The sequence below is a fragment of the Streptomyces sp. NPDC050856 genome (assembly GCF_040653855.1).
In the GTDB taxonomy this organism is placed as follows: domain Bacteria; phylum Actinomycetota; class Actinomycetes; order Streptomycetales; family Streptomycetaceae; genus Streptomyces.
This window is the reverse complement of record NZ_JBFAGV010000018.1, coordinates 55,978-113,648: the sequence shown is the minus strand read 5'-3', so window position 1 is coordinate 113,648 and position 57,671 is coordinate 55,978. Positions and strand designations below refer to the sequence as shown.

Genomic DNA, 57,671 nt, shown 5'->3' with positions numbered 1-57,671 from the left:
TGCCCATGGTCATGGGACTCCTATTATGACAGCCGTCATAGGCGACGGGCGGATGTCCGGCGCGGCCCCGGAACGAGGACGGCGGTGTGTGGTGCGCGTGGGGTTCATCGGCCTGGGTGTCATGGGACAGCCCATGGCGCTCAACCTGGCCCGCGGTGGGACGGAGCTCGTTGTCTGGAACCGGACCGCCGCCAGGAGCGAGCCGCTGCGGGCGGCCGGGGCGGAGGTGGCGAGGAGCCCCGCCGAGGTGCTCCGGCGGGCTCGTGTCTCACTGCTCATGCTGGCGGACGGCGCGGCTCTCGACGCCGCGTTGGGCCGGGGAACGCCCGCCTTCGCCGCCGGCGTCGCCGGGCGCACGCTCGTACACATGGGTACGACGTCGCCCGACTACTCGCTCCGTCTGGAGGCGGACGTCCGCGCGGCCGGCGGCGAGTACGTCGAAGCCCCCGTGTCGGGCTCGCGGACGCCGGCGGAGACCGGGCGGCTCGTGGCCATGCTGGCGGGAAGGCCCGAGCCGGTGGAGAGGGTCCGGCCGCTGATGGACCCGATGTGCCGGGACGCCTTCGTGTGCGGGGCGGTTCCCAACGCGCTGCTGATGAAGCTGTCGGTCAACCTGTTCCTGATCACCATGGTCACCGGGCTCACCGAGGCCTTCCACTTCGCCGGGCGGCACGGACTGGACGAACGGCAGTTTCTCGCGGTCCTGGACGCCGGCCCGATGGCCAGCGGCGTCTCCCGGGCGAAGGCGCCCAAGCTCCTGGCACGGGACTTCGCCGTCCAGGCCGCCGCCCTGGACGTACTGAAGAACAACCACCTGATCGCCGAGGCCGCCCGGTGCGCGGGGGCCGCCTCTCCGCTGCTGGACGTCTGCCGTGCCCTGTTCGGAGAGACCGTGGACCTGGGACACGGGGACGCCGACATGGTGGCGGTACTCCACGCCATCGAGGCGCGCGCGGCGGCGGTCCACGAGCCCGGCGACTGAGCGCGCGCCGCCGGTGTCCGGTTTCCGCCCGGCCGGTGGGACGCGTCCCGGGCGGGATCGGGGGGCGCGGAACCGGGCGCGGGTGCGCGCGTGGACCGGGTGACCGGCTCCACCGCCGGGCCCGGGAACCGTCGGGCCGTGCCCGGCGGAACACCGCGCACAGTCCCGGACACCGCGCTGACCTGCGTCCGCACCGAGGCGGCGGCCGGATGGGCCACACCCTCCCGGCGCCGGTGACACGATCGGTCGCACTTGTGCGCGGGCGGCGTACGGGCCGTGCGGAAGGGAAGGCGACTGTCGTGGAAGAGAACCGGGACAGCCGTCGGATGCTGGAGGGCCTGCTGGCCGACAGTCATCTCATGCCCCTGGAGCAACTGCCGGCCCGGGTCGCCGAGCGGGCGGCGGGCGCGGGCTTCCCGGAGCTGCTGATCTACGTCGCTGACCTGCAACGCCGGGTCCTGCGGTTGCTGACCGGGCGGGGTCCGGACGCCGGCCGGGCGCCGGAGGGCACGGAGGCCGAGCTGAGGATCGAGGGCACGGTGCCGGGACGGTCCTACCAGTCCAACCAAGTGCTGCCCGACGGCTCCGCGGAGGCGGGTGAGTACCGCTGGTGGGTGCCGCTGCTGGACGGCGTCGAGCGCATCGGAGTGCTGCGCGTCACCGCCGCCACCGATGACGAGCGTGTCCGGCGGGACATGGTGTCGCTGGCCTCCCTCATCGCACTGATGCTGGTCAGCAAACGCAGCCACAGTGATGCCTTCGCGCGGCTGACCCGGACCGAGCCGATGAACATCGCCGCCGAGATGCAGTGGCACCTGATGCCACCGCGCACCTACGCCGACGGCCGGGTGGTGATCTCCGCGGCGATGGAACCCGCCTACCGCATCAGCGGGGACGCCTTCGACTACGCCACCACCGAATCGGTGGTGCACTTGTCGATCTTCGACGCGATGGGCCATGACACCGCCGCCGGGCTGACCGCCAACCTGGCGATGGCCGCGTGCCGCAACTTCCGGCGTCAGAACGCCGGACTGGTGGAGATCACCGAGGGGATCGAGCAGGCGCTGATCGAGCAGTACCGGCAGACCCGCTACGTCACCGGGATCCTGGCCGACCTCGACACCCGCACCGGCGTCCTGACGTGGGTCAACCGAGGCCACCACCCACCGGTGATCATCCGGGGCGGCCGCTGGATCAGTCCCCTGTCCTGCCAGCCCTCCCACCCCATGGGCACCGGCCTGGGGCTGGAGACGACCTTGTGCCGGGAACAGCTCGAACCGGGCGACCGGGTCGTGTTCTACACCGACGGCATCACCGAAGCCCGCGGTGAGAGTGATGTCGAGTTCGGGCTCGACCGCTTCACCGACTTCCTCATCCGCCACCACGCCGACGGCCTGCCGGCCCCCGAGACCCTGCGCCGGCTCGTCCACGCCGTCCTCGAACACCACGACGGCCACCTCCAGGACGATGCCACCGTGCTGTTCTGCGAATGGCTCGGCCCGACCCCGGCACCAGCGCGGGGCGCGGCGGAACTGAACGGTCTCACCCCGTCCTGACCACCCGTCCCGGCCTCCGATCCCCACCCAGGAGCCAGCAGCAGGAGCGCACCCCCCATGAGCAACGACCTGCACCTGAGCATCACAGAAGCCCGTGGCGGCGCGGCGATCGCGACCGTCACCGGTGTGCTGGACCTGCATACCGCCCCTGCCCTCCACGAGCAGGTCATCGGCGTGCTGGCCACCCACCCCGACCTGACGCTCGACCTGTCCGGCGTCGCCTTCTGCGACTCGTCCGGTCTCAACACCCTCCTGCGTCTGCACCGCCACGCCCAGGGCCTGGGCGGCACCCTCGCGCTGGCCGACGTTCCCGACCAGATCGGCCGGATGCTCACGATCACCGGGGCGGGCCACGTCCTCACCGTGTTCGCCACCGCCGCCGAGGCCTTCCGGCCCGGCCGGTCCGGCTCCGACCCCGGCGACCCGCACCGTCCGCGCTGACCGCGACGCCCGCGGGAGCGGGGCCCGCCGTCCACCGGCCGGTCGCCACGAACCGTCCACCGGCCGGGTCGCCACGAACCGCCCACCGGGGCCCGGGGGGCCGGCCCGTCCACCGGCCGGCCGCTCGTCGGAAGCCGGCTGCCCGTCACGCACGAGGGCGTCGGACACCGGCTGTTAGGTACCGGCTCTAGGCGAACATCACCGATGCCCGGGCGGTCGGCCGCGTGAGAGCTTCGGTGCAGCGGCGGAAAGCGAGCGCCGCGACCGATACGGACACCGGAGAGACTCCCATGGCAGCCAATGGCATCACCTACACCGGCCTCGACGCCCTGCTCACTCCCGAGAGGTCGGTGCTGCTGCTGATCGACCACCAGGGCGCCCAGTTCGCGGGAATGGGCAGCGCGGACACCAACCTGGTGGTCAACAACGTCACCGCCCTGGCGAAGGGCGCCAAGCTGTTCGACGTGCCGACCATCCTGACCACCGTGGTGGAGGACCGCGGCGGCCGGATCATCCGTCAGCTGCAGGACGTCTTCCCCGACCAGGAGCCGATCGACCGCACCGCGATCAACACCTGGGAGGACCAGCGCGTCGTGGACGCCGTCGCCGCGACCGGCCGCAAGGACCTCGTCATGGCCGGCCTGTGGACGGACATCTGCCTGGCCTGGCCCGCCGTTCACGCCATCGCCGACGGCTACCGGGTCTTCGCGGTGACGGACGCCTCGGGCGCCACCACGACCGAGGCCCACGAACGCGGCGTCCAGCGCATGATCCAGGCCGGTGTCGTCCCCACCTGCGCGGGCACCGTCATATCGGAGTGGCAGCGGGACTGGGCCCGGGAGGAGACGGTCCCCGGCATCACCGACATCATGCTCCAGCACGGCGGCAGCTTCGGCACGAGCCTCGCCTGGGAACTCCAGCTCCTCGGACTCGACAAGGCGTGAGGCCGCCCCGCGTCCACGGGCTGCCCGCTGTCCCGGGGCCGGGGGAGCGGCCCCCCTCGGTCGCCCGGGGAGCGGGACGCCCGGACGGGAGGGCGGTACGGGCGTACAGCGGTGGCCTGGCCCGTCCGTCCCTCCGGTCCGGTCCCGTCCGCCACCAGCCACCTTCGCCAGGGGCCCCGGGAGCCGCACCCCTCACCCGTCCAGCAGGAGTTCCTCATGACCCCCGACAGCAGCGCCGGACCACCGCCCCCGTTCGACCCCGAACTGGCCGAAGCGCTCGGTCCCCTTTCCGCGATCATGCCACCCACGGTCCTGCCCGGCATGATCCCGGCCGTACGACGGTCCATGCGCGCCATCAGACCGTCCGACGAGGACCTGCGCCGGGGCGGGGCCGTCGAGTTCGAGGAGCGCACGGCGCCCGGTCCGGCCGGTGCGCCCGGTGTCCCGCTGCTGATCTGCCGCCCGGCCCGGGTGCCGGGGCCGCTGCCCGCGGTCTACTTCACCCACGGTGGTGGGATGGTCCTCGGCGACAACCGCAGTCTCCTGGCCGAGATGCTGGACTGGGTGCGGGACCTGCGCCTGGTACTCGTCTCGGTCGAGTACCGGCTGGCGCCCGAGCACCGCTACCCCGCGGCACTGGAGGACGTCCACGCGGGCCTGCTGTGGACCACCGCCCATGCCCGTGGGCTGGGCATCGACCCCGGTCGGCTCGTGGTCGCCGGTGCCAGCGCGGGCGGCGGGCTCACCGCCGCGCTGTCCCTGCTCCTGCGCGACCGGGGCGGTCCGGAGCCGGCGGGGCAACTGCTCGTCTGCCCCATGCTCGACGACCGCGACGACACCCCGTCCGGCCGCCAGATGGCCGGCACGGGAGTGTGGGACCGCACATCGAACAACACCGGCTGGAGCGCTCTGCTCGGGGACCTGCGAGGAGGCCCCGACGTTCCCCCTTACGCGGCGCCGGCGCGGGCGACGGATCTGTCCGGGCTGCCTCCGGCCTTCGTCGACGCCGGTTCGGCCGAGACGTTCCGCGACGAGGTCGTCACCTACGCGACGCGGATCTGGCAGGCCGGGGGCCGGGCGGAACTCCACGTCTGGCCCGGCGCCTTCCACGGGTTCGACGCCCTCGTACCGCACGCCACGCTGTCCGGTGAGGCCAGGGCGGCCCGGGTGCGCTGGCTGCGCCGCACCCTGCGCCTGTGACGGGAGCCGGTGCCCCACCGCGGCACGTCGTCGCACACCCGCGCCACCGTCCGCGCCGGCCGGCGCGGACCGCACCACACCGGACGACCACCCCACCCACCGACCCCGCGCCCACGACGGCGCGACCGAGGAGAACGACGGTGAAAGCGCTCGTCGCGCACACGTACGGACCGCTGGAGAGCCTGGAGTTCATCGATCTGCCCAAGCCCGTGCCGGGCCCGGGGCAACTGCTGGTAAGGATGGAGGCGGCCGCCCTCAACGCCATCGACCAGGTGCTGATCACCGGAGCGGCACGGGACGCACTGCCGGTGCGCCACCCGTTCGTCCCGGGCGTCGACGTCAGTGGTGTGATCGAGGCCGTCGGCGCCGGTGTCACCCGCTTCGGCGCCGGTGAGGCCGTCATGGCCTGGAACGGCGTCCCCTCCGGAGCACTGGCCGAGTACACGCTGGTGAACGCCACCGCCGCGGCGGCCGTACGGCCCACCGGTCTCACGGCGGCACAAGGGGCCGCACTCCCGACGGCGGCCCTGACCGCGGCGGCGCTCCTGGACGTCGCGGGGGCCGCCGCCGGTGACACCGCGCTCGTGGTGGGGGCCAGTGGGGGAGTGGGCTCCTACCTCGTGCAGTTCGCCGGTCGGGCGGGCCTCGTCGTACTCGCCACCGGGCGCACCGACGACCAGACGTTCCTGGGCGACCTGGGAGCCCGGCACACCATCGACTACCAGCACATGGACATCGCGGAGGAGGCGCTCCGGCTGGTACCGGGCGGAGTCGATGTCGTCTTCGACCTGGCGAACGCCGGGCCCGCGCTGGCGAGGACCGCAGCGGCGGTGCGAAGGGGCGGCCGCCTGGTCTCCCCGCTCGGCGGGCCGGCCGCCTTCGAACGCGGTGTCACCGCCGTCTACGGCGGGACCACCACCCCGGAGGGCAGGCTCGCCGCGCTGGCCGCGCTGGCGGCCACCGGTGAGATCCGCACCACCGTCGGTGCCGACTACCCCTTCGCCGAAGCCCGGCGCGCGCTGACCGACTTCGCCACCAGGCACATCCGCGGCAAGGTGACCGTCACCTTCTGACACCGGGTGACGCGCAGGGAGCCGGTGGGGCCGGCCGGTGTGCGCACCGACCGGCCCCGGTGCCCTTCCTGAGCCCCCGGGCGGCGCGCCCCGCCGCGACCGGCATCACGTCAACCGGACCCCCCGAGCACTTCGTTGACGGCTGAACAGCCATGTCATACGCTTCTGATCAGGGGGTATCACCGCTGTTCCGAGACAGTGCCGTGTGGCTTCGGCGGCCGTCCCGGGCAAGCCCCACGCCCCCGCCCTCCCGGAGGCCGGTCACCGAGGTGCCACGGCGGCGGAGGACCCTCGATGCCGACACCCCACCTGCCGCCGCCGCAACGCCGGGTGCCCCTCGGCCGCTCGTGCGAGGCCCAGGTGCTCGACCGACTCCTGCACCGGGCGCGCGCGGGGCAGGGCGAGGCCCTTGTCGTACGCGGCGAAGCGGGCATCGGCAAGACGACCCTGCTGGACTACGCGAGGACCGCACCGGGGGTGCGGACCTTACGGGTGTCCGGGGCCGAGTTCGAGAGCGAGCTCGCGTTCGCCGCGCTCCACCAGCTCTGCGGACCCATGCTGAGTGTGCTGCGGCGGCTGCCGGACCCCCAGCGCGGCGCGCTGGAGGCGGCCTTCGGGCTGAGCACCGGCACACCGGACCGGTTCCACCTCGGTCTCGCGGTGCTCAACCTCCTCTCCGAGGCCGCGGTGCGGCAACCCCTGCTCTGCCTGGTCGACGACGCCCAATGGCTCGACCGGGCCTCGGCGCAGGTCCTCGCCTTCGTCGCCCGGCGGATCCAGGACGAGCCGGTCACGGTCGTCTTCGCCGTCCGGGAGCCGGCGGGCGGTGACGAACTGGCGGGGCTGCCGGAACTGCGGCTCGGGGGACTGACCGACGCCGACGCCCGAGGGCTGCTCGGCTCCCGGTTCCGGGCACCGCTCGACCGCCAGGTGCGCGAGCGGATCGTCGCCGAGGCGAGGGGCAACCCACTGGCACTGCTCGAACTGCCGCAGACGGCGGACCTGGCGGGCGGTTTCGCGCTGCCGGGAGCGGCACCCGCACCGGGGAGCGTCGAAGCGAGTTACCGGACGCGCCTGGAGGCACTGCCCGCGGCGACCCGCCTCCTGATGCTGACGGCGGCAGCCGAACCCATCGGGGAGCCCTCCCTCCTCCACCGTGCCGCGCGACTCCTCGGCGTCGATCCCGAGGCGGCGACGCCGGCCGAGGACGCCGGGCTGCTGACCGTCAGCCCATGGGTCAGGTTCCGCCACCCCCTGGTGCGTTCGACCGTCTACCGCACCGCGCCCCCGGAGGACCGCCGCGCGGTACACCGGGCGCTCGCCGAGGTCACCGACGACGACCAGCCCGACCGGCGGGCGTGGCACCGCTCCATGGCGGCGGCCGGCCCCGACGAAGAGGTCGCCGCCTCGCTCGAACGCTCCGCCGGACGTGCCCGGGCACGCGGCGGCATCGCGGCGGCCGCCGCGTTCCTCGAACGGGCGGCCACCTTGACGCCGGACCCCGGCCGCCGCGCCACTCGGGCCCTGGCCGCCGCCCGTGCCAAACGGGACACCGGCGCCGCCGAGGCGGCTCTGGCCCTGGTGGCGATGGCGGAGACGGACCTCAGGGCGGACGACACGCCCCGGCGGGCGGAAGCGGCCGCCCTCCGCGCCCGTGTCTCCTTCGACAGGAAACGCGACGACGAAGCGGTGGCGAGGCTGCTGCGGGCCGCGGAGGTGACGGCCCACAGCGACCCGGCCGCCGCCCGGGAACTGGTGCTCGACGCCTTCGCGGCGGCCGTGTTCGTCGGCCGGTTCGCCAACGGGACGCGCCTGCTCGACGCGGCCGGCGCGGCACGGGCCCTGCCGCCCCTCGACCGGCCCGCCCGCCCCCTCGACCTGCTCCTCGAAGGCCTGGCCACCCAGGTGAGCGAGGGCTGCGCCCCCGCCGTCCCGCTGCTGCGCCGGGCCGTCGACGGGTACCGCCGCGCGGGGAACGGCGACGAGTACGGGCTGGGCGAGGTGTGGATGGCCTGCAACGCCGCGATGGACCTCTGGGACGACGCCGCCTGGCGGGCGCTGGCCGACCGGCAGATCGCCCTCTCCCGGCGGCGCGGCGCCCTGGCGGACCTGCCGGTCCTGTTGAGCTTCCGCGCCCTCGCGCACATCCACGCCGGGGAGTTCAGCCACGCGGCGGCACTGGTGGACGAGACGCACACGATCGCGGTCGACGCCGGGGCTCCCCCCGTGGTGTACGTCGATGTCTCCCTCGCCGCCTGGCGCGGGGACGAGACCGCGACCGCCGCCTTCGCCGATGTCGCGGCACGCGCCTCGCACGAGCGGGGAGAAGGCCGGCTGGCCAATGTCACGGAGTACGCCCGAGCCGTCCTGCACAACGGTCTGGGCCAGTACGAGGCGGCGGTGCGGGCGTCGCGTCCCGCGTGCGACCTCGACGAACCCGGCTTCAACTCGTGGGTGCCCGTCGAGTTCGTGGAGGCCGCGGTGCGAGCCGGCCGCCGGGACCTGGCCGTCCCGGTGCTGGAACGCCTCACGGAGCGCACCGCGGCCAGCGGCACCCACTGGGCGGCCGGGGTCGAGCTGCGCTCCAGAGCGCTGCTCACCGACGGGCCGGCCGCCGACGAGCTCTACCGGGAGGCCATCGTCCGGCTCGGCCGCAGCGAAGGAACGGTCCACCTCGCGCGGGCGCGACTCCTCCACGGGGAGTGGCTGCGGCGCGCGGAACGCCTCACCGAGGCCCGCGCCCAACTGCGTGCCGCGCACCAGGAGCTCGCGTCGATCGGCGCCGGGGCGTTCGCCGCCCGAGCCGCCCGCGAACTGGAGGCGGCCGGTGAGCGGGTGCGGGAGCGGGGGACCGGAACACCACACCCGCTCACCCCTCAGGAGTTCCAGATCGCGCGGCTCGTCGCCACCGGCGCCACCTCCAGGGAGGTGGCCACCCAGCTCTTCCTGAGCCCGCGCACGATCGACGCCCACCTGCGGAACGTCTTCAAGAAGCTCGGCATCACCTCCCGCCGCCAGCTTCGCGACCGCCCCCTGGCGGTGGGAAGGGCCGAGTGACCGGGGCGTATGCGAACGCCCCGCCCCGAGCCGTCCCGCCGGGCCCGCGCGCCGCGGGCCGGATCCGCGCCTGGCGGGGCCGCCCCGGCGAGCGGTACGCACGGCAGTGCGTACCGCTCGGCGGCCCCTCCTTCCGCGCGCTCACGCGCGGCGCGCGGAAGATCAGCCGCAGGTCGTACCCGGCCGCGACCCGGGGCCGATGCCGGCGGTGGCGGCCGCCGCCTGACGTCCCGTCACATGAAGACGTCACGCACCTCACGTGCCACGGCCGTCGCCGCCCTGGTCGTCGCCCTCGCCGCCGCGGCCCCGGCCGCCCACGCGCAGCCCCCTGCCGGCCCCCCGCCCTCCGCGGCCGCCGGTGTCCGGCAGACGGTGACCGGTGTCCTGCTGCCGAGCCCCGGCGGACCGTCGCCCGTCGGCCGGTCCACCCTCCACCTGGTCGACCGGTCGCGGCAGGACCTGTGGCTGCCGGACCGGCCGCGCGAACTCATGGTCGACGTGTACTACCCGGCCGCCCGCCCCGGGAGCGGCCCCGCCCCGTACGCGGACCCGCGCGAGGCGCGGCTGCTGGTGGAGGCGGCGGGAGGGCGGGACGCCGCAGCCGTCGCCGAGCTGAGCGCCACGCGCACCCACAGCGGCAGCGGAGCCCGGCCGGCACGCGGCCGCCACCCGCTGGTCCTGCTGTCGCCCGGTTTCGGGGCACCGCGCTTCACCTTGACCACCCTGGCCGAGGACCTCACCAGCCGGGGCCACATCGTCGCCGTGCTCGACCACGCGTACGAGTCGTCCGGGACGGTCTTCCCCGGCGGCCGGGTCCTGACCTGTGCGGCGTGCGAGAAGGCGGAGACCCTGGAGGACATGCGGAAGGCCACCGTCAACCGGGCCCAGGACCTGTCGTTCGTCCTCGACCGGCTGACCGGGCCGCGCCCGGCGTGGCCGCACGCCGCGCTCATCGACCACCGGAGGATCGGCGCGGCCGGCCACTCGCTGGGCGGGGCCGCCGCGGCCTCGGTGATGGCACGCGACAGCCGCGTCCTGGCGGGCGTCAACATGGACGGCACGTTCGGGGACCCCGTACCGGAGGCCGGACTCGGCAAGCGGCCGTTCCTGCTGCTCGGCACCGACGAGCCGGTCCACCAGCCGAACGGCGCGGACCCCACCTGGGACGCCGCGTGGCGCAACCTGGACGGGTGGAAGCGCTGGCTGGCCGTGGCGGGCGTGCACCACTTCACCTTCTCGGACATGCCCGTCCTCTTCGACCAGCTGTCCCTGCCGTACCCCGGCACACCGCCGACCGCCCCCGCCCGGCGGGCGATCGACCTGACACGCGTGTACACGGCGGCCTTCTTCGACCTCCACCTCCGTCACCGGCCGCAGGCCATCCTCGACGGACCGACCGCCCAGTACCCGGAGGTGCGGTTCAACCGACCCGGGCGGTGAACCGTCCACCGGACGGCCACGGGGCACCACGGGCCGTCCGGCTCCCGGCTCCCGTCCGGCGTGCCGGCGGCCGCGACGGGCCCGGCCGCCGGTGACCCCGCCCCGAGTGCCGGTCAGGCGCCGAACCTGCGGCGGGAGGCCTCGATGTGACCGAGGTGCCGGTGGGTCCAGGCGCACATGCCGTCGACCGTCGCCCGCAGGGCCCGGCCCGGCCCGGTGAGGGTGTACTCGACCCGAGGCGGCACGGTGGGGTACACCCTCCGGTCGACCAGCCCGTTGCGCTCCAGCATGCGCAGGTTCTGGGTCAGCATCTTGTGGCTGATGCCCTCGACGTCACCCCGCAACTCACTGAAGCGCCGGGTGCGTTCACCCAGGGCCTCGATGATCAGCAGCGCCCACTTGTTGGCGATGTCCGAGAAGATCTCCCGGGCCAGCGAGTCCGCGCGGGTCACGTCCGCTTCGTCGGGGGAGCCCGGGAACTGCTTGGTCACCATCGGGTTCCCCAGTCACTCAGAAGTGCGTTCTTCCATGTCGGCGGTCACTCTCCTACGGTTTCCGAGTAACCACAAGAGATCGGGCGCGCCCTGGTCCGGTGCGAGTGAGCCGCAGGGCTCTCATGACGAGGAGGCGGGCGGCATGGCCATCACCCTGGTGAACCCCGTGGGACTGCCGGAGGTGGACGCCTACCGGCAGGTGTCGATCGCGACCGGTTCGCAACTGGTCTTCATCGCCGGGCAGGTCGCCTGGGACGCCGGGGGAGCGACCGTCGGCAGGGGCGACCTGGCCGCCCAGGTCGAGCAGTGCTACCTCAACATCGGCACCGCCCTGGCCGCGGCCGGCGCCTCCTTCGACGACGTGGCCAAATTCACCGTGTACGTGGTCGGTTGGTCCCCCGACAGAATGCCCGCGCTCATGGAGGGCATCACCCGCGCGGCCGGAAGGCTGGGCGTCACCGCCGCGCCGCCGGCCACGCTGGTGGGGGTCGCGGCACTGGACGTTCCCGAGCACCTGGTCGAGGTCGAAGCCGTCGCGGTCCTGGACTGAACAGGGCCCTCCCGTGAGAGCGGCGTGCGCGCGGCGCGCCAGTGCCCGTACGGTGACGACCACATCCACCGCGGCGTCCGTATCAACGCGGTCAGCCCGGGGGCCTCCGCGGCGCCCATGTCGCTGCGGCCCGGCGAGACGGAGGCCGACCGTGCCGAGCGGGTGAGGACGGAGAACCCGCTCGGCCGCCTGGCGGAGGCCGAGGAAGTGGCGGCCGCGGTGCTGTACCTCGCCTCGCCCGCGGCCGGCGCGGTGGTGGGCACGGACCTCGTCATCGACAGCGGGGCATCCGCCTGAGGGTTCGCGGAGCTGGCACGGCACGCGCTGCCGCCGCCCACCGGATCCCCGACGGCGCGGGGGCCGCTGCCCGCGTGCTGTCCGCGGCGTCCGGGACGCCGGACCCGGCGGGCGGGGAAGGGGCCACCGGGGCGGCCCGGCGGGGTCCGGCCCGCTCAGGCGGCTCGGCCGTAGCCGGTCGGTCCCGGTGGCCGGTCCTGGCGGTCCTCACAGGTCGTACGGCAGGTGTGGCGCTTCTCGAGCCGGCGCAGAGCCGCCCAGGCGGCGAGGAGGGCGGGTTGGAGGAGCCAGGGGGCCACCCATGCCGGGCTCCACCACGCGGCGGTGGGCGCGGCGATGGCCTGGGTGGCGGCGGTGGCCATGGCCAGGGCGAGGTTGAGGCACAGTAATCGGCCGGTGATCCGTACCGGGGTGGTCCACGGGTTGTGGTGCCCCGGCCCCCCGGACCCCGGTCCGTGCGTGTGCTCGGTGGATCGCATCTTTCCCCCCCCATGGGACAGGTCCGCACGGGCCGTGCGCGTCTACGGGCACGGCCACCGTCGGCGTGTCCCCTCAGTCAACGCTCTTGGAGAGGGGTGTGCTGGCTGACATCCGCATGTTCAGTCGCATACATGTCCGCCAGATAAAGAACATTTCCGGCATGCCGGGGCAGTGAACCGGGACAATGTGCTCATCCCCCTGGTCCGAACCTGGCGGAAAGTGCACCCTCGTACGGCGCGTCGATCACCGGCCGTTCGGTGAACGGGCGCCGCACGCCGCCCCGTTCGCTCCTGGAGAGCCGTCACGTCATGGCTGAAGGGTGTCGCGGTGGTGTTTCGTCCACGGCACGGCTCCGGTCCCGCTGAAGCGGCGGGGCCTTCGCCCTGTGCGCGTCCAGGTGTCACTCCTGGCCGGACGGCCGGCGGGCCAGGTGCCCGTGGGGCACGTGCCGTGCCTCCCCGCCCGTGCGGATTCCCAGCAAGGTTCGCGGTTCCGCCGGTGACGGCCCGCCGCGGGTGGCCGGGTGTTCCCCGGGGCCGGCGCTGCCGCACGCGGGCCTGGGACATGGGCACTGGTCGCCACGGCGGTGGTGTGGCCGTCGGCCAGGCCGTGGCCCTCGCCCGAGGGGCCCGGTCCGGGACCCGGGTGCCCGTCACCGTGGGGCCTGGTCCTCCTGGTCGTAGACCAGGAGGCCGTCGGAGCGCAGACGTGAGCCCGCAGTGGGCGGGTGCGGCGTCAGCCGGCCGTCGGGCATGAGGTGGTGGACGGGCACACCGCGGGCGAGAACGGCGAAATCGGCGACGAGGCGGCGGTGGCACCGCCACCAGACCGCTTCGCTGCACATCACCGCCGTCCGTTCCCGCGCCGCCTGGCGCAACACCTCGTCCATGGCGGCCACGAACTCCGGCGTGCGGGTGTGGGCGGCGTAACCACGGAAGGAGGCGTTGCGCCACACCGTGTCCGGTGAGTCCGGTGGCGGTGCGCGGAACCCGCCGAGACGCTGCTCCCACCGGTAGGCGATGCCCTCGGCGGGCAGCCACCGGGCGAGCCGCTCCCGTTTCAGGTCGGGGTCGCGGCGGCTGCCGGGAGCGGTCCTGATGTCCACCACCGCGGCGACACCGGCTCGGCGCAGCAGCTCGGTCAGCGCCGCCCGCCCGGCGGTGCTGTGGCCGAAGGTGATGAGCGGGGACTCGGTCACGGGCACCTTCCGGATCGTTACGGGTACGGTCCTCCGGCCCGCTCGCGGTGGCCGGCCACCGCACCAGGGACGGCTGCCCCAGCCTCCCCCGTACCACGCCTGGCCCCGGCGGCGGCGAGCGCGTTCCCGGATCCCGTCCCCTCGGCGGGGGGCCGGCACGGCTCCGAATGGCGGATCGGACCGGGCATGTCGCGGGCGCCCACCAGGGCGCGCCCGACGGCCGGCGCCCGGGACACCGGACGCCCTGGCGGGGCGTCGGCCGGTACGCGCTAAGCTGCGAGTGCCCCTCGGGGGAAGTCCGGTCGAAGTCCGGCGCTGACCCGCAACGGTAGGCGGAGCCCGACACGCGGCCCCGCGAGCCCGGTTACCCGCGGTGGTGATGGCTCCTGTCAATTCGCCGTGGACTGCGAGAAGGTGCTGCGCAGGGCGCCCCCGCGTCCAGGGCCGCTCCCAAGGTCACGCAGGTGCACGGCCCGAGGCGAAAGCGGTCCTCCCGTGGCCACCCCCCTTGCCCGCAGACCGGCTGGGCCACCGCACACGGCCCGTACGGGCGGCGGTGCCGCGCCGTCCGGGCGCGTCCCCCTGCCGTTACTCCTCATCGGCCTGTGCGCCGCGCTCCCGGTCTCCCTCGCCTGCGGGGCGGGCATCGGGGCGTCCGGGCTCACCTGGGCCGAGGTGCTGCGCCACCTCTGGGCCGGGCTGACAGGGGGATCCATAACCCCCGACCAGGTCCCGGCGTACACCATCGTGTGGGAGCTGCGCTTCCCGCGGGCCCTGCTGGCCGCCGTCGTCGGGGCCGGCCTGTCGGCCATCGGCGTCGCCGTGCAGGCCATGGTCCGCAACGCCCTCGCCGACCCGTTCGTCCTCGGCATCTCCTCGGGCGCGGCCGTCGGTGCCAATGCCGTACTCCTCTTCGGGAGCCTCGGCGCGCTCGGTGTCTGGGCCCTGTCCACGGCGGCCTTCCTCGCCGCGCTCCTGGCCATGGCGCTGGTGTACGCCATCGCCCGCACCGCCGAGGGCCTGACCCCGCTGCGGCTCGTCCTGACGGGCACCGCGATGTACTACGGCTTCACGGCCGTCACCACGTTCATGGTGTTCGCGGCCGAGCGCGGCGAGGCGGCCCGCTCCGCGATGATGTGGCTGCTGGGCAGCCTCGGCGGGGCCAACTGGGCCTCCCTGCCGATCGCCGCGGCAGCCGTCCTCGCCGGCCTCGCCCACCTCGCCGTGTCGGCCCGCCGCCTGAACGCGCTGGCGATGGGCGACGAGACCGCCGCCGCGCTCGGAGTGGACGCCGGGAGGCTGCGCAAGGAGCTGTTCCTGGTCACCGCGGCCGTCACGGGCGCGGTGGTCGCGGTGAGCGGTGCCATCGGCTTCGTCGGCCTGATGGTCCCGCACGCCGTACGGATGCTGGTCGGCGCCGACCACCGCCGGCTCCTGGCCGTCGCCCCCCTCGCGGGCGCCGTCCTGCTCATCTGGATGGACATCCTGTCCCGGGTGGTGCTCGCGCCGGTCGAGCTCCCGGTGGGCGTGCTGACGGCGGTCATCGGCGTGCCGTGCTTCGTCCTCCTCATGCGCCGCCGCTCCTACACCTTCGGAGGCGCGTGATGCGGATCGACATCGACGGGCTGACGGTCGAGATCGCCGGCGCCCGGCTGGTGGAGGACGTCACGCTGCGCGCGGGCGCCGGACAGCTCGTGGGACTCGTCGGACCCAACGGCAGCGGCAAGTCCACCCTGTTGCGCTGCGTCTACCGGGCCCTGCTGCCCTCCGCCGGTACGGTCCGGCTGGACGGCGAGGACCTGCACGCCATGAGCGCCCGGGAAGGGGCCCGCCAGCTGGCCGCGCTTCCCCAGGAGGTCTCCGCCGCGTTCGACTTCACGGTCGCCGAGATGGTGGCCATGGGGCGGCTGCCGCATCAGCGGTCGGTGGCCCGCACCAGCGAGGAGGACCGCCGGGCGTGCGAGACCGCGCTGGTGCGGGTCGGCGCCGCCCATCTCGCCGACCGCGGTTTCCTCACCCTCTCCGGCGGCGAGAGGCAGCGGGTCCTGATCGCCCGGGCGCTCGCGCAGCAGCCCCGGGTACTGGTGCTCGACGAGCCCACCAACCACCTGGACATCGCCCAGCAGCTCGAAGTGCTGGCCCTGGCGCGCGGCAGCGGGCTGACCGTGCTCACCGCGCTGCACGACCTCAACCTCGCCGCGGTCCACTGCGACCTGCTGTACGTCATCGACAGCGGCCGGATCGTCGCGTCCGGGGCACCGCACGACGTGCTCACGCCCGAGCTGCTGGCCGAGGTCTTCGGCGTACGGGCACACCGTGTGCCACACCCGGAGACGGGCGCCGTACAGCTGCTCTTCGACCGTCTCCGCCCCACTCAGCCCACCTCCTGAGGAGCCACCCCCACCATGCCGAACCTCGTACGACACGCCGCGCTCGCCCTCGCCCTCACCGCCGCCCTGGTCCTCACCGGCTGCGGCGCGGAGGTGACCTCCCCGGACCGGAAGAACAGCGGCACCGGGGCAAGCGGCCACTACCCCGTGACCGTCGAGAACTGCGGTCAGCGCAAGAGCTACGCCAAGGCCCCTCAGCGCGTGGTCACCAATGACGTCGGCATCACCGAGATCATGTTCGCGCTCGGCCTGGAGGACCACATGGCCGGCTTTGTGATGCCCGACGACAAGGGCGACCTCGACTCCGTCCCCTGGAAGGGCGCGTACCAGAGGACCACGTGGCTGTCGAAGAAGACGATCAACAAGGAACTCGTCGTGGACGCCCGGGCCGATCTGGTCTTCGCGGGCTGGAACTACGGCTTCAACGAGGGCGAGGGCTTCACCCCGGCCGAGTTGGAGCGGGTGGGCATCGACACCTACCTGCTGAGCGAGTCGTGCCGCAACGGGCGGGGGAAGGCACGTGGCGTGATGGCGCCGCTGGACGCGCTCTACACCGACCTGCGGAACCTGGGCAGGATCTTCGACGTCGAGGACCGTGCCGAAGCCCTGGTGGCGACGTTCCGCAAGCAGGTGGCCGAGGCGGAGGCGACAGCCCTGAAGGGCGCCGACCGCCCGCGGGTCTTCCTCTACGACGACGGACAGGACAAACCGCTGACGTCCGGCCGGTACGCCGGGCCGCACGACATCATCACCAGGGCGGGCGGCGACCACGTCATGAAGGACCTTGAGGACACCTGGGCGACCGTGGGCTGGGAGACCGTGGTCGAGCGTGACCCCGAGGTGATCGTGATCAACGACTACGGCGACGTCGGCGCGGAGCAGAAGCGGAAGTTCCTGAAGTCCTACCCGCCGCTCGCGAACGTGTCGGCCATCAAGAACGATCGCATCGTCGTCCTCGACTACGCGGAGCTGGTGGAAAGCCCGCGCAACCCCGCGGCCATCGCCTCGCTCGCCGCGGACCTGCGCGGACTGCGCCGGTGACCCACCCTGTCGCGCACCCCGGCGCGCGGCGCGGGCCCGGTGGCGCCGTTCGCGGGGCGCCCACCGATGGGCGCCGCTGAGCGGACGCCGGAGCCGGAGGCGCGGCGATCGGCCCGGCGCGCCGTACGGGCCGGATCTCCGTGCGCGCGCCCCGGCGGTGCCGGCGGCGCGCGGCGGGCGGGCCCGGCGGCGGCCCGCCCCGCGGGTCAGCCGGCCGGCGTGGCCGCCGCCCGCATCCGCAGGAAGCCGGCGCGGTACGCGTCGTGAGACGCCGGCGCCCTCGACGCGCCGTAGCCCTCGTGGTTCTCCCAGGACGGACCGCCCGGCCCCGTCACCCGCAAGGGGCCCTGGGTCCGCGCTGGCGCGGGCCGGGGCGCTACGGCAGCACGGTGGGATGCTGCTCCTCCTCGTCGGGCGGGAGGCCCGCGTACATCCGGGCGGCCTGCCGCCGCACCCGGGCGCACACCTCGCTCACCGCCCGGTTCACCTGCTCCGCGGCCTGTTCACCGTCGACCGCGACGACCCCGTCCTGGTCCTCCACGTCCATACCAGTCCCCTACCCGCGCCCCGCCGGGCCCAGACGGCCCGGTGCCGGCCGCCCACCGCCGGCGGGCCGCCGCCTTCCCCGGGCGGCCTACGCCGGTGACGCGCGCCGGCACAGCCAGTCCGTGAGGACGCGGGCGGTGGTGGCAGCGTGTTCGGTCATCATCGTGCCACCCGGTCCCCGTCCGTACACTCCGGCCCGGCACGATCACCCGCCGGACGGCCGGGCGGTGAGGACACACCCTCCGGCGGCCCCGGCGCGGGGCCGCCGCGCACCGGAGCGCGCCCCGTCAGGCGCGGCGGGCGAGGGCACGTACCGGGCGCCCGCCCGGTACGTGCCCTCGCCGTCAGACGCCCGAGGCGCCCACCATCTCGCCCAGTACGGTGCGCCAGTCCTCGCCCGGGCGCTCGCGCAGCGACAAGCCCAACCGGTCGGCGCGGTACCGCCAGTGGTGGTCGAGGTCGGGGTGGACCTCGTCCGTCTCGCGGACGACCGGGGCGGCGGGACGGTCCCCGCCGGTGGCGCGCGGGCCGTCCGGGTGCAGCAGCTCCACCAGCCGGGCGGTGAGGTCCCGCCAGCCGACGTGGCCGCCCACCGCGTTGGCGACCCCGTGCACCGGCGCGTCCAGACACGACGTCACGGCCCGCGCCAGTGCCGCCGCGTGCACCCACGGGGCGCCGTACCAGTCGTGACCACCGACGCCCGGCCTCGGCAGGCTGATCGTCCTGCCCTCCCGCACGGCCTGGTACAGCACGCCCGTGGCGCCCCAGCGCAGTTGGTCGCGCAACCGGTCGTGCGCGCCCCACACCAGGGGTGAGCGGACGGCGCTCGCGCCGCCCCGGCCGCCGGTGCCGGCCACGTCCAGCAGCAGCCGCTCGCAGTCGAGTTTGGCCTGCCCGTAGGCGCTCAGCGGCTGCCGGGCCGGTGACTCCTCCTCCACGAGGTCCACGGCGGGCCGCCCGTAGGCGTCGACACTGCTGACGAAGACGAACGGACCGCCCCGCCAGGCGTCGAGCATCGTCCTCATGGCCGCCAGGTCCACCTCGGGACGGGTGAAGGTGCAGGCGGCGTGGATCACCGCGTCGGCGCCCGCGACCGCCGAGCGCAGGCCGTCCAGGTCGGTGAGGTCGCCCTCGACGACCTCCACACCGTCCCCGGTGACCAGATGGGCGGATTCCGGCCGGGCCAGGGCGAGCACCGGGCGCCCCCGGGCGGCCAGTTCCCGCAGGAGGAACGCGCCGACTCCACCGGTGCCGCCGGTGACCAGGACCGTTCCCTCGCGCGGCGCCCGGGAGCGGGCGGCCGGCCGGGCGGGCGCGGCGGTGGCCGCGCGCTGTGCCGCCCGCTCGTCCAGCAGGGCGGTGACCGCCCGAGGGGTGCGGGCCTGCAGGATGTCGAGGCCGGTCAGCGGGAGCTTCAGCGCGGCGCGGAGCCGCTCGGCGAGCTGGACGGCGATCAGCGAATGGCCGCCGAGGACGAAGAAGTCGTCGTCCGGGCCGGGCGGCGGGCCGCCCAGCAGCGCGGCGAACGCCTCGGTCACGGCCTGCGCGCGGGGCCCGCGCGGGGCGGGGGCGGACGGCAGCCCGGGCAGCCGCGCCAGGTCGGGAGCGCCGTCGGCGGTACGGGGCATGGTGTCCAGCAGAGTCACGGCGACGGGCACCAGTCCGGGCGCCAGCGACGCCCGCAGAACCGACCCCAGTTCGGCGCGGGAGGGCCCGCCGATGCCACGTGGCACGGCGTACGCCAGCAGCGGCCCGCCGTCGGGTTCGACGACGACGGCCTCGGCGACCAGTGGGTGTGCCCGCAGCACCGCCTCCGCCGGGTGGCCCGCCGGGGCGCCGTGGTCGCCCGCGGCCTCCCCGGCCGGCCGGCCAGTCCCACGCGCCGCGGCCGCGCCGGGCAACCGGGACAGGGCGGTGCCGGGGTCGGCGGCGACCGCCGCGAGCAGGGCGGCGAAGTCCCCGGCCAGCGCCGCGGCCACCGCCTCGTCCAGCGCGCCGCGGCCGTACTGGATCAGGGCGGCGGGGCTCCCGGTGTCGACCAGGCCGAACGACAGGTCGAACTTGGCCTCGCCGACGCCGACGTCCACGTACTCACCCCGCGTGCCGGGCAGCCGCAGCGTGGTGGGCTCCCCGAGGACATCGGCCGTCACCCGCACCAGTCCCGTCCCGTCGGCGTCACGGGCGGCGGCGCCGAGGCGTTCCAGGACGAGGTCGAAGGGCACGTCGCGGTACCGCTGGGCCTCCAGCAGCGCGTCGCGGACCCGCTCCACGAGCACGGTGAACGCCGGGTCGCCCGAGGTGTCGACCCGGACCGGCAGCGTGTTGACGCACAGCCCGACCAGCCCCCGCATGGCACTGCCCCGGCGGTGCGTGCCCGCGACGCCGATCAGCAGGTCGTCCTCGCCGGTGAGGCGGTGCAGGGCGGCGAAGGCGGCCGCCAGCGCCACGGTGAAGAGGGTGGCCCGGCGCTCCGCGCCGACCTCGCGCAGGGCCGCCGGGACCCGCGGGTCGAGCGGCACCGTGTGGGCGTGGGCGGGCCGGGCGTCCACGTCGGCGGGCGGCTGTTCCGGCCGCGCCAGACGTGGCGGCGCGGCCCCTCGGAGGCGATCGGCCCAGTGCCGCAGCCCCTCCTCGTGGGGCCGGCCGGAGGCGTCGTGCTCACGGCGGGCGAAGTCCGCGTACCGGGGCGGCCGGGGACCCGGCCCGGGGACCGCTCCGCCGGCGGCGGCCTCGTAGAGCTCGGCGAGCTCCCCGGCGACGATCTCCAGGGACGCGCCGTCGACGGCGATGTGGTGGAAGGTCAGCAGGACGGTGTGGTCCCGCTCGCCGTGCCGCAGCACCAGGGCGCGCGGCAGCGGGCCGGCGGACAGGTCGAACGGGCGGCGGGCCTCCTCGGCCAGCAGGGCGCCGGCGCGGTCCGCGTCCGCGTCCACGACGGGCACCTCGACCGCCCCCGGTGCGGGAAGGGTCTCCTGGTAGGGCTCGCCGTCGCGCTGCCCGTACCTGGTGCGCAGGATCTCGTGGCGGTGTACCAGGGCGGTCAGCGCGGTGCGCAGTGCGCCCAGGTCGAGCGGGCCGCGCAGCCGGGTGGCGAACGGCACGCTGTAGGAGGCCCCGCCGTGGCCCAGCCGGTCCATGAGCCACATGCGGCGCTGGGCGTGGGACAGCGGTGCCGGGCCGTGGGGGGCGGCTTCGGGCGTGGCGGCGGCACCGCCCCGCGCGCGTCCGCGCGCACGCCGCAGCAACTCCTCCTGGAGGGCCGCGGCCGTGGGGGTGTCAGTGGCCATCGGTGTCCTCCTGGGTACCCGGCCGCAGGTCGCTGTGGGCGGCGAGCAGCGCGTGTTCGATCAGGGCGGCCTGCGCGGCCACCGTGGGGGCGGCGAAGAAGTCGGCGAGGGCCACCTCGACACCGAGCTCCTCCCGCAGGTCGTCGGTGACCACCAGCGCGAGGAGCGAGTGCCCGCCCAGCGCCAGGAAGTCGGCGTCGGGGTGGGTCACCTCGCGCCCCAGTGAGCGGCCCCAGATCTCGGCGACCGCCCGCTGAAGGGGCGTCAGCGGCGCGGCCGGGACACCGGCCGCGTCGCCCGTGCCGAGGTCGGCCAGGGCACGGCGGTCGACTTTCCCCGACGGGGTGAGCGGCAGACGGCCGACGATCGTCACCTCGTCCGGGACGAAGGGGGCGGGCAGGATCCCGGCGAGACGGTCGCGCAGCGCGCCCGGCCGGGGCACGGGCCCCGGTGCCGCCACGACGAAGGCGGCCAGACGGGTGTCGTCGGGGCTCGGGCGGCGCACGGTGACGGCCGCGTCGTCCACGTCGGGCTGCTGGCGCAGGGCGTGTTCGATCTCGCCCGGTTCGATGCGGAAGCCGCGCACCTTCACCTGGTCGTCCGTCCGGCCGTGGAAGTCCAGGACGCCGTTCGGCCGGGCGGAGACGACATCGCCGGTGCGGTAGAGACGCCCCAGCTCCGGGTGGTCGACGAAGCGTTCGGCGGTCAGGTCGGGCCGGCCGGCGTAGCCGTGCGCCACCCGGGTGCCGCCGATCCACAGTTCGCCGCGCCCACCGCGCGGAACGGGCCGCCCGGCGTCGTCCAGGACGTGGGCGGTCGCGCCCGCGACGGGCCGGCCGATCGGCACCTGGCCGTCGCAGTCGGCGTCGGTGACCCGGTGCGCGGTGGCGAACGTGGTCGTCTCCGTCGGCCCGTAGCCATTGACCAGTTCCAGCCAGGGGAACGCCCGCAGCACCCGCCGGGCGTGCTGGGCGGACAGCGCCTCCCCGCCCACCACGACGGTTCGGAGCACCGAGAACACCCGGGAACGGCGGGCGGCGAGCTGGTGGAACAGGGCGGTGGTGAGGAAGGCGACGGTCGCGCCGTGGCGTTCCACCTGCTGGGCCAGGTCCTCGAAGGAGGGCCGGTCGACGGTGCACACCACCACGGCGGCGCCGTTGGCGAGGGCTGCCCAGACCTCGAACGTCGACGCGTCGAACGTCATCGGCGAGTGGAGGAGCACCCGGTCCCGGGGGGTGAGGGTGACGTAGGCGGGCTCGGACACCAGCTCGGCGATGGCGCGGTGCGGCACCCGGACGCCCTTGGGGCGCCCGGTCGAGCCGGAGGTGAACATGATGAACGCCGTCGCCTCGGCACCGCAGCCGGGAGCGGGAGTGCCCGGGTCCGCCAGCGTCTCCTCCTCGGGGAGCGCGAGGACCGGGCCGGGGAACGCCGCCGCCTCCAGGAGCTTGCCGTCGCCCACGGTCAGCGTGACCTCGGCGTCGGCGGCCATCGCCGCGGTGCGGGGCCGGGGGTGCGCCGGGTCGAGCGGTACGCAGGTGGCGCCCGCCCACCACAGGGCGAGCTGGGCGACGACGGTACGGGCCGAGCGCGGCATGAGCAGCGCCACGCGGTCGCCCGGCCGGACACCGTGCTCACCCAGCCGGGCGGCGAGGGCCCGCGCGGAGGAGACGAGCCCGGCGTAGGTGAGGGCGGTGTCCCCGTCGGCCACCGCGAGGGCGTGCGGGGTCCGTTCGGCGTGCCACGCGACGAGGGCGGGCAGCCCGCGGACGGGCGCGGGCCGGGATCCGGCGGGTGCGTCCTGGGTCGGTGCGGTGGGCACGGGTTCTTCCTTCCGGGCGGGGTGGGTGCGCGGGGAGAGGACGGTCATCTCAGGTTCCCGCCGGTCGGGCGGCCGCACGGCGGCGGTCCACGAGCGCGGCGACGGCCCGCAGGTCCGGCTGGCGCAGCAGCTCCGGCGCACGCAGCCGCACACCGCTCTCCCGTTCGACGACGGTCAGCAGGCGGGCGGCGACGATCGAGGTGCCGCCGACCTCGGTGAAGTTCTCGGTGAGCGCGGTCGCGGGCCTGGCGAGCAGGTCGCGTACGGCGTCGAGCACGATCCGCTCGCCCGGGGTGGCGGCGTCCGCCGCGTCGCCCCCGGGCGGGCCGGCCGCGGCCGGGACGGCCGCGTCGCGCGTCAGCGCGGCCCTGTCCACCTTGCCGTTGGCGTCCAGCGGGAAGGCGCCGACGACGTGCAGGGCCGAGGGCACGGCCTGCTCCGGCAGCCAGGCCCTCACCGCCGTCAGCAGCGCCTCGGAGGTGGGCGCGGCACCCGGCGCGGGCCGTACGTACGCCACCAGGCGCGTCCGGCCGTCGGGCGTGCCGGGCGCCGTGACGACGGCGCCGAGGACGGCCGGGTCCTTCTCCAACGCGGCCTCCACCTCGGCCGGTTCGATCCGCACCCCACTGACCTTCACCTGGTCGTCCAGCCGCCCCAGGAACTCCAGCGACCCGTCCGGCCGCATCCGCACCCGGTCCCCGGTCGCGTACAGCCGGTCCACCCCTGGCAGCCCCGCGTCCGGGGGCGGGGCGGTGAAGCGGCGGGCGGTCAGCTCCGGATCCAGGTACCCGAGTGCCAGGCCGCCGCCGCCGACGCGGAGCTCGCCCTCCTCTCCCCGGGCGACGGGCCGGCCGTCGGCTCCGGTGACCACGACGGTCACCCCCGGGACCGGGGTACCGATCGGCGGCGCGCCGGTGTCGTCCACATCGGCGTCCGTGGCGCGCATGGCGTGGGTGGTGGTGACCACGGTGGCCTCCGCGGGGCCGTAGGCGTTGTGCACGGTCGCGGTCACGTCGGCGCCCGGACGTCGGCGCATCCGGTCACCGCCGACGATCAGATGCCGCAGCTCCAGCCCCCGTGGCCAGGGCCGCTCCAGCAGGGGCTCCACCATGGGGGTGGCGGCCACCGCCACCGACACGGCGGCCTCCCGCCACCACGAGGCGAGCAGGCCGGTGTCCCATCGGACGTCGTCGGGCGCCGGCACCAGCGCCGCCCCCGACGTCAGCCCGGCCCACAGCTCCAGCAGGTGGGGGTCGAACGCCACGCCGATGAGCAGGGACTGCCGGTCGCCGGGGGCCAGACCGGTCTCGGCGCGGTACCAGTCGAGCAGCGCGCCCAGGGCCGGGTCGGCGACGGCGACCGCCTTGGGCCGGCCCGTGGAGCCCGATGTCAGCACCGCGTAGAACGCCTCCCGGGGTGCCCCCAGGGCGCCGGGGCGGGGCGCGGAGAAGGCCGCCACGACCGTGCCGGTGGCGTTGACGCCCTCGCCCGGCAGTGCCAGGGCGATGTGCTCGCCCTCCCGGTGCCGGGGCGGAAGGAGCCGGGGGTCGCCGATCAGGCAGGCCACGGCCAGGTCCTCGGTGACGGCGTCGACCCGGCGCTCACCGGGGCGGGGCCCCAGCGGCAGGTAGACCGCTCCCGTCCGGGCGATCGCCACGGCCGTCACGACCAGCGCCGCGGAGCGGTCCAGACAGACGCCGACCAGGTCACCGGGCCCGACCCGCTCGCCCAGTACGTCCACGACCGCGTCGGCCGCGGCGTCGATCTGCTGGTACGTCCAGGTGTGGTCGCCGTCGACCACGGCCGGTGCGTGCGGGGTGCGGCGCGCCCACTCCTCGAAGCGGGCGAGCGATCCGGCCGGGCCGCCGTCGGGGAGCGCGGCCCCCCGGGCCACGCTGAGCGGGCCGCCGTCCTGGACGGTCCGGCCGCGGGCGGCGAGCACCCGCGTCGGGACTGCCGGCGGGGCAGTCGGTGGGGTCGTCTGCTGGGTCATCAGGACTCCGTCGAAGCGGTCGTGGCGGAAGCGGTGGCGGTGACGGCGGCCAGTGCCCCGGCCTGCTGGGCCAGGACCGGGTTGCCGAAGAGCAGCCGCATGGGCGGGCGGTGTCCGAGCCGGGGCTCCAGCCACGCCGCCAGCCGCGCGGCGAGCAGCGAGTGGCCGCCGACCCGGAAGAAGTCCGTGGACTCGTCGAACCGGCCGTGCCCCAGTACCTCGCGCCAGCCGTCGGCGACCAGGGCGGTCATGGGGTCGGCCGGTGCCGTCCCGGCGGCGCCCTCGCCGGGTGCGGCCCGGCCCGCGTCGCCGGAGGGGCCGGCGGCGTCGGCGGGACCGGACTCGGCCGCCCGCCGGGCTAGCACCGCGCGGTGGGGCTTGCCGCCGGGGAGCGTCGGCATGGTGTCCACGCCGATCCACCGCCCCGGGACGAGGGCGGCCGGCAGCCGCCGGCCGAGCTCCGCGTGCAGGGCCCGCTCGTCCCACGTGTCGCGTTCACCGGAGCACTCCAGGAAGCCGACCAGCCGGGGCCCGCCGGCCGCCTCGCGGTCGAGGACGACCGCGCAGGAACGGCCGCCGAGCGCGGCCGAGGCGGCCGCCTCGATCTCCTCCAGCTCGATCCGGTAGCCGCGCAGCTTGACCTGGTTGTCCCGGCGGCCGAGGAAGTACAGCAGTCCGTCCAGGCCCCGGTAGCCCAGGTCACCGGTCAGGTAGAGGCGTTCACCGGCCAGCGCGCCGACGCGTACGAACCGGGCGTCCGTGGCCTCCGGGTTGCCGACGTACCCCTCGGCGAGCCCGGCGCCGGCGATGGCGATCTCACCCACCGCGCCGTCCGGCAGCGGGCGGTGGTGGTCGTCCAGGATGTGGACCCGCTCGCCGGGCAGCTCCGTGCCGAGCGGGACCTCGGCCCCGTCGGCGAGGTTCTCGCGGGTGATGTGGTGGACGGTGGAGGTGATGGCCGCCTCGGTGACGCCGTACGCGTTGAGCACGGTGGCGTCGGTGTCCGCCAGGAAGGCGCGCAGCACGTCCGCCGGGAGGCGTTCACCGCCGAGCACGAGCAGGCGCGGCGCCCAGCCGCCGTCCCGCAGGACGGGCCGCAGGTCCTCCCGCGTGGCGAGGAAGTAGCTGGTCGGGAGGTTGGCGACGGTGACCCGGGCGGCGGCCAGCAGTCCGGCCAGTTCGGCGCCGGTGGGGACCTCGTGCTCGGGGACCACCAGGCAGGCACCCGCGTACAGGGAGGGCAGCACCTCCTCCAGCGCCACGTCGAACGACGGCTGGGCGAACAGCAGGACGCGGTCGCCGTGGCCCAGGCCGAACCGGTCCGCCACCCCCGTCAGGTGGTTCTCGAGCGCGGCCCGGCCGACGGCGACGGCCTTGGGCACACCGGTGGACCCGGAGGTGTGGATGACGTACGACGCGCCGGGAACGACCCGCGCGGCGCGCGCCCCGGGCAGCTCCGGGGCGTCGACCGTGGCCGTCGGCAGGCCGTCGGGAACGGTGACCGGGTGCTCGGCCGAGGTGAGCACCAGGGCCGGGCCGAGACGGTCGAGCAGCAGTTCCAGCCGGGCGGGCGGGTCCGTCGGCGACAGCGGGCAGTGGACCGCCCCGGTCCTCAGGCAGGCGAGCAGTGTCACGACCGAGTCGGCGCCGCGCGGCAGTACGGCCGCCACCGGCTGACCCGGCCGCACCCCCGAGGCCAGCAGGCGCTCCGCGAGGGAGGAGACCCGGGCGTCGAGGTCGCCGTAGGTGAGGCGGCGGGCTCCGACGAGCAGTGCGGGCAGCGACGGGTCGTGGCCGGCCGCGGGGTCGAGCGGGTCCACCGCGCCGGCGCGGGCGGTGGCCACGGGCCGTGCCGGGGCGGGGGCGAGAGGGCCCTGTCCGGTGGAACCGGCGGGCGCACCGTCCCGCGCGCCGAGGGCCTGCCCGGCGGGGGCCTGCCCGGCGGGCGGCGCGAGGGGCGCCAGGTCCGCCAGGACGGTGTCCGGGGCGTCGAGGTAGGCCCGCAGCAGGTCCAGGAACCGGCCGGCGAGCAGTTTCGCCACGTCCTCACCGAACATGTCGGCGTCGTAGTCCCAGACCAGCGTCATGCCGGCGGCGCCCTGCCGGGGGCCGACACCGCGCCGGTCGTCGGGCAGCAGCACCACGTCCAGGTCGAACCGGGTGGTGCCGGTGTTGAAGCCCTCGAACAGGGTGATGTCCAGACCGGGGACGTCGACCTCGGGCAGTTCGGCGTCATGGGCGCTGAACATGACGGCGAACAGCGGGTTGTCCGCTCCGGACGTGTGCCGGCCGAGTTCGCGGGTGAGTTCCTGCACCGGCACGTCCTGGTGCGGCAGCGCGCGGATCAGGACGTCGGTCACCTCGTCCATCGTCTCCTCGGCCGGGGCGGCCGGGTCCAGCCGCAGCGGGAGGGGGATGGTGTTGACGAACATGCCGACGGTCTCCTCGTGCCCGCGGGGGCGGTTGCCGACCGCGGTGCCCACGACCAGCTGCGAACGGCCGCTGTGGCGGCGCAGCAGTTCGGCGAAGAGGCCGAGGAGGGTGGCGAACGGCGTCAGGCCGCGCGACCGGGCGTGCCCGCGCAGGCGTTCCGCCAGGTCCGCGCCGATCGACTGGCGCAACTGGCCACCGTGGTGGCGGCGTTGCGCGCCGGGCCGGACCAGGCCGGGCAGCGGCATGTCGTGGGACATGTCGCGCAGTTCCGCCGTCCAGAAGTCCAGCCCGGCCCGCCGCTCCCCGCTCCGCCCGCCGCGCGCCTGCTCAGCGACATGGTCGGCGTAGGAGGGCGCGGGCGGCAGCGCGACCGGCTCACCCAGGACGTGGCCCCGGTAGACGGTGAACACGTCGCGCAGCAGGATCGCGAACGAGTGGCCGTCGTGGATCAGGTGGTGCTCCACGTGGACGAGCCGGTGGTGGTCGTCCCCGAGCCGCACGAGCGTCCAGCGCAGCAGCGGCGCCTCGTAGGTGTCGAGCGGGGTCTCGGCCTCGGTGCGCAGCAGCTCCTGGAACGCGGCCTCGGGGTCCGCCGCCGAGGCCAGGTCGACCGTGCGCAGCCGGGGCGCGCAGTTCTCGGCGACCCGCTGGCCGGGCATGGCGCCGGTGACGGCGACCAGTTCCAGGCGGAGGCCGGCGTGCCGGTCCAGCGCGGCGGCGAGGCCGTGGCGCAGGGCGTCGGCGTCGAGCGGGCCCCACAGGTCGAGCGCCGCGGTGAAGTTGTAGGCGCGGCTGCCGGGTTGCACCTGTTCGTGCAGCCAGACGATCTCCTGCGAGGAGGAGAGCGGAAGCATGGGCGATCCCTGAGGTTGTCGGGTCGGGTCATTGCGTGGCCGGGCACGGTCGTGCCCGGGCGTGGTGCGGGGGGCCGGCTACGGATCGCGCGGGGGCCCGGCCGCGGGGTGCGGTACTGGGGGAGGAGGTCAGCCGGCCGCCGGGGCCGTCGCCCGCAACGTGCCGGCGAGGGTGTCGAAGGCGTCGCGAGCGGTGTGGTCGGCGAGGACGGCGCGGTCCCACACCATCCGCAGGTGCAGCTCGCGCCCCTGGGTGACGGAGACGGCGAACGGGCCGCGCACGGCCCGCCCGTCGATGTGGACCTCCCGGCCCTCGACGCCGTCCAGGCGGAGCGCGGGCCGCCGCGCGGTGTCGTCGACGGTCAGCATCCCGTCGAGGCGCCCCGACCAGCCGGACCCGGCTTCCCTGGCCGCGTGCACGACGGCGTCGAAGGGCACGTCGGCCCGGTCCAGGTCGTCCCACCAGGCTTCCGCCGTCGCCTCGGCGCCGGAGGAGGCCGCCGCGGTCGCGGCCGGGAAGACCACCGTGTTGAGGAAGCAGCCCAGCACCCGCTCGGCGCCGGGGGGCCGGCCGCCCCAGGGATAGCCGAGCGGCACCACGTGACCGGGGCCGTACAGCACGCGTGCCGCCGCCCGGCAGGCGTCGAGGAGTTCCGGGAAGGGCACCCCCGCGCGGGGCGAGGGCAGCAGGACCGAGACCGAACCGCTCGGCGGGCCTCCGCCGGCCGGCGGGCCGGGCCGTGGGGCGGGCGCCTGTTCGCGGCTGCCCCGGAGCCGGGCACCCCAGTAGGCCAGCGCGTCGGGCGAGGTCGCCCGTTCCTCCGCGTCCAGCTGGAGCAGCACCGCTTCGCGGTAGGCGGCCAGCTCGGCCGCGATGTCGGCGGGCGCCGGTCCCGGCGCGCGGGTCCCCTCGGCGTAGGCGGCTTCCAGCTCCTCGACGATCCGGGCCAGGGACTGTCCGTCGCACGCGGTGTGGTCGAGGACCACGGCCAGTACGTCGTGGGCGGCGTCGTGACCGTGCCGCGTGCCGTCAACCGCCGGGCCGGGGGAGCGGTCCGCCACGCCCTCGCTGAGGAACAGCCGCAGGGGCGGGCCGTCCGGCGTCCACGCCCCCAGCGCCCGGCGCAGGGCCGCGGTGGCGTCCTCACCGGGCGCGTGGGACACGCGGACCACGGGCACGTCGGCCGCGTCGGGTCGCGCCAGGCGGAGCACGGGGGTGCCGCGCACCACGGCGGGCCGGCCGCGGAGCACCGGGTGGCGCGCCGCGAGACGGTTCACCGCGGCGGAGAGGCGCGCGGGGTCCACCGTGCCGCGCGGGAAGGCGAAGAACATCGGAACGAGGTCGGGCCGTCCGGAGGGATCCAGCGCGCGTACGAGTACGAAGCGCCGCTGGGCGCCGGTGACGGGCAGCAGGGTCCCTTCACCGGTGTCGAGCCGCCGGTAGCGAGCCAGGTACTGGCTCGTGATGCTGAGCACGTGGTCCTCTCTGTCGTTGGCCGCGCGGTCACCGGACCGACCCGGCCGGGCGGGCCGGGGGAGCCGGGGCGGGCGGGTCAGCCGGGTTGGGGCGGGTCAGCCGAGCGGGGCGGGCTCGGCCCGTCCGTCGGAACCGGGAGCGGTGGCGCGCGGGTCGTCGGGTCCGCTCGGCAGTTCCCGCATCCGGCGCAACGGGGAGAGCAGCAGCGGCAGCGGTACGACGAGGAATCCGGCCGCGCACCACAACAGCGCGGCGCGGGCTCCGAAGCCGTCGGCGAGCGCGCCACCGGCCAGTGCCCCGAGCGGGAGGGTGCCCCACATCAAGAAGCGCAGCGTGGCGTTCATCCGGCCGAGCAGCCCGGGCGGGCACAGGGCCTGACGGAAACTCACCTGGGCGATGTTGTAGACGACCGCGCCGAAGAAGACGACGCCCGAGCCGAGCGCGAACAGCATCGCGCCCCCGGCCGACGCCGACAGCGGCCACAACAGTGCGAACGGACCGGTGACCAGCGGGGAGAGCCAGACGATCCGGGCCTCACCCAGCCTGGCGGCCAGCGCGCCCGAACACAGCGCGCCCGCGAGCCCGCCGACCGCGGCGGCGGAGAGCACCAGGCCGACCGCGCCCGGTTCCAGGCCGAGACCGCGGACCAGGAAAACCGTCTGAGTGGCCATCAGCACCGCGGTGAAGAAGTTGCCCAGGCCGGTCGAGGCGGCCATCGCCCGCAGCAGCGGCTGCCCGAACACGAAGCGCAGCCCCTCGCCGATGTCCGCGCGCAGTGACGCGCCCGGTGCGGCCTCGGGCCGGGGTTCCGGCCGTTTGATGCCCCACAGGAACACCGCGGACAGGACGTAGCCGATCGCGTCGGCGACGACGGCCAAGTGGGCACCGAGCAACTGGACCAGGCCACCGCCGAGTCCGGGCCCCGTGACCTGCGCCGAGGAGCGGACGGCCTCCAGCGCCCCATTGCCCTGGACCAGTTGGTCCCGGGGCAGCAGTTGGGGCAGGAAGCTCTGATGGGCGACGTCGAAGAAGACGGTCGCGGCACCGGTGATCAGGGCCACGGCGTAGAGCTGCGCCATCGTCAGGACGCCGGCCACACCCGCCACCGGGACGCTCACCATGGCCACGGCCCGCACGACATCCGCCCGGATCATCAACGGCAGTTTGCGCATCCGGTCGACCCACGCTCCGGCGGGCAGCCCGATCACCAGGAAGGCGGCGGTCTCCGCGGCCGTGAGCAGCCCCACCTGGAAGGCGGAGGCCTCCAGTTGGAGTACCGCCACGAGAGGCAGGGCGACCAGGGTGACGTGAGCGCCGAGCTGCCCGACCGCCGCTCCTGCGAGCAGCAGTCGGAAGTCGCGCATGCGCAACGGGCCGCTGGTCGCGGCTGGGGATGTGACGGACATGTGAACGATCTTCACGGCGTAACCGATCCTCGGTCAAAGGCCGGTGATCGCTTTCGGTCACAATATTTGCCGCTTTGCCGTCAGGTCGGGAAATTTTCCGTCAGTTGAAGGTGAATGCCGCATGATTGCCGGATGTCGCGCCCCGACTGAGGCCGGTGCCCCGTAGGCGTCCTGGGGTTCCGAACACGCTGGGCTACCGTACGGCTCAGCCCCGTCACCGTCTGACCGAAAACAGTCATCTGCCGTCGCATATGGTCGGAATCGCTCATTCCGGCCGCTATGGCGTGCCGAGTCCGCGCCGCGGAGGTCTGTCGGAGGGCCGGCCGGTGCCCGCCGCCCACGGGGACGCCCGACGCCCGGCCACGCCGCCCCCTCAGGAGCGGGCGCCGGGAGCCCGCGGCGGGCCGGCCGGCTCGGCGGGCGCGGCCTACGGGCGGGCGCGGCCCGCGACCACGGCCTGGCGCGGGAAGGCGGCCGGGAGCCCGGCGGGGGACGGCTGATTGTCGACCGGGGCGGGAATCCGGCCGCAGAACTCCGCCTCGATGACGTTGACGTAGAGCGAACCGTCCCGCAACCAGTCACCGTTGATGTTGAACGTCAGCCGGTGCTTGCCGTCCAGTGTGCCGACCATCGCGGACAGGGAGCCGTTGGCACGGCCGCTCTTGCCCACCACCCTCACCCCGCAGGACAGCTCCGCGAACTCCACCCCGAGCCCGAACCCCAGTCCGTCGCCCGCCGGTACCTCGTCGAGCATCTCCCCCAACTGCGCTGCGGGCAGTAACTCGCCCCGGAGCAGAGCGCGGTGGAAGCGGTTGAGGTCACCAGTGGTGGAGATGATGTCGCCGGCCGCGCCCAGCCAGGTCATGTTCTGCTCGGTGGCGTCATGGATGGCGGCATCGGGCGCCTTCTGGTGGAGCCGCGAGTAGCCGACGGGATGCGGCTTCGGCATCCGCGGCGCCTTGCCGGGAAACGATGTCCCGCGCAACGCGAGCGGCCGGATGACGCGGCGGGTGACCTCCTGCTCGTACGAGTGGCCGGTCACCTTCTCGATGACCATCCCGGCGATCACGTAATTGGTGTTCGAGTACGACGGCGCCTTCCCCGGACGGGGCCCCGGTGGGTACGTGAGCGCGAGCGCCACGAGTTCCCCGGGCGTGTGGGTGTCGTACCGGTGCTCCGGAAAGCCGAGGCCGGCCGCGTTGTGCCGGAACGTGACGTCGGAGGTGTAGTCGGCGATACCGCTGGTGTGGTTGAGGAGTCGGCGAAGAGTGATGTCGCCACCGTCGTACCCGTTGCCCCGTATGAGGCCGGGCAGCCACTCTTCGACGGTGTCGTCCAGGCTCAGTGTCCCTTCCGCCTCCAGTTGGAGCAGGACGGTCGCGACGAACGTCTTGGTGATACTGGCCCCGCGGAAGTGGTCGCCGGCCGAACGCCCGCGGCCCGTGGCCGTGTCCGCGTGCCCCAGGGCGGCGAACCACCTCCCCCTGCCGTCCCGCACCTCGGCGGCCACCCCCGGCAGCCCGCCCCCGTAGACCAGATCGCGCAGGGCGGTCCGGGTCGCCTCGTGTCCGTGCCCGGCCGGCGCCGCGTACGCGGACGGAGCGAGCACGGCCGCTGTCATGGCCGCCGTCAGTGCCAGAGTCAGAGCCAGTGGGACGGTACGTGCGGCGCGCTGCTTCCTGGGTGCGGTCTCCAGTTCCCAGGGGGTCGGTCGCACCCCTGTGGGGTGAGAGACGCCGGACGAGGGCACGGGGGTTGGTCGCACCGGGGAACCGGGGGCCCTCGGTCCGCCGCTGGACTCCCGCGCCGTCAGCCGGCGGTTCATCGTTCCTCTCCCCGTGTGCCGGGATGCGCTCGGTCCGGGTGACCTTCTGGCTCACGGTGGAGCTCACGGTGGAGACCGTCCGTTTCGGAGCAGGGCCCGACCCCGCACGACGGCCGGCCGAAGCGGCTGGAGCCGGTCCCCGTGCATACTCGGCCGCAACCCGGGCACCAGCAACCGTGACACGAGCTCGGCCGGCTGCCCCCCGGCCAGTGCCGAGCCATCCGGCCCCGCCACCACCCCTGTCCCGGTGGCGGGGCCGCCCCTTGCGAGGGCCGCCACGACCATGATCCCTTCGTCCGCCCGCTGGACGATGACCTCGACACCGTGACCACGGGGGAACGGGTCCACCTGGCCGGCACGTCGATGGGCGGCCTCGTCGCCATGGCCGTGACCGGCGGCGAGGGCGGGCCACCCCTGTCGGGAGGCGAGGCCCCTGACCGGCCCCGCACGGCGGCGGCCCCGGGACAACCGGGTGGACAGGGACCGTCGCCGTGTCTCCCGGTCACCGGGGGTGCGCGGAGGGGCCCCGTCGCCCAGCCGCGCCGCCAGCCGCCGAGTCCGTCCTCGATCCAGGCGATGGCGAAGTCGACGACCCGCGCGGCCTCGAACAGGTGGCTCTCCGCGGCGCGCCGACTCCGCCGGTGCGGCCGATTCCCGCGGCGAGCATGTCCCGCGCGACGGCTTCGAAGGGCTCCTGCCCGTCGGGCACCACGGCCGAGTAGTCGAACGATCCGTTCTCGGAGTCGATGGCGCGGAAACGACACCAGACCCGCCGGCCCTGTCCGAGGACGGGCTGTTCGTACTCCACGAACCGCTTGCCGGGCGCCTCGGCCTCGGCGGCTGCGGGGCCCTCGGCGGCTGCGGGGCGCGGGTCTTCGCGAAGCGCGCGCCGTCCGGCGCCGCATGCGACGCCGGACGGGTGCACTCACGCGGGTCACCCGGGCGGGACACGTGGTCCGGCGCCCTGCGGGGCGGGGCCGCAGGGCGCGACGCTCCGGCAGCCCGGTGCGGCCGTAGGACAGCGTGCCGACGACTCCGCCGCCCAGCCCGGTGCCCGAGGCGGCCTCGGACACCGTACGACGCCCCCCCGGGAGCCGCCCCGGGCCGCCGAGACACCCCCTGGCGGCTTCACGCTCAGCGGCACGTCTCCAGCAGGTCACTGATCCTCTCGTGGAGTCGGCCGGGCACCTGGACGCCCCAGCGGCCGGCGGCCTCGGCGCACAGGTCCCGGCTCCAGCGCCAGCTCTCCCGCGCGGCGTGGCGCACGTCCTGGGCACGGGCGGCAGCGGTGGTCGCGGTGTAGCGGTGACGGTCGGAATCGGGGAGGTCCTGTTCCAGCGCTCGGCTCGGGGTGAGCCAGTGGGCGGTGCTGTCGCGCAGCAGGCGGCAGAGCTGGAGTTGCTGGGGTGCGATGACGGTGTGCAGGAGGGCATGTGCGCGGGCGGTCTCGCCGCGAGCCAGGACATGGGCGAGCATGAGTGTCCAGTTGGCCAGTTCGTCCATGAGCTGACGAGCGGTGCCGACGGGCTCGGGCGGTCGGAGGGTGGCCAGGTGTCGGGCGGCCCGGGTCAGTCGGCCGGTCCGGTCCAGCAGGACGGCGGCCTCGGGACGGGGCAGGTGCACCATCCCCTCCCAGGTGGGGACCTCGTCGATGCCCGGGCCGGCGGCGGTGATGTGGAACTCGCCGCGCATCAGGTCGTCGAAGACGACGGCGAGGACGCCGTACATGTTGACGTACGCCAGCTCGAGCGGGGCGAGCCGCGCCAGGAACTTCCGGCCGTCGAAGCTCTCCACGTGTTCGTCCGCGACGTAGAGGTACGCCTCGATGTCGGAGTGGGCGTCGGCCTCACCAACTGTCCAGGATCCGTAGAGCAGAACGCCTTCGAGGCGGGGTTCTGCGTGTGCGAGCTGCTGCAACGCGGTGATGCGGTCGTCCAGCGCGGGGCAGGCGGAGTGAGAGGGCATGGCGGTGTGCTTCTCCTGATGAACGTGGGAAACCCTGGGGCGCGTCCGGCGCTGCCGGACGCGTATGTGTCGACCGTGCCGGTCCGTTCAGGAGACGCCCATGGGACGGATCGTAGGCGACGCGTTCCGGCTCCGCCAAGTCCGGCAGCGGGCGGCCGACGGAGGTTGTGCCGCCTCGCCGTTGGGCTCGTCGGCCCCCCGTCCTGGGCGCTCCGGCCCCGACCGCCCGGGGCCGAACCGCCATGCCGGCCGCTACCTTGTGCGGCCCGCCGGTGCTTCCCGGCGAGGGGCCGGCCACTCGCCGGCGAGCACGGCCCAGACCTGCTTGTCGTGGCGGGCACCGCCATAGGGCCAGGTCTCGCGCAGCACGCCCTCCAGCACCATCCCCAGCCGCTCGGCCACCGCAGCGCTCCGGACGTTGTCGGCCCGGCAGTGCCATTCGGCCCGGTGCATGCCCCGGACGCGGAAGGCCCAGTCCACGAGGGTGTGACAGGCGCTGGTGATCAGGCCGGTGCCCTCGGCCGCCGGCTCCAGCCAGCAACCGATCTCACAGGTCCCGGAGGCGGTGTCGAAGTCCGTGAACATGACGCCGCCGACCAGAGTGTCGTCGAGCCAGATGCCGTAGAGGCGGGCTTTGTCCTCGGCCTGGCGATCGGCGTAGCGGCGGAGTGTGGCCCGGGCTCCTTCGAGGCTGTCGGTGACGAACCCCTTCCCGACCCAGGGGCGGATGTGCTCGCGCGCGCGGTCCATGTGGGCGGCGAACTCCTCGGCATGCCATGTCTCGAGCGGGCGGAGACAGGCGTTGTCGCGCAACGGGAGGGAGAACATGAGGACCCCATTCACATAACAAGCGTTATGGCCATGTACAGTCACAGCATGCCACGTGCCAAGGGAGACCATGAGGCCCGCCGACGCGAAGTGTCGGAGGCGGTCTGGCGGGTGCTCGCCGCGCGGGGCTTCGGCGGTCTGACCCTGCGCGCCGTCGCCGCCGAACTGGGCGCGACCACCGGCCTGCTCACCCACTACTTCCCCACCAAGGACGACCTGGTCACACATGCCCTCGACCTGCTGGAGCGGCGGACTTCGCGCCGCCCCAGGCGGGCCCCGGGGCAGGGCCTGCGGGCGGTGCGGGCCTGGCTGCTCGATGTCCTGCCGCTCACGGCGGAGGCGGCGGACAGCAACCGCATCTGGGTGTCCTCGTGGGACACCGCGCTCGCCGACCCGGAGCTGCGTGAGCAGTACGCGGGCAAGTACGCGCGCGGCCGCGACACACTCCGCGAGTTGGTCGCCGAGGCCCAGCGCCTCGGGGAGCTGCCCCCCGGGGATCCGGAACGGGTCGCGGCCGGTGCCCAGGCGTTCGCGCTGGGTCTGGCGGTACAGGCCGTGCTCGACCCCACGACGTTCCCGCCACGGCGCCAGACCGAGCTGCTGGACGACTACGTGGCCGCTCTCGGCTCCCGTTCCGGCAACAGCGCGGAGTGACCGATCCGCCGCCGGCCGGCGGTGTCGCGGGCTCCGGGCCACCGCCCGGGCCCCCACGGGAACGAGCCGGGTTGAGACGCGCGTTCAGATGCGCACCTCAGGGGGGAAGCCGGTCCAGCGCGGCTCGGTGGGCAGGTGCCGCATGTCGTTGGAGATCGGCACGGAGGCCGGCCGACCGGGGGCCCCGGAACGGGTGCCGGCGCGCCCGCCTCGCTGCTGATGCGGAAGCGCGGCCCCCGCGTCAGCATGGCGGCCACGACGGGGGAGCGATGTCCCCGGCGATCCCGCGCGCCGACCCGGTGCGGGTTACCGGTCGTGGCACGAGCGGTCCTCGCGCCGGTGGCCGTTCGCGCGCGCGGCGGTGGGGCGCGCCGTCACGCCCGTTGTCCGGCGCTCCGCTCGGCGGCACTCGCCTGCCAGGTGCGTCCCATCGCCCGGAACAGTGCCGGATACACCCCCAGGTACCGGAAGGGTTTGATGCAGGCCATGTACACGGCGCCGAACAGCCCGTTCGGTTTCACCAGGACGGCCATCTGGCCGCGGTAGCCACCGGCCTCGTCCGGAACCCAGCCGATGTGCATCACGGCGTGCACGGTCCGGTTGGCCAACTCGGCCGCCCACTCGTCGTGCAGGTGGTAGACGGAGGTGAACGGAACCGAACGGGGGTCGGGACCCCTGGGGCCCTCGCGGAGGTCCGCCGGCAGCCGGTCGCGCAGCGTCCCCACCCGGCCGCCGATGCCGTCGCCGGTCTCGTCCCAGCCGAGCAGCCGACCGAGCTTCCAGCGGACCGCGAAGAGCACGCGGTACACGGGGGAGCTGACGGCGGTCGCGTCGTTCGCCCCGTCGGTGAACTGGCGCACCAGGTGCGCGAGGTCGTCGGGGCCGCCGGGTGTCGGCAGTGCCCACACGTCCTCCACCTGGAAGTCGCCCGCGATCTCGTGGATCCGCCAAGGCCGAGACGTGTGTGCGGTGCTGGGGAGTCTCATGAACGGGCCCCTATCTATACGATGCCGTACAGACAAGGTTAGGGCCATCTATACGCATCCGTATAGATGGAGGGGACGTGACGGGAGGCACATCATGGCCCTTGCTCGCACGCCTCGCGGCAAGTGGATCGAGGAGGGGTTCCGGGCGCTTGCCACGGGCGGCCCGGAAGCCGTCCGGATCGAGTCGCTGGCGGCGTCGCTCGGCGTCAGCAAGGGCGGCTTCTACGGGTACTTCCGCAACCGGGACGCGTTGCTCACCGAGATCCTCGACACCTGGGAACGTGAGGTCACCGAGGCCGTGATCGAACGCGTGGAGAACGGCGGGGGAGACGCCAGGGCCAGATTGGTGCGGCTGTTCACCATCGCCACATCCGGAGACAGGCCCATGACCGGCACCACCGCCGAACTCGCGATCCGCGAGTGGGCCCGGCGCGACCGGGCCGTCGCGCAGCGCCTCCGCCGTGTCGACAACCGGCGTATGGACTACATGCGCTCACTGTTCGGCTCCTTCTGCTCCGACCCGGACGACGTCGAGGCACGCTGCCTGATCGCCTACTCGCTGCGGATCGGCGACCACTTCATCGCCGCCGACCACGGCGTGCGCAGCCGCTCGGAAGTGCTGGAACTGACCAGCACGTGGCTCCTGCGGTAGCTGCCCGTGCGGTTGCGTTATTGGTTTGCCGTCGGCGAACCCGGTCGGATAGGAAGCCTGCATGCTCAAAGGCGGCAAGGTCGGGCTCAGGGCCCGGCACGAGGAAGACATCCCGGTCCTTCGGGCTGAGCTCTACGACGACGTGGTCAACTCCGCACGGTCCGAAAGCCGGCCGTGGCGGCCGATCACGCCCGGCTCGAAGGACTCCCGGCTGGTGGTGGACGACGAGGAACAAGGGCACGTCCCGTTCTCCGTCGTGGAGCTGGACGGCGGCACGCTGGTCGGCACCGCGGTGCTGTGGAACATCGACAACCACAACCGGTCCGCGCACATCGGCCTCGGACTGCTGCCCTCCTCTCGTGGCAAGGGCTACGGCACCGACGTGGTCGCGGTGCTGTGCCACTACGGCTTCGTCGTGCGCGGCTTGCGGCGGCTGCAGATCGAGACGCTGTCGGACAACACCGCGATGCTGCGCTCGGCCGAGCGCAACGGCTTCGTGCGCGAGGGCGTGCTGCGCTCCTCGGCCTGGGTGATGGGCGAGTTCCTGGACGAGGTGGTGCTCGGGCTCCTCGTGCAGGACTGGAAGCCGGACTCGAAGGGCTGAGGTCTGTCCGGCGCATCAGGTGACGGGCCCGGGCCGGAGTCGTCGCGCCCGTCGGGGGGGCGGGGACACCTGACGGGCCGCCCGTCGGTGCACGGCCGTGGGACAGGGTCCCGCGGGGCGTCCGAGCCGGCGCCGGCACGGCGGGGGTATCGGCGGGTCAGCACGAGCGTGCGTCCCAGCTCTCCTGCCGCGCCCACCAGCGGCAGGCCCCGCCGCCGCACCCGCAAGGCCGCCGAACCGGCCGAGGCCGCCTCCGTGTCGCCCGCCTGGGCAGTGGGCATCCTCGCACCCGCCCCGATCGCCCCGGCGGCGAAGAGGCCCACGGCTCCCGCCGGCCGCCGGCGGTGAGGCGCTCGAGAACGGCTCGACTCATTGGTGCCGACGCGCGGCCGGATCCGGGCGGGCGCCGGCGCGCGCACCGCCAGGTGATCGCGTCGATCACCTGGCGGTGCGCGGAACCGGCCGGCGGCGGCCGCGGCGGGTCGGCCCACCGGCCGAGTACGGCCCGTGGAAGGGCGCGTACGGATGGCCGGCACCGGCAGATCCGCACCTCACCACGGCCAGTGCATCAGGCGATGTGCTTGCTGCCCACCCAGCCCGTACGGCCCTTGAGCTGGCCGTTCAGGACGAGCACCCGCATCCAGCCGGCCTTCTTGGCCTGGCACTTCACTTCCACCCCGGCACCCTCGACCAGGAGGCCGAGCGCGGCGTAGTTCGTACCCGGGCCGGACCGGAGCTTGATGTTGGTGGTCGGATACGTCCACCAGTAGCCCTTCGGGTACGTCTTCCCGCAGGCAGAGGTCCCGACGACGGCGGCCCTCGTGGTGGCCGCCTCGGCGGAGCCCGCCAGAGCCGGCACCATCAGCGTGGCCGCGGCCACGGCGGTGGCCATTGCTTTCCGCATGATCCCCCTTGAGTTACCTGATCCTCGCCGGGCGGGGCACCTGTCGGCGGTCCGTCGCCCGGCCACAGCCCGGCGCGGCCGGCACCCACGGCCGGCCGCCGCACCGGGACGATCAAGGATAGGCGAGATCATCCGGGCCGGAGACCGCTGGTGAACGGTTGTGCCCCGGCGGTCCCGCACGGAGCTGGGCGGGCCCCGCCTCGCCGCCGGCGCGTCCGGGCGGCCGACCGGCCTGCGCCCCGACGCAGCCCGCCCCCCCCCATGACGGGCAGTCATCTCAGTCCGCGGACCCACCGAACACCTCACGACGGGCTCCGCCCCGGCCCGCCCGGGCCGGGGAGAGGTCCCGGACCCGCATGGGCGGCGACGGCCGTGGTCTCGGGCGTGCCGGTCACGGGGGCCGCGCGCGCACGGGCCTCGCGGCCCCGGCTCAGCGGACTTCGAGTACGTCGGAGACCGGCCTGCGCGGGGTCGACGGCCCTTGGGGACCGTAGCCCAGCCGGATCAGCATCTGCGGGTGCCCCGTGGGTGACAGCGGGTCACCCAGGGCCCAGCGCAGCTCCGGCCATTCGAGCACCTGCGAGCTGAGTGAGGTGACCAGCCCGTCCAGCGTCGCCCGCAGCAGTACCCGCTCCAGGGCCTGCCCCGCCCTCAGCCAGTCCTCCGGGCCGTCCTGCCGGGTGCCCAGCACCGCGAGGCAGGGCGACCGCTCGTAGACGGCGGTCCGGCGTCCTTCGACCGTGCGGCCCACGGCGAAGTCACGCACGGGGGACCGGACACCGTAGGGACGCGGACCGAACGCGGCCGAGGGGATCCCCTCGCCCCTCGCGTCCTCGGTGCCCGTTCCGGCCCAGCGGGAGATCTCCTCCCGCACCCGTGGGGACAGCTCTTCCTCGTACTCGGCATCCCACACCAGGTCGAGTATCGCCTGCACCTGCCAGACACCGGGGAAGGCGAGACGCGCGCCCTCGGCCACCGCGGCGCCGCTGAGTCCGTCACGCACCGCCCGGGGGACGGCCTCGTCCGTGAACGGCTCCCTGCTCGTATGCCGATCGCGGATCGCCGGGTACAAGGCGCCGAGGCCGTCGTCCGCCCCACCGGGCAGGAACGCGACCGCGGCCAGCGCCTCCCGGTCCGCCGGATCCGGCAGCGGCCGGACCTGTGCGTCCCACCCGGCGTGCGCGGCGGCGACCCGCAGGTTGAACAGCGCCGCCCCACAGCCGATGTGCAGCCCACGGGTGGAGGGGTCGCTGCGCGGCATGGCCCGTGCCGGATCCAGACGCAGCAACAGCTCACCGTTGTGCGGGGTGTAACGGAACCTCCAGGGCTGCGCGTTGTGCATGGAGGGGGCCGCGGTGGCGTCGGCGACCCAGGAGTTGAGGGAGTCCACGTCGGGTGCGTGAGGAGGCATGGCGGTCACCTTCCAGGAGCGAGCTGTGGTCGCCGGGAACGGGAACCCGGCACCGGGTCACCGGGTTCCGCGGCGACACGGCGGGCCGGTCGCCGCCGGCACGGTACGGCCGGGCCGGTGGGCCCGGCGCCGCCCGGGGCCCGTGCGGCGGGCGTGCGCCCGTCGCGCGGGGGGACCGGTGGCGCGGCCGGGGAGAGGGCCGAGCGCCGACGGCCGTGCTGCGCTTCATGACACCTCTCCGAGAAGGGCCGGACGGGCCGAGCGGATCCGCCGCGGGGCGGACCGGGAACCCGCGTCCAGCCTGGACCGGGCCGCCCGGGGAGGGCAGGGGCCGATGGGGCCGCCGCCCAGGGCCGAACGTCCCCGCTGCGACGGGCCGTGCGGCGCCCCGGCCCCGCCCCCGGGCTCGTCACCGCTCACGCCCGACCACGCCCGCCCACGTCCGGCCCGGAGCCGAAGGGCCGACGGGGGCCGGTGCGTGGCCCGTCCGGCCCTTCCCGGGGCCACGCCGGCGGTGTCAGCCTGCGTCACAGGTTCCGCGGGGTACCACCTCGGACGTCCCGGCGCCGGCGGGACGCGCGCCGACCCACCAGGACGTCACCGGAGCCGACGCCACCAGAACGGGTGCGTCCGGACGACGGCCGGGTCGGCGTCGGTCCGGCACGGGGTACGAGCCGGTACGACAGCGGAGCCGCCCGACCGGCGCGGCCCACTCCGACGGAGGAAACATGTCCATGGACGACCGGCGCCCGGCGGGCGCAGTGCTGACCGGCGAGGAGATCGCCGCGCTCGATGCCCATTGGAGGGCGGCGAACTACCTCTCCGTCGGGCAGATCTACCTGATGGACAACCCGCTGCTGCGCAAGCCGCTGGAACCCGCCCACATCAAGCCCCGCCTGCTGGGGCACTGGGGCACCTCGCCCGGGCTCAATCTCGTGTACACCCACGTGAACCGGATCATCGAGCGGCGGGGCGTCGACGCCCTGTGCGTCTGGGGTCCCGGTCACGGCGGTCCCGCCGTGCTCGCCAACGCGTGGCTGGAGGGAGTTACCGTGAGATCTACCCCGACGTGAGCCGCGACGAGGACGGCATGCGGGCGCTGTTCCGGCAGTTCTCCTTCCCCGGCGGCGTCCCGAGCCATGTCGCGCCGGAGACGCCCGGCTCCATCCACGAGGGCGGCGAACTGGGCTACTCCCTGTCGCACGCCTACGGCGCGGCTTTCGACAACCCGGATCTTCTGGTCGCCTGCGTCATCGGTGACGGTGAGGCGGAGACGGGTCCACTGGCCGCCTCCTGGCACTCGAACAAGTTCCTCGATCCCGCCCGGGACGGAGCGGTGCTGCCCGTCCTGCACCTCAACGGCTACAAGATCGCCAACCCGGCGGTGCTGGCACGCCTCCCCGAGGCAGAACTCGAGGCGCTCCTGAGGGGCTACGGCCACGACCCCCTGTACGTCACGGGCGACGACCCGCACCAGGTCCACCGGGCCATGGCCGCCGCGATGGACACCGCGCTGGACCGGGTCCAGGCCATCCAGCGGGCGGCGCGCACCGACGGCCGCGCGGAACGTCCGCGCTGGCCCCTGATCGTCCTTCGGACGCCCAAGGGCTGGACCGGTCCCGCCGAGGTGGACGGCCTGCCCGTCGAAGGCACCTGGCGCTCCCACCAGGTCCCGCTGGCGGGAGTGCGCGACGATCCCGGACACCTCGCGCAACTGGAGGCGTGGCTGCGCTCGTACCGCCCCGAGGAACTGTTCGACGAACACGGCCGCCCCCGGGCCGAGGTCCTGACCTGCGTACCCGAGGGCCGGCACAGGCTGGGCTCGACACCGCACGCCAACGGCGGACTGCTCCTGCGCGACCTCCCCATCGCACCTCTCGAACGTTTCGCCGTTCCGGTGGGCCGGCCGGGCCACGGCCGGCACGAGCCGACCTCCGTCCTGGGCGACCTGATCGAGAGCGTCATGGCCGCCACCGCCGAGCGCCGGGACTTCCGTCTCGTCGGCCCCGACGAGACGGCGTCCAACCGCCTCCAGGCGGTGTACGGCGCGAGCGGCAAGGCGTGGCAGGCCCGGACCCTGGACACCGACGAAGACCTCGACCGGCACGGACGGGTGATGGAGATCCTCTCCGAACACACCTGCCAGGGCTGGTTGGAGGGTTACCTCCTGACCGGGCGGCACGGCCTGTTCTCCTGCTACGAGGCCTTCGTCCACATCGTCGACTCCATGGTCAACCAGCACATCAAGTGGCTCAGGACGTCCCGCGCCCTGCGCTGGCGCGCGCCCATCGCCTCACTGAACTACCTGCTGACCTCGCACGTGTGGCGGCAGGACCACAACGGCTTCTCACATCAGGATCCCGGTTTCGTCGACCACGTCCTCAACAAGAGCCCCGAGGTCGTCCGGGTGTATCTGCCCCCGGACGCCAACACCCTGCTGTGCGTCGCGGACCACGCGCTGCGCAGCCGCGACCACGTCAATGTGATCGTCGCCGGCAAGCAGCCGTGCTTCGACTGGCTGTCCCTGGACCAGGCCCGTGTCCACTGCGCCCGTGGCGCGGGCGTGTGGGACTGGGCGGGCACCGAGGACGGCACGCGCGAGCCCGATGTCGTCCTCGCCTGCGCGGGGGACGTACCCACGCAGGAAGTGCTGGCGGCGGCCGGACTGCTCCGCCGCCGGCTGCCCGACCTCGCCGTACGCGTCGTCAACGTCGTCGACATGACCCGGCTGATGCCCCACGAGGAGCACCCGCACGGCATGACCGACTCCGAGTACGACGCCCTGTTCACCCCCGGCAAGCCGGTGGTCTTCGCCTACCACGGCTACCCCTGGCTGGTGCACCGCCTCGCCTACCGCCGCACCGGACACCCGAACCTGCATGTGCGCGGCTACAAGGAAAAGGGCACCACCACCACACCCTTCGACATGGTCGTCCGCAACGACCTCGACCGCTACCGCCTCGTGATGGACGTCATCGACCGGGTGCCGGGCCTCGCGGTGCGCGCGGTGGGCGTCCGTCAGGAGATGGCCGACGCGCGCGCCCGCCACCACGCCTGGATCCGCGAACACGGCACGGACCTCCCCGAAGTCGCCGACTGGACCTGGACCGGCTGACGACACGAACCGCCCCCGGGGGACCGGGCGCCCGACACCGCGGCGCCCGGCCGGCCCGGCGAACCGCGCGCCCGCCGGCGGAGCGACGTGCCGTGTGCCGTGCCGATGGGCCCCGGGCGGTCGCCGGCCCACCGGAACGCCGGGGCGGCCTCGCGGCCTCCCCCCGGTGGGCCGGCGCGACAGCCGGGTCCGTGCCCGCGGGCGGCCGATAGGCTGAGCCGGCACGGTGGATGATCGGCGAAGGAGGGCCCCGTGGGGGTGGAGGAGCCGCTGTCGCGGATGCCCCAGATGCGGCTCGATGAGCTGCTGGAGGAACTGCAGGCGCGCATCAACGCGGCCCGCGGCACCCGGGACCGGGTCCACAGCCTCCTGGAGGCCGTCGTCTCGGTGGGCCGGGAACTGGACCTCTCCCAGGTGCTGCGGCGCATCGTGGAAGCCGCGGCGCTGCTGGTCGACGCCCAGTACGGAGCACTCGGGGTGATCGGCCCGGACGGCCGGACCCTGTCGCAGTTCCTCACCGTCGGGCTCACCCAGGAGGAGATCGCCAGGATCGGACCCCTGCCCGCCGGGCACGGCATCCTCGGCGAGCTGATCCGCAACCCCGAGCCGCTGCGGCTGACCGACCTGAGCACGCACCGGGCGTCCTACGGGTTTCCCGCCCACCACCCGCCCATGCGGTCCTTCCTGGGCGTGCCCATCCGGGTGCGCGAGGAGGTCTTCGGCAACCTCTACCTCACCGACAAGCGCGGCGGCCAGGAATTCGACGCCGAGGACGAGTCCGTCATCGCCACCCTGTCCGTGGCCGCCGGTGTCGCCATCGACAACGCCCGGCTGTACGAGGCGTCCCAGCGCCAGCAGCGCTGGCTCCAGGCGAACGCGGAGATCACCAAGAGCCTGCTCTCCGGCAGCCCCCGGCTGGAGGTGCTGGAGCTGATCGCCCGCCGCGCCCAGGAGATCACCGGGGCGGCCCTCGCGGACGTGTCCGTGCCGGTCACCGGAACGGAGGACCTCGTCGTCGAACTCGCCGTCGGCGGCGATGACGCCACCCGCCGCGGCCTGGTGGTTCCGGTCGAGGGCACTCTGTCCGGCGCCGCCCACAAGCAGGGCGCGCCCGTGAGCACCCACGGCCTCGCCGAGGACGAGCGGTACACCGCCGGGCCCAAGCGCTTCGACGGCCTGGGGGCCGCCGTCGCCGTCCCTCTCGGTACCGAGGCCAAGGACACCCGGGGCGTTCTCCTGCTGGCACGCCATCAGGGCGAGCCGGTCTTCACCGAAGGCGAACTGCAGCCGCTGCTCGCCTTCGCGGGGCAGGCGGCGCTCGCCCTGGAGCTGGCCGAACGACGCAGCGACGCCGAGCAGCTCGCGCTCCTGGAGGACCGGGACCGTATCGCCCGCGACCTGCACGACCTGGCCATCCAGCGCCTGTTCGCGACCGGGATGACCCTGCAGAGCGCCGCACGGCTCGTCGAGCACGCCGGCGCCGCCGAGCGGGTCTCGCGCGCGGTCGGCGACCTCGACGAAACCATCAAAATCATCCGCTCCACCATCTTCGGTCTGCGGGCTCGCGAGGAGGACTCGGGGCCCGGCCTGCGGGCCCGCGCGGCCCGCGCCGTGGGGGAGGCGGCGACGACGCTCGGATTCCCGCCGCGCCTGAGCATGGAAGGTCTGCTCGACACCGACGTACCCCCGCGGGTCGCCGAACACGTCATGGCGGCCCTCACCGAGATACTCAGCAACGCCGCCCGTCACGCGGGCGCGACGCGGGTCGAGGTGTCCCTGCGGGCCACGGCGGGCGAGGTCGTCCTGACGGTGACGGACAACGGCCGGGGCATCCCCGACGACGGCAGGCGCAGCGGGCTGGTCAACCTCGACGAGCGGGCCCGGAGCGTGGGTGGCGCGCTGGACATCGGGCGGCCCGCCGACGGCGGCAGCCGTCTGGTGTGGCGGGCGCCGCTCGCACCGGGCCCGACGGCATGACCACGGCCGACCACGGCGGTGGAGGTCCGTCGCACGCCACGAGCCCGGCCGGTCAGGGCGTGAGCAGCCGCAAGCCCGTCACCAGGTCCGGCCGGATGCGCAGCACGGCGTGCGGGGCCGGGTCCTCCACCCAGGGGCGCAGGCGGGCGGCGAAGCGCGCGCGTTCACCGCTCTCGGTGATCCGGCGGGCGTAACCGGTCACGACCACGCTCCAGCCGATGTGCGTCTCGGGGTCGATGACGTCCGCCTCATAGGCGACCACCACACCGGTGACGTGCGTGGGCGCCACGACGGAGGCGAGCGTCGCGCCGTCGTGCAACCGCACGACGATGTCGTCGCCGTCCATGAGGTGGTTGACCGGGCGGACGGCCGGCAGCGCCTGCTGGGTGAACACGATGCGCCCCAGCGAGACGGTCCCGAGCAGCCGCAGCGCCTCGGCCCGGTCCAGCCGCGCCATGCGCCGGGGCGCCACCGCCCCACACCGGGCGTCCACCGCTCGATCCATGGCTTGGTTCTCCATCGTGCCGCCCTCTGCTCCGTCATCGGTCCTCGGGGCACCTCGGTGCCTTCCGCCAGCTTCCCGCGGCGCCCCATCGGGCACCAGGGCCGAACGGACCCCGGTACGACCGGAAACGGAAGGACCACCACACCCGCAGGCCCGGCATCCCGGTGCCCGTCCCCGCGCGGGCACCGGGCACCGGCGCCGGGAGCGCCGCCGCGTACCGGGGGCCGTCCGGCCCTGGCCGACCGGCCCCCGGGCACGACACGATGGGCACGGATCCGCCTTCGGCGGAGAACCGCACGGAACACGGAGTGTGTGATGACCGACAGCAGCCGCGGGCCCAGCCAGATGGAACCCGTCAGGGTCTTCCTCCTCGACGACCACGAGGTGGTACGCCGCGGCGTGCACGACCTGCTGGCCGCCGAACCCGACCTGACCGTGGTCGGCGAAGCGGGCACGGCGGAACAAGCCCTGGTACGCGTGCCCGCGCTGCGTCCCCAGGTGGCGGTCCTGGACGTCCGCCTGCCCGACGGGGACGGGGTGAGCGTCTGCCGGGAACTGCGCTCCCACCTGCCGGACCTGGCCTGCCTGATGCTGACCTCGTTCGACGACGAAGAGGCGCTCCTCGACGCGATCATGGCCGGTGCGTCCGGCTACGTCCTCAAACAGATCACCGGAACCGACCTGGTCAACGCCGTCCGCACGGTCGCCTCGGGCCAGTCCATGCTCGACCCCGGCGCCACCGCGCGGGTCATGGCCCGGCTGCGCGGCGGCGGCACCCCCAAGGAGGAACAGCCCAGCGGCCTGCCCGGGCTGACCGAACGCGAGCGCGAGATCCTCGCCCTGGTGGGGGAGGGGCTGACCAACCGGGAGATCGGCAAGCGGCTCTACCTGGCCGAGAAGACGGTCAAGAACAACATCTCCCGGCTGCTGGCCAAACTGGGCGTGGAACGCCGCGTGCAAGCGGCCGTCATCGCCACCCAGGCCATGACCGCGCAGGGCGGGCCGGCCGCGCCGGGTGACCGCCGACCGCGCGGCTGACGCGCGGCGGGGCGCCGTGGGGGACGGACCCCGCGCGGGGCCAGCGGGCGACTGTCCCCGCGCGCACCACCCCCCGGCCCGCAGGTGCCGGCGGGGGTTGCTCGTACCTGGCCGGCGCGTCGAGGGCCCGGCGGTGAGGGCCCAGCGGTGAGGCGGCCGGGACCCCGCGCGGGGCCAGCGGGCGACTGTCCCCGCGCGCACACCGGGCGGTCAGTCGTGCGGGACGACCGCGACCGGGCAGGGGGCGTGGTGCAGCGCGGCGTGCGCCACCGAGCCGATGCGGGTACCGACCGGAGAGCGGCGTACCCGGCGGCCGACCACGAGCAACTGGGCGCGCGGCGCGACCGACAGGAGCACCTGTCCCGCGCTGCCGATCTCGACGTGCTCGACCACGGGCACGTCGGGGAACCGATCCCGCCACGGCGCCAGGGCCTGGCCCAGTGCCTTCCTCTCGTAGGGCTCCAGCCCACCCGCCTCGTCGGCCAGGCGCATCGATCCGGGGCTGTAGGTGAAGACGGTCGGCAGGCTCCAGGCCCGCACCGCCCGCACCGCGGCGCCCCGGGCCGCCGCCGCCTCGAAGGCGAAGCCGAGCACCGCGTCACTGTCCTGCGGCGCACCCTGCTGGCCCACGACGACCTCCCCGCTCGCCGGTTCACGCACCTGGCCCGCACGGGCGCGCACGGACACCACCGGCCTGTCCGCCTCGGCGATCACCTGCTGCCCGTACGAGCCGAGGAGGAAGCCGGCGAGAGCACCGTGCCCGCGTGAACCGAGCACCAGCATGCTGGACCGCTCGGCCTCACTCAGCAGAGCGGCCACCGCCGTGTCCGGCACCACCTCGGCGGTGACGGGGAGGTCCGGGTGATGCCCGGCCACGCGCCTCTCGGCCTCGCGCAGCACGGCGTCGGCCGAGTCGGCCTGGGTCTGCCGGTCCTGGACCAGCGGTACGTCCAGCGGCTGCCAGAGCCAGGCGTGCACGACCCGCAGGGGCACCCCGCGCAGCGCGGCTTCGCGGGCCGCCCAGTCGGCAGCCGCCAGACTCTCGGCGGATCCGTCCACTCCAACAGTGATGGCACGGGACATGCGGTGGGCCTCCATACGGTTCGACGGGCACAGCCACCTCAGCCTGCCCCCTTCCGCTCTCAGCATGACCGGGCCGGGCGCCCGCGAAGAGGGCCGTACGGCCCTCCCCGGCGGCCACTCGGGCCCGGTCGGCGACTCACCGGCCGCCGGCACCCGCACCGGCCGGCCGTCCGTCCCCGGGTGCGGCGGCGGACGGGGACGGACGGCCCGCGAGGCGTCGCCCTGCCCGGCCGCCCGGCCGGTGCGGGGGAGGGACGTCGGGCGCTTCAGCGCCGTGCGCCGTCCGCCACCGATCGGCCGCCCGCCCGCGGCGCGCTCCGCGGCACCGTCAGTCCCCCGGCAGCGTCCGGTGGCCCCGCGCGGAGCTGCCTGTGTGGATCCCCGCGGGAAAACGGCGGCCGGGGCCGCCCGGTCCGGAGCGACTGCCGACAGCCGGGACCAACGGCCCACGCCTCCGTCGGCACGCCGGCGGAGGCGCTGTTCGGCAGCGAGCCCGCTCGGGCACCCTCGTACGGCAAGGGGTGCCGCTGACGTCTTGTGGCTGCTCCGCCCCGAGCGCGCCGGCCCTGGCGGCCGGCCTCGGCGAGTCGGCGTAAGTCGTCCTCGGGCCGACTGGACCGGCTCGGGACGCAGTACCGGGCGCGCCCGCCCGGGTCACTGAACCCGGGGCACTGAAGTGGCACGCCGAGGGACCGAGTTGGCCCAGCGGCTGTGGGCGGACCACGCCGCCCGGGCCCGCCGGGGCCTGATGCGATCAGTGGCCCACGCCGTCGCGTCGGTCGTCCAGACGAATGTCGAGGTGGGGCCAGTACGCGGTCCACCGCCTCAGGTCACCGGCGGTCAACGACCATGCGCGGCGAAGCGACGTGACTGGCAGAAACCGGACGAGCGTGCCGGTGGTCCCATCGGCCTCAACAGGAGTGAGACCGGTCACTGGGACACCGTGCTCATAGCGCTGGGTCCAGGCCCCGTTACGACGGCGGTTGGTCGGACGAGCCTCGGTCGTGCACGGGGAGTGCGTCGCCGTGGCCCCCGGCGTGTCCCGCGGCCGGTGCGGCTCACGGTTGCCTATTGGCCGGCGGGCCCTTCGCCACCGTGGCCGCGACGGGCCCGGTCCGGTTCGGACCCAGGGGGCAGTGTGTTGTTGGGCCGCGGGCGGCGCGCGCACGGGTGCCGCGGCCGGACGGCGTGGCACCGGCTCTGCCCGAGCCCGCGCCCCCGCCACGCCTGATCCGGCCGCATCCCTGACGGCTCCCCCGTGCCCGCAGCACGCGCCGGCTCACCCACCGGCAGGGTGCTGGGGCCCGCCATCGCCTCAACACTAGGCACCGTGCCGACTTCGCACATCAGGGCAGGCCCTGAGACGGAACGCCCCACGGAGCAGGCGCGAACCGGCGTGCTCTGCGTGCAAGGTGCCGCCGGGCCATGGGCAGGACCAGCGGGGTCCGCCCGGGGCGCGTGCCGCGATCAGGTCCGCAGGTACGCCAGCACGGCACGGACGCGCCGGTGCTCGCCCGGGTCCGGCTCGAGGCGCAGCTTGGTGAAGATGCTGCGGATATGGCTCTCCAGCGTTTTGGCCCCGATGCGCAGGCAGCCGCTGATGCCTTCGTTGGAGCGGCCCTCGGCCATCAGGGCCAGGACTTCGCGCTCGCGAGGAGTCAGCGCTTCCAGCACTCCGGCCGGCCGGGGCCGGCGGATCAGCCGCGCCACCACATCCGGATCGATGGCGCACTCGCCGCGGGCCACCCTCTGCAACGCGTCGAACAGTTCCTGGGCGTCCGTGACGCGCTCCTTCAGCAGGTAACCCACGCCCTGCCCGTCGCGCGTCAGTTCCTCGAGCACGCTGCCCGTCTCGACGTACTGGGACAGGAGCAACACCCCCGTGCCGGGCCGGCGCAGGCGGATCGCCCGCGCGGCCCGCAGCCCCTCGTCGGTGTGGGTCGGCGGCATGCGGATGTCGAGGACCACCACGTCCGGCTGGTCCGCCACCACGAGCTCCACCAGACCTTCGGCGTCACCGCGCTGTGCGACCACGGTGATGCCGGAGTCCTCCATCAGGCGGGCCAAGCCCTGCCGCAGCAGAACGGAATCCTCCGCGAGAATCACCCGCACGGCAGCTCCGCCCTGATCCGGGTGCCGTCCCCGGCCGGGGAGTGCACCCGCAGTCTGCCGCCCACGGCGGAAACCCGGTCCGCCAGCCCTCCCAGGCCCCGGCCTGCCGGATCGGCCCCGCCGATGCCGTCGTCCACCACCTCGACCACCACCCAGGCCGCTTCCCGGCGCACCGCGAGCGCCACCGCCCGTGCCCCGGAGTGCTTCCCGGCATTCGCCAGAGCCTCGCTGGCCACGTAGTACGCCGTGGTCTCCACCAACTCCGGGAACCGCACCGGCTCCACCATCACCACCACCGGTATCCCCGACTCGTCGGCCAGCGCGGCCAGTGCCCCGCGCAGTCCCTCGCGTGCGAGCACGGCCGGGTGCAGCCCCCGGGCCAGCTCACGCAGCTCCGTCAGCGCCGTGCGCAGCGTCTGCTCGGTCTCGTCGACCGCTGCGCGCAACTGAGGGTGCTCACGCCCCCAGCGGGCCCCGATCCTCCGGAGCCCCATCAGCGCGAACACCAACCGGCCCTGCGCCCCGTCGTGCAGGTTCCGCTCCAGACGCCGCCGCTCCTCCTCCTCGGCGGACAGCAACCGCATCTGCAACGCCCGCGCCCGCTCCGCGTCCCGCGCGGCGCGCTCCGCGAGCTGCATGTTGCGCAGGCACAGCCCCACCGACGCGGAAACCGACTCGAGCAGCTCCGGCTCCTGCGCCAGCGCCCGGTCGTGCACCAGCACGGCCGCCGGCGTACCACCGCGTCCGAGCGGCGTGATCGCGGCGCCGGCGGCCGGGCGGCCCCGCTCCGGCCCGCCGACCGCCCGCCCTTCGGGGTCGGTGTACAGCCCGGGAACGGAGGCGTGCGGGACGCCGAGCCGCAAGGTCGGGTCTCCCAGCACCTCGCGCAGCGCCTTCTGCAGTCGGTCCGGCGTCGGTTCGGGCCCGGCGGCGATGACCAGGTTCCCGGCACCGGCGCGCCGCAGCCGTATGCGGAGCAGCCCCACCGCGAACGCCGCGGGAAGCGCGATCTGCGCCAGGTCCGACAGCGCCAGGGGCAGCAGTTCACCACCACCCAGCAGCCCGGGCCGGACCACGTACAGCACCTCCCAGCCGATGAAGACGACGGCGAGCACCACGGGCACCGCGACCGGCAGCAGAACGCGACGGTACGCGGGGCTGCCGGCCAGCCACCGGCCCACCATCAGCGCCGCCACCCAGAGGGTCAGTACGACCCCGGCCCACCGATAGACCAGGTCGACACCGGCGAACACACCGGCGTCCCGCACGACGAGCAGCGCGTTGCCGTCACACTCCTCGCACAGCAGGTACGAGCTGCCCGGGTCGGCCGCCGGGTCGTAGCACAGCGCACGGGCCAGTCCGCCCACGGCCACCAGCGCGTACGCGGCCCCCACCGTCCACCGGGCCCGGCGCTGCCCCAGCCGCCCCTCGGGAAAGGCCAGCAACAGATGGGCCAGCACGGCAAGGTTCAGCGCCTCCCACCACGCCCCCATGCCCACCAGAAGCGGCTGGTCGAAACCCTGCAGGTTCCCCACGAACCAGGTGAGCCCCTCGGCGAGCATGAGCGGCCCCGTGCCGTTGGCGGGCCGGCGCCAGAGCGCGATCAGGCCCGCGGCCGCATAGGCGAGGCCCGTCAGCACATCGACGGCCACGGCCGACGGCTCCGCGCCGGTACGGGCGTAACCCAACGCACCGACGAGCCCTACGGCAGCCGCAGCGACCGCCCATCCCACCATGCGTCCGGCGCGGCCCGCTCCAGGCCTGCGTTCCACCCCGGTGTCCCCCCGCGCTCCCGACATCGCTCACGCCCGTTCGTCATTGTGTCACCACCGACGTCGCCACCGGCCGTCGCTGCCGTGCCGGCCACCGGGCGGCCCGGCGTCGGGCCGCGTCACCGGCCGACCGGTGCGCGGCGTCCGCTGATCCGGTCCCCTCTCACGTGTCCCCAGGCACCGACCGTTCCCGCCGACTCGGCGTCATCACCGGCGTGCCGGGGCGCGTCCCGAGCAGACCGCGCGGAAGGCGCGGCACCCCGGCTGCCGCACCCGACACGGGCCGGGACAGCCACGCCCCGTGGGCGGCGCCGAGTGCCGGGCGCCGAGCGGCCGGGTCGCCGCTCGGACCGGGACGGCGCCCGCGCGTCCGAGGCGCCCCGCAGGCCGGACTGGTGGCACTAGCCGTGCGGGACGTCCTTGACGAACACGATCCCGTCGCTGTCCGACAGGTGTGCCGGGTCGATCGGGGCGTAGCCGAACCAGGGCGACACGCGGGGTACGGGCCGTCCGTCGCCGAGGGCGCCGGCCAGCCGGGGGGCGTCGACGACGCAGCGGTCCTCCGGGAGTGCGTACAGGAGTCCTTCGACGGTGTCCGGCGGCGGAGTGTCCACTCCCTGGTGCCGGATCGTGCCGAGGGCGGTGGCCACGAAGGCGTACTCCTCGCCGAGCCGGGCGCTCACCAGCGCACCGGCGCTCCACCACTCCACCGGTCCCTGCCACATCCGCATCGTGCTCTTCCACCGCTGGAGATGGGCGTTGTGGGCGTGGACGAGTGCCGGGCCCCGTTCGGCGAGGGCGAGGAGGTTGTCGGCCATCATCCCCTCCCGCAGGCCCACCAGCCGGGTCATGCGGGCCGGTGAGGTGTCGGCCATCCAGTAGTGGTAGCGCAGCAGGCCGGCGGCGGTGCGCCCGTACAGGCGCGCCCGGTCGAAGTCGCCCCGCGAGGTCGCCTCGACCAGGTGCGGGAGCTGCGCGTCGAGCAGCGCCACCAGGTCGTCGGCGAGCAGCCGCAGTTGGCCGGCCTCGGCCGACTGCCCCGTGGACCGGGACGGGTCCGTCATCGCGGCGGGTTCGGTCCACCGTTCGTCGGAACCGAGCAGCCGCTCGAGTGTCTCCGCGGTGCAGGGGAGCAGGCCCGCCTCCATGTGGGCGGCGAGGTAGCCGTGGAGGGCGGTGAGTGCCTGCCGGGGGCTCGCGGCGTGGGTGATCTCCAGCGGGCCGTCGAAACCGGCGAAGCGGAGCCGTTCGGACGGCGGCCGGCCGTCGCTGTCGGCGCGGACGTTGTAGGCGCGCATCCAGCGCACGAGCTCGCGGTTGGCCGCGGAGGCGCCCCAGCCGTGGCTGATTCCCTGCTCCATGACCTCATCGAGGCTGCCCCTGCCCGAGGTGACGTAGTCGTCCACGACCAGACCCCTCACGCAGTCGCTCTCGATCGCGATCGTCCGGTAACCCTCCTGTTCGATGAGCTGCCGGAAGAGCTCGTTGCGGACGTCGAGCAGAGCCTCCTCGCCGTGGGTGGGCTCGCCCAGCGCGAGCAGCCGCGGCCTGGCCGGGAGCAGCCGCATGACGGCGGCAGCCTCGACGGCACAGGCGGTTTCCTTGATGTCAGTACCCATGCCTTCGACGCTATCGTTGAACCCCCGGTGGAAACTTCCCCGCTGTATTCCCCGCTGTATCGTCAGCCGCATGCGGAGAAACCTTCAAAGCGGTGGTCGCCTCAGGCCGGTTGACCTGGCACGCGGGCACGGTCTGTCCACGCAGGCCGTCAGGAACTACGAGGAGGCCGGCATCCTCCCGGCCGCCGACCGCACGGTCCACGGCTACCGCACCTACACCTCGCTGCACGCGGAAGCCCTGCGCGCGTTCCTCGCCCTGGTCCCCGGTCACGGCCACCGGACCGCGACGTCGATCATGAGGGCGGTGAACCAGGGCTCGGTCGACGAGGCGTTCCGGCTCATCGACGAGAGCCACACTCAGCTCCTCGACGACCGACGGACCCTCCAGGCCGTGGCGAGCGCCCTCCGCGACCTGGAGCCCACTGCGGCGTCCGGTGCCGGTGCGGGGCCGGGGCCGGGGCCGGCCGCGCTGTCCGACCCCGGTGGCACGTTCATCGGGACGCTGGCGCACCGGCTCGGTATCCGGCCCGCGACGCTGCGCAAGTGGGAACACGCCGGGCTGGTGCGCCCGCGCCGGGACCCGCGGACCGGGTACCGCCTCTACGACGAGGCCGACGTACGGGACGCCAGGCTGGCCCACCAGCTCAGACGGGGCGGCTACCTGCTGGAACAGATCGCCCCGCTGATCGCCCAGGTACGGGCGGCCGGCGGGCTTGAGCCGCTGGAGGGCGCGCTGCGCGACTGGCGCGGCCGGCTGTCCACCCGCGGGCGGGCGATGCTGACCGGGGCCGCCGCACTGGAGGCGTACCTGCGCGAGCGCGGATGAGACGTCGGTCGCCGGCCGGGCGGAACGAGGGTCGATCACCCATGTGCCGCGCGTCCGTCGCGCGAGGCGGAAGCGGCTCACGACAGCGGAGGGGACACCCGAAGGTGCGGGACGGGACGGGCGGTCACCCGGTCCGCCCAGGTGCGCACGTCATGTCGTGGCGTGCGCCTTGTCCGGCGCGGTGTCGCCCTCGGGGTGCGGCTCCGGATACCCCGCTCACCCGTGTACGGTCCGTCCCGCGCCACTCCGGCAGCGGTGCGGCCACGGGCGGGGGAGCGGCGGTGTCGTCACGGCACATCGGAGCGCACGAGCACCCGGCCGACCGGCTCACCGCTGGTCCGCGCGTATGCCAACCGCTCGCGTACCTCGCGCATGGTGCGTGGCCGGTATCCCGGGCCGCCACAACAACTCTTGTGGAAACCCACACCGGCGTGCAGCAACACCGCGAGTGCCCGCCACGCGGCGACATCACGCCGCCGGGGCGTGGCGAATGTCGAACCCGCGTGGATCAACGGCTCCGCGCAACGCGGGCAGGCCCGTGGGCGTCGCAGGTCGTAGGGTTGCTTGTACGAGGCCCGGCAGGGGAGGCAGACGTAAGAGGTCTTCCCATGGAACATGTGCCCAGCGTAGGGATCCCCACCCGGCGTCGCTCAACGGGAATCCGGACGCCTTTCCGGTGCCTATGCACATGAGGGCCCGGTGTCCGCGGCGCGGCAGTCCGGTGAACGTGCCGCGGTTCCACAACCGCTGCTTCTGGCCGCCAGAAGAACTGGCTCTTGGACTTGTGGCCGAGCCGCGGCGATCATGAAGGTATGGACCTCGCGAGTTTGATCGCCGCCGAACGCCGGGACGTCGCCGACGTGTTGGACGGCCTGTCGGACCAGCAGTGGGACGCGCCGAGCCTCTGCGCGGGCTGGCGGGTACGGGAAGTCGCAGCCCACATGTCGATGGGCTTTCGCTATTCGGTCCCGCAGGTGATCGGACAGTTGGTCAGGGCGCGCGGCAGCCTGCACCGGATGACCGACCGCCTGGCCCGCAGGGACGCGGCATCCGCCGGGCCGGGCCAATTGGCCAACTGGCTGCGCGACAACGCCCGTCACCCCTGGACACCCCCGGTCGGGGGCCTCGTCTCGGCACTCGGCCACGACGTGGTGCACGGCCTGGACATCACCGTCGCGCTCGGCCTGGAGCGCCAGGTCCCCATGGACCGCCTACGGGTCCTGCTCGATCACGTGACGTACAAGAGCGCCAGGTTCTTCGGCGCCGATCTGGCCGGCGTGCGGCTGTGTGCCGACGACATGGACTGGTCGTTCGGCGTCGGCACGCCACTCACCGGCTCCGCCCAGGACCTGCTGCTGGTTGCCTTCGGGCGGCAGGTGCCCGCGGGCCGGCTCAGGGGCGGGGCGGGACCACGTCCGTGAGCGGAAAGAAGAACCGCGCAGCGCTCGGCACTCGCTGCGGGCCCGGCTGCGGGGCACGGCCCATTCACCAACCACCGAGCCCCGTCGAGCGGTCCGGCCGGACACCCCGGCGCGGAGTCGCTCATGACCACGGACAGGCGTCAGCCGCCATGGTTCGGACGTGGGCCGGGCCTGGGGTGTTCAATCGCTTCCGCCGAGGACAGGCACCAGCGGGCGCCTGCCGTCGAGCAGCTTGTTGATCTCGTGCCTGGCGCCCTCGTCGAGGAAGTACAGGTACATGCTCTGGCCGTTGTCCCTGGTGCAGAAGCGTCGCCCGTTGTGTTCCAGGTCGCCCATCAGGTAGGTGACCACCAGCGTGTCCGCCCAGTCGTCGTGCACCTCGGCGGTCCAGCGCTGCCGGCGGCCGTCGATGGTGTACTCGATCCACGCCTCGCCCGACTCGAGGTCCACATGGTCCCGGAGGTCGGTGAAGGCGCCCGGACGGCCGGCGATCCGGCACAGGTTGCGGGCGATGCCCACGTACGCGCCCGGCGCGTAGACGCACTCGGTGTCGAAGGTCCATGCCCGGTCGCAGAACCACCGACCCCAGGGCTCCCGCTCGACCTCGGCGCCCAGCATGGACATCAGGAGTTCGTACGGCTCGCGCTCGAACAGCTCCCTGGGCAGGGAGTGGAGCAGGTCGTCGACGGTCCTGTCGGCCACGAGGGGCAGACCGAGGTCCGCCAGGCGGGCTATTTGCGTTTCGAGTTCCACGGCGGCGATCGTAGTGGTCGCCACCGACAGCGGCGTGCGCCGCTTGCACCGCTTAGCGGTCGGACCGTTGAGGCGCTGACGCTGCTGAGCACGCCCGACGGCGGACGTGGCAGCCGGAGGCGACGGGCGCCGGGAGGATGCGGAGCGGTGGACGCCTTCGCTGCGGCCGGGGAGCCGCCGCACTCGCCGGTGCCGGTACTGCCGAGCACCGGCCGGCGGTCGTCCCGCGGCCACTGGCCTGAGCGGGGCCCCACCGGGCGCTGGCCCGGCCGCACGCTGTGCCCGGAGCCCGGAGCCCGGAGCCCGGAGCCCGGAGCCCGGAGCCGTCCGCCGTCCGCCGTCAGCCGTCCGCCGGACGGACAGGACGGTGCCCGCGACCTTGCGGGCACCGTCGCGTCACCGCGCCCCGCGCGAGCGCGGGCCGACTGGTCAGTCGTTCACTTCCCGGTCGAACTCGGCCGAGCAGGCGTCGCGTTCGCTCTGCGTCCCGGCCTGCCGGACACACTCGTCGAAGCTCTTGTACTCGTCCGAGTTCAGGATCGAAGCACCGATCACAACGATCACCGTGGACGCGATCAGACCCAAGGCGCCGAGTACCGCACCGGCGATCGACATCCCGCGGTACGGTGCCCGCCCACCACGTGCCTTGCGTGCGCCGAT

General features: G+C 74.5%; 43 protein-coding genes, 4 pseudogenes and 1 riboswitch (1 of these 48 running past the window's edge). Of the genes and pseudogenes, 21 read left to right on the top strand and 26 right to left on the bottom strand.

The window, feature by feature from the left end:
* Positions 1-91: 91 nt before the first annotated feature.
* From AB0H53_RS18330 to AB0H53_RS18295, 8 genes are all read left to right on the top strand, one after another.
* The gene (locus tag AB0H53_RS18330) at positions 92-982 is read left to right on the top strand and encodes an NAD(P)-dependent oxidoreductase (RefSeq protein WP_362113814.1); all 891 of its coding nucleotides are present in this window, start codon (positions 92-94) and stop codon (positions 980-982) included.
* 326 nt (positions 983-1,308) lie between these two features.
* Positions 1,309-2,538: a PP2C family protein-serine/threonine phosphatase gene (locus tag AB0H53_RS18325; protein ID WP_362113811.1), complete on the top strand. Its 1,230-nt coding sequence runs from the start codon at positions 1,309-1,311 to the stop codon at positions 2,536-2,538.
* Positions 2,539-2,595: 57 nt separating this feature from the next.
* Positions 2,596-2,979 (top strand): STAS domain-containing protein, encoded by a 384-nt coding sequence (locus AB0H53_RS18320; protein WP_362113772.1) that lies wholly within the window; start codon positions 2,596-2,598, stop codon positions 2,977-2,979.
* 290 nt (positions 2,980-3,269) lie between these two features.
* Positions 3,270-3,923: a hydrolase gene (locus AB0H53_RS18315; protein ID WP_362113770.1), complete on the top strand. Its 654-nt coding sequence runs from the start codon at positions 3,270-3,272 to the stop codon at positions 3,921-3,923.
* Between the two features lie 216 nt (positions 3,924-4,139).
* Positions 4,140-5,123 (top strand): alpha/beta hydrolase, encoded by a 984-nt coding sequence (locus AB0H53_RS18310; protein WP_362113767.1) that lies wholly within the window; start codon positions 4,140-4,142, stop codon positions 5,121-5,123.
* Between the two features lie 140 nt (positions 5,124-5,263).
* Positions 5,264-6,196 carry an NADP-dependent oxidoreductase gene (locus AB0H53_RS18305; protein ID WP_362113764.1) on the top strand — a complete coding sequence of 311 codons (933 nt, stop codon included), beginning with the start codon at positions 5,264-5,266 and terminating at the stop codon, positions 6,194-6,196.
* Positions 6,197-6,490: 294 nt separating this feature from the next.
* On the top strand, positions 6,491-9,253 hold the full coding sequence (locus AB0H53_RS18300; RefSeq protein ID WP_362113761.1) for an AAA family ATPase: 2,763 nt from the start codon (positions 6,491-6,493) through the stop codon (positions 9,251-9,253).
* 237 nt (positions 9,254-9,490) lie between these two features.
* A complete protein-coding gene (locus AB0H53_RS18295; protein WP_362113758.1) occupies positions 9,491-10,693 on the top strand; it encodes an alpha/beta hydrolase in 1,203 nt (400 codons plus the stop codon).
* A gap of 113 nt (positions 10,694-10,806) precedes the next feature.
* On the opposite strand, the gene AB0H53_RS18290 is transcribed toward AB0H53_RS18295, so the two are convergent.
* A complete protein-coding gene (locus AB0H53_RS18290) occupies positions 10,807-11,187 on the bottom strand; it encodes a helix-turn-helix domain-containing protein (RefSeq protein WP_362113755.1) in 381 nt (126 codons plus the stop codon).
* A gap of 142 nt (positions 11,188-11,329) precedes the next feature.
* On the opposite strand from AB0H53_RS18290, the gene AB0H53_RS18285 reads away from it, so the two are divergent.
* Together AB0H53_RS18285 and AB0H53_RS18280 are read left to right on the top strand one after the other, a co-directional pair.
* The gene (locus AB0H53_RS18285; RefSeq protein ID WP_362113752.1) at positions 11,330-11,737 is read left to right on the top strand and encodes a RidA family protein; all 408 of its coding nucleotides are present in this window, start codon (positions 11,330-11,332) and stop codon (positions 11,735-11,737) included.
* A gap of 57 nt (positions 11,738-11,794) precedes the next feature.
* A pseudogene (locus tag AB0H53_RS18280) lies at positions 11,795-12,034 on the top strand (SDR family oxidoreductase); the annotation flags it as partial.
* Positions 12,035-12,189: 155 nt separating this feature from the next.
* On the opposite strand, the gene AB0H53_RS18275 reads toward AB0H53_RS18280, so the two are convergent.
* Together AB0H53_RS18275 and AB0H53_RS18270 are read right to left on the bottom strand one after the other, a co-directional pair.
* Positions 12,190-12,513: a hypothetical protein gene (locus AB0H53_RS18275; protein WP_362113749.1), complete on the bottom strand. Its 324-nt coding sequence runs from the start codon at positions 12,511-12,513 to the stop codon at positions 12,190-12,192.
* 653 nt (positions 12,514-13,166) lie between these two features.
* Positions 13,167-13,712, bottom strand: coding sequence for a DUF488 domain-containing protein (locus AB0H53_RS18270; RefSeq protein ID WP_362113746.1), 546 nt, complete (start codon positions 13,710-13,712; stop codon positions 13,167-13,169).
* A 290-nt stretch (positions 13,713-14,002) separates the two neighbouring features.
* A riboswitch (cobalamin riboswitch) is annotated at positions 14,003-14,082 on the top strand.
* 125 nt (positions 14,083-14,207) lie between these two features.
* Between AB0H53_RS18270 and AB0H53_RS18265 the strand changes: the two genes are divergently transcribed.
* Genes AB0H53_RS18265 through AB0H53_RS18255 form a run of 3 tightly spaced genes read left to right on the top strand, consistent with a single transcriptional unit; the run spans position 14,208 to position 17,143 of the window.
* Positions 14,208-15,317 carry an iron ABC transporter permease gene (locus AB0H53_RS18265; RefSeq protein WP_362113743.1) on the top strand — a complete coding sequence of 370 codons (1,110 nt, stop codon included), beginning with the start codon at positions 14,208-14,210 and terminating at the stop codon, positions 15,315-15,317.
* Complete coding sequence (locus AB0H53_RS18260; protein ID WP_362113740.1) at positions 15,317-16,102, top strand: ABC transporter ATP-binding protein; 786 nt, start codon at positions 15,317-15,319, stop codon at positions 16,100-16,102. Before AB0H53_RS18265 ends, AB0H53_RS18260 begins: the two co-directional genes overlap by 1 nt.
* A 15-nt stretch (positions 16,103-16,117) precedes the next feature.
* Positions 16,118-17,143, top strand: a complete 1,026-nt coding sequence (locus AB0H53_RS18255) for an ABC transporter substrate-binding protein (RefSeq protein WP_362113737.1) — start codon at positions 16,118-16,120, stop codon at positions 17,141-17,143.
* A gap of 376 nt (positions 17,144-17,519) precedes the next feature.
* Here AB0H53_RS18255 and AB0H53_RS18250 read toward each other — a convergent pair whose 3' ends face one another.
* The 11 genes and pseudogenes from AB0H53_RS18250 to AB0H53_RS18200 form a co-directional block, all read right to left on the bottom strand.
* Positions 17,520-17,690 (bottom strand): hypothetical protein, encoded by a 171-nt coding sequence (locus AB0H53_RS18250; protein WP_362113734.1) that lies wholly within the window; start codon positions 17,688-17,690, stop codon positions 17,520-17,522.
* Between the two features lie 343 nt (positions 17,691-18,033).
* The gene (locus tag AB0H53_RS18245; protein ID WP_362113731.1) at positions 18,034-20,976 is read right to left on the bottom strand and encodes a condensation domain-containing protein; all 2,943 of its coding nucleotides are present in this window, start codon (positions 20,974-20,976) and stop codon (positions 18,034-18,036) included.
* Complete coding sequence (locus AB0H53_RS18240) at positions 20,966-22,798, bottom strand: non-ribosomal peptide synthetase (RefSeq protein ID WP_362113728.1); 1,833 nt, start codon at positions 22,796-22,798, stop codon at positions 20,966-20,968. Before AB0H53_RS18240 ends, AB0H53_RS18245 begins: the two co-directional genes overlap by 11 nt.
* A 49-nt stretch (positions 22,799-22,847) precedes the next feature.
* Entirely contained in the window at positions 22,848-24,791 is a 1,944-nt protein-coding gene (locus AB0H53_RS18235; RefSeq protein WP_362113725.1) for a non-ribosomal peptide synthetase, read from the bottom strand.
* On the bottom strand, positions 24,791-28,078 hold the full coding sequence (locus tag AB0H53_RS18230) for an amino acid adenylation domain-containing protein (protein ID WP_362113722.1): 3,288 nt from the start codon (positions 28,076-28,078) through the stop codon (positions 24,791-24,793). The genes AB0H53_RS18235 and AB0H53_RS18230 overlap by 1 nt, the downstream gene beginning before the upstream one ends.
* A 129-nt stretch (positions 28,079-28,207) precedes the next feature.
* Positions 28,208-29,554 carry a non-ribosomal peptide synthetase gene (locus tag AB0H53_RS18225; RefSeq protein ID WP_362113719.1) on the bottom strand — a complete coding sequence of 449 codons (1,347 nt, stop codon included), beginning with the start codon at positions 29,552-29,554 and terminating at the stop codon, positions 28,208-28,210.
* 96 nt (positions 29,555-29,650) lie between these two features.
* Positions 29,651-30,961 (bottom strand): MFS transporter, encoded by a 1,311-nt coding sequence (locus tag AB0H53_RS18220; RefSeq protein ID WP_362113716.1) that lies wholly within the window; start codon positions 30,959-30,961, stop codon positions 29,651-29,653.
* A 427-nt stretch (positions 30,962-31,388) separates the two neighbouring features.
* Positions 31,389-32,582, bottom strand: coding sequence for a serine hydrolase domain-containing protein (locus AB0H53_RS18215; RefSeq protein ID WP_362113808.1), 1,194 nt, complete (start codon positions 32,580-32,582; stop codon positions 31,389-31,391).
* Positions 32,583-33,334: 752 nt separating this feature from the next.
* A pseudogene (locus AB0H53_RS18210) lies at positions 33,335-33,630 on the bottom strand (AAC(3) family N-acetyltransferase); the annotation flags it as partial.
* 290 nt (positions 33,631-33,920) lie between these two features.
* Entirely contained in the window at positions 33,921-34,751 is an 831-nt protein-coding gene (locus tag AB0H53_RS18205) for a nucleotidyltransferase domain-containing protein (RefSeq protein WP_362113713.1), read from the bottom strand.
* Between the two features lie 252 nt (positions 34,752-35,003).
* Positions 35,004-35,579 (bottom strand): GNAT family protein, encoded by a 576-nt coding sequence (locus AB0H53_RS18200; protein ID WP_362113805.1) that lies wholly within the window; start codon positions 35,577-35,579, stop codon positions 35,004-35,006.
* A 48-nt stretch (positions 35,580-35,627) separates the two neighbouring features.
* Between AB0H53_RS18200 and AB0H53_RS18195 the strand changes: the two genes are divergently transcribed.
* A complete protein-coding gene (locus AB0H53_RS18195; protein WP_362113710.1) occupies positions 35,628-36,233 on the top strand; it encodes a TetR/AcrR family transcriptional regulator in 606 nt (201 codons plus the stop codon).
* An 84-nt stretch (positions 36,234-36,317) separates the two neighbouring features.
* Here AB0H53_RS18195 and AB0H53_RS18190 read toward each other — a convergent pair.
* A pseudogene (locus AB0H53_RS18190) lies at positions 36,318-36,416 on the bottom strand (histidine phosphatase family protein); the annotation flags it as partial.
* 191 nt (positions 36,417-36,607) lie between these two features.
* Positions 36,608-37,219: a DUF2867 domain-containing protein gene (locus tag AB0H53_RS18185; protein ID WP_362113707.1), complete on the bottom strand. Its 612-nt coding sequence runs from the start codon at positions 37,217-37,219 to the stop codon at positions 36,608-36,610.
* Positions 37,220-37,313: 94 nt separating this feature from the next.
* Here AB0H53_RS18185 and AB0H53_RS18180 point away from each other — a divergent pair, with 94 nt between their 5' ends.
* Positions 37,314-37,871 (top strand): TetR/AcrR family transcriptional regulator, encoded by a 558-nt coding sequence (locus AB0H53_RS18180; RefSeq protein WP_362113704.1) that lies wholly within the window; start codon positions 37,314-37,316, stop codon positions 37,869-37,871.
* Positions 37,872-37,932: 61 nt separating this feature from the next.
* Positions 37,933-38,475 (top strand): GNAT family protein, encoded by a 543-nt coding sequence (locus AB0H53_RS18175; protein ID WP_362113701.1) that lies wholly within the window; start codon positions 37,933-37,935, stop codon positions 38,473-38,475.
* Positions 38,476-39,043: 568 nt separating this feature from the next.
* Here AB0H53_RS18175 and AB0H53_RS18170 read toward each other — a convergent pair.
* Together AB0H53_RS18170 and AB0H53_RS18165 are read right to left on the bottom strand one after the other, a co-directional pair.
* Positions 39,044-39,379: an SH3 domain-containing protein gene (locus tag AB0H53_RS18170; protein WP_362113698.1), complete on the bottom strand. Its 336-nt coding sequence runs from the start codon at positions 39,377-39,379 to the stop codon at positions 39,044-39,046.
* Positions 39,380-39,809: 430 nt separating this feature from the next.
* The gene (locus AB0H53_RS18165; RefSeq protein ID WP_362113695.1) at positions 39,810-40,790 is read right to left on the bottom strand and encodes a nitroreductase; all 981 of its coding nucleotides are present in this window, start codon (positions 40,788-40,790) and stop codon (positions 39,810-39,812) included.
* Positions 40,791-41,518: 728 nt separating this feature from the next.
* Between AB0H53_RS18165 and AB0H53_RS18160 the strand changes: the two are divergent.
* Both AB0H53_RS18160 and AB0H53_RS18155 read left to right on the top strand, forming a co-directional pair.
* Positions 41,519-43,905 (top strand): annotated as a pseudogene (locus AB0H53_RS18160) (phosphoketolase family protein).
* 288 nt (positions 43,906-44,193) lie between these two features.
* Entirely contained in the window at positions 44,194-45,882 is a 1,689-nt protein-coding gene (locus AB0H53_RS18155; protein WP_362113802.1) for a GAF domain-containing protein, read from the top strand.
* A gap of 52 nt (positions 45,883-45,934) precedes the next feature.
* On the opposite strand, the gene AB0H53_RS18150 is transcribed toward AB0H53_RS18155, so the two are convergent.
* Positions 45,935-46,387 (bottom strand): pyridoxamine 5'-phosphate oxidase family protein, encoded by a 453-nt coding sequence (locus AB0H53_RS18150; protein ID WP_362113692.1) that lies wholly within the window; start codon positions 46,385-46,387, stop codon positions 45,935-45,937.
* 315 nt (positions 46,388-46,702) lie between these two features.
* Between AB0H53_RS18150 and AB0H53_RS18145 the strand changes: the two genes are divergently transcribed.
* Positions 46,703-47,425, top strand: coding sequence for a response regulator transcription factor (locus tag AB0H53_RS18145; protein WP_362113689.1), 723 nt, complete (start codon positions 46,703-46,705; stop codon positions 47,423-47,425).
* Between the two features lie 210 nt (positions 47,426-47,635).
* Here the strand turns inward: AB0H53_RS18145 and AB0H53_RS18140 are convergent, their stop codons facing one another.
* The 4 genes from AB0H53_RS18140 to AB0H53_RS18125 form a co-directional block, all read right to left on the bottom strand.
* A complete protein-coding gene (locus AB0H53_RS18140) occupies positions 47,636-48,508 on the bottom strand; it encodes a universal stress protein (RefSeq protein ID WP_362113686.1) in 873 nt (290 codons plus the stop codon).
* A 1,467-nt stretch (positions 48,509-49,975) separates the two neighbouring features.
* On the bottom strand, positions 49,976-50,620 hold the full coding sequence (locus AB0H53_RS18135) for a response regulator transcription factor (protein ID WP_362113683.1): 645 nt from the start codon (positions 50,618-50,620) through the stop codon (positions 49,976-49,978).
* On the bottom strand, positions 50,611-52,272 hold the full coding sequence (locus AB0H53_RS18130) for a histidine kinase (protein WP_362113680.1): 1,662 nt from the start codon (positions 52,270-52,272) through the stop codon (positions 50,611-50,613). The genes AB0H53_RS18135 and AB0H53_RS18130 overlap by 10 nt, the downstream gene beginning before the upstream one ends.
* Before the next feature lie 521 nt (positions 52,273-52,793).
* Entirely contained in the window at positions 52,794-54,011 is a 1,218-nt protein-coding gene (locus tag AB0H53_RS18125) for an erythromycin esterase family protein (RefSeq protein WP_362113677.1), read from the bottom strand.
* A gap of 70 nt (positions 54,012-54,081) precedes the next feature.
* On the opposite strand from AB0H53_RS18125, the gene AB0H53_RS18120 reads away from it, so the two are divergent.
* Complete coding sequence (locus AB0H53_RS18120) at positions 54,082-54,837, top strand: TioE family transcriptional regulator (protein WP_362113674.1); 756 nt, start codon at positions 54,082-54,084, stop codon at positions 54,835-54,837.
* 287 nt (positions 54,838-55,124) lie between these two features.
* Here AB0H53_RS18120 and AB0H53_RS18115 read toward each other — a convergent pair whose 3' ends face one another.
* Positions 55,125-55,454: a deoxyxylulose-5-phosphate synthase gene (locus AB0H53_RS18115; RefSeq protein ID WP_362113671.1), complete on the bottom strand. Its 330-nt coding sequence runs from the start codon at positions 55,452-55,454 to the stop codon at positions 55,125-55,127.
* Between the two features lie 195 nt (positions 55,455-55,649).
* Between AB0H53_RS18115 and AB0H53_RS18110 the strand changes: the two genes are divergently transcribed.
* Complete coding sequence (locus tag AB0H53_RS18110; protein WP_362113668.1) at positions 55,650-56,258, top strand: maleylpyruvate isomerase family mycothiol-dependent enzyme; 609 nt, start codon at positions 55,650-55,652, stop codon at positions 56,256-56,258.
* Between the two features lie 180 nt (positions 56,259-56,438).
* Here AB0H53_RS18110 and AB0H53_RS18105 read toward each other — a convergent pair whose 3' ends face one another.
* Together AB0H53_RS18105 and AB0H53_RS18100 are read right to left on the bottom strand one after the other, a co-directional pair.
* Entirely contained in the window at positions 56,439-57,011 is a 573-nt protein-coding gene (locus AB0H53_RS18105; RefSeq protein WP_362113665.1) for a hypothetical protein, read from the bottom strand.
* Between the two features lie 429 nt (positions 57,012-57,440).
* Positions 57,441-57,671, bottom strand: the 3' portion of a protein-coding gene (locus AB0H53_RS18100; RefSeq protein ID WP_362113662.1) for a DUF4190 domain-containing protein. It continues 183 nt past the right edge of the window; only the last 231 of its 414 coding nucleotides appear in the window; its start codon lies off the right edge, out of view; its stop codon occupies positions 57,441-57,443.

Coding starts and splice junctions, on each gene's coding strand:
- AB0H53_RS18325 (WP_362113811.1), top strand. CDS start 1,309: ATGCTGGAGGGCCTGCTGGCCGACAGTCATCTCATGCCCCTGGAGCAA.
- AB0H53_RS18320 (WP_362113772.1), top strand. CDS start 2,596: ATGAGCAACGACCTGCACCTGAGCATCACAGAAGCCCGTGGCGGCGCG.
- AB0H53_RS18315 (WP_362113770.1), top strand. CDS start 3,270: ATGGCAGCCAATGGCATCACCTACACCGGCCTCGACGCCCTGCTCACT.
- AB0H53_RS18310 (WP_362113767.1), top strand. CDS start 4,140: ATGACCCCCGACAGCAGCGCCGGACCACCGCCCCCGTTCGACCCCGAA.
- AB0H53_RS18300 (WP_362113761.1), top strand. CDS start 6,491: ATGCCGACACCCCACCTGCCGCCGCCGCAACGCCGGGTGCCCCTCGGC.
- AB0H53_RS18295 (WP_362113758.1), top strand. CDS start 9,491: ATGAAGACGTCACGCACCTCACGTGCCACGGCCGTCGCCGCCCTGGTC.
- AB0H53_RS18290 (WP_362113755.1), bottom strand. CDS start 11,187: ATGGTGACCAAGCAGTTCCCGGGCTCCCCCGACGAAGCGGACGTGACC.
- AB0H53_RS18285 (WP_362113752.1), top strand. CDS start 11,330: ATGGCCATCACCCTGGTGAACCCCGTGGGACTGCCGGAGGTGGACGCC.
- AB0H53_RS18275 (WP_362113749.1), bottom strand. CDS start 12,513: ATGCGATCCACCGAGCACACGCACGGACCGGGGTCCGGGGGGCCGGGG.
- AB0H53_RS18260 (WP_362113740.1), top strand. CDS start 15,317: ATGCGGATCGACATCGACGGGCTGACGGTCGAGATCGCCGGCGCCCGG.
- AB0H53_RS18255 (WP_362113737.1), top strand. CDS start 16,118: ATGCCGAACCTCGTACGACACGCCGCGCTCGCCCTCGCCCTCACCGCC.
- AB0H53_RS18250 (WP_362113734.1), bottom strand. CDS start 17,690: ATGGACGTGGAGGACCAGGACGGGGTCGTCGCGGTCGACGGTGAACAG.
- AB0H53_RS18245 (WP_362113731.1), bottom strand. CDS start 20,976: ATGGCCACTGACACCCCCACGGCCGCGGCCCTCCAGGAGGAGTTGCTG.
- AB0H53_RS18235 (WP_362113725.1), bottom strand. CDS start 24,791: ATGACCCAGCAGACGACCCCACCGACTGCCCCGCCGGCAGTCCCGACG.
- AB0H53_RS18230 (WP_362113722.1), bottom strand. CDS start 28,078: ATGCTTCCGCTCTCCTCCTCGCAGGAGATCGTCTGGCTGCACGAACAG.
- AB0H53_RS18220 (WP_362113716.1), bottom strand. CDS start 30,961: ATGTCCGTCACATCCCCAGCCGCGACCAGCGGCCCGTTGCGCATGCGC.
- AB0H53_RS18215 (WP_362113808.1), bottom strand. CDS start 32,582: ATGACAGCGGCCGTGCTCGCTCCGTCCGCGTACGCGGCGCCGGCCGGG.
- AB0H53_RS18205 (WP_362113713.1), bottom strand. CDS start 34,751: ATGCCCTCTCACTCCGCCTGCCCCGCGCTGGACGACCGCATCACCGCG.
- AB0H53_RS18200 (WP_362113805.1), bottom strand. CDS start 35,579: ATGTTCTCCCTCCCGTTGCGCGACAACGCCTGTCTCCGCCCGCTCGAG.
- AB0H53_RS18195 (WP_362113710.1), top strand. CDS start 35,628: ATGCCACGTGCCAAGGGAGACCATGAGGCCCGCCGACGCGAAGTGTCG.
- AB0H53_RS18185 (WP_362113707.1), bottom strand. CDS start 37,219: ATGAGACTCCCCAGCACCGCACACACGTCTCGGCCTTGGCGGATCCAC.
- AB0H53_RS18180 (WP_362113704.1), top strand. CDS start 37,314: ATGGCCCTTGCTCGCACGCCTCGCGGCAAGTGGATCGAGGAGGGGTTC.
- AB0H53_RS18175 (WP_362113701.1), top strand. CDS start 37,933: ATGCTCAAAGGCGGCAAGGTCGGGCTCAGGGCCCGGCACGAGGAAGAC.
- AB0H53_RS18170 (WP_362113698.1), bottom strand. CDS start 39,379: ATGCGGAAAGCAATGGCCACCGCCGTGGCCGCGGCCACGCTGATGGTG.
- AB0H53_RS18165 (WP_362113695.1), bottom strand. CDS start 40,790: ATGCCTCCTCACGCACCCGACGTGGACTCCCTCAACTCCTGGGTCGCC.
- AB0H53_RS18155 (WP_362113802.1), top strand. CDS start 44,194: ATGCGGCTCGATGAGCTGCTGGAGGAACTGCAGGCGCGCATCAACGCG.
- AB0H53_RS18150 (WP_362113692.1), bottom strand. CDS start 46,387: ATGGATCGAGCGGTGGACGCCCGGTGTGGGGCGGTGGCGCCCCGGCGC.
- AB0H53_RS18145 (WP_362113689.1), top strand. CDS start 46,703: ATGACCGACAGCAGCCGCGGGCCCAGCCAGATGGAACCCGTCAGGGTC.
- AB0H53_RS18140 (WP_362113686.1), bottom strand. CDS start 48,508: ATGTCCCGTGCCATCACTGTTGGAGTGGACGGATCCGCCGAGAGTCTG.
- AB0H53_RS18125 (WP_362113677.1), bottom strand. CDS start 54,011: ATGGGTACTGACATCAAGGAAACCGCCTGTGCCGTCGAGGCTGCCGCC.
- AB0H53_RS18120 (WP_362113674.1), top strand. CDS start 54,082: ATGCGGAGAAACCTTCAAAGCGGTGGTCGCCTCAGGCCGGTTGACCTG.
- AB0H53_RS18115 (WP_362113671.1), bottom strand. CDS start 55,454: ATGTTCCATGGGAAGACCTCTTACGTCTGCCTCCCCTGCCGGGCCTCG.
- AB0H53_RS18110 (WP_362113668.1), top strand. CDS start 55,650: ATGGACCTCGCGAGTTTGATCGCCGCCGAACGCCGGGACGTCGCCGAC.